This is a genomic window from Magnetococcales bacterium (assembly GCA_015231925.1).
Classification (GTDB): Bacteria; Pseudomonadota; Magnetococcia; order Magnetococcales; family JADGAQ01; genus JADGAQ01.
Window position 1 is genome coordinate 1 of the sequence record JADGAQ010000005.1, and the last position, 56,890, is coordinate 56,890.

General features: G+C 60.5%; 47 protein-coding genes, 4 tRNA genes and 1 other RNA gene. 18 read left to right on the top strand and 34 right to left on the bottom strand.

Annotation, left to right across the window (positions count from 1 at the left end; genetic code table 11):
• Positions 1–212: 212 nt before the first annotated feature.
• From HQL56_01235 to HQL56_01335, 21 genes are all read right to left on the bottom strand, one after another.
• A complete protein-coding gene (locus HQL56_01235) occupies positions 213–2,252 on the bottom strand; it encodes a sodium-translocating pyrophosphatase (GenBank protein MBF0308139.1) in 2,040 nt (679 codons plus the stop codon).
• A gap of 66 nt (positions 2,253–2,318) precedes the next feature.
• The gene (locus tag HQL56_01240; protein MBF0308140.1) at positions 2,319–2,960 is read right to left on the bottom strand and encodes an adenylate kinase; all 642 of its coding nucleotides are present in this window, start codon (positions 2,958–2,960) and stop codon (positions 2,319–2,321) included.
• 3 nt (positions 2,961–2,963) lie between these two features.
• Positions 2,964–3,281: a succinate dehydrogenase assembly factor 2 gene (locus HQL56_01245; protein ID MBF0308141.1), complete on the bottom strand. Its 318-nt coding sequence runs from the start codon at positions 3,279–3,281 to the stop codon at positions 2,964–2,966.
• A 3-nt stretch (positions 3,282–3,284) separates the two neighbouring features.
• Positions 3,285–3,920, bottom strand: coding sequence for a pentapeptide repeat-containing protein (locus tag HQL56_01250; protein ID MBF0308142.1), 636 nt, complete (start codon positions 3,918–3,920; stop codon positions 3,285–3,287).
• A 430-nt stretch (positions 3,921–4,350) separates the two neighbouring features.
• Positions 4,351–5,226, bottom strand: a complete 876-nt coding sequence (locus HQL56_01255) for a 2-oxoacid:ferredoxin oxidoreductase subunit beta (GenBank protein ID MBF0308143.1) — start codon at positions 5,224–5,226, stop codon at positions 4,351–4,353.
• Positions 5,223–6,941 carry a 2-oxoacid:acceptor oxidoreductase subunit alpha gene (locus tag HQL56_01260; GenBank protein ID MBF0308144.1) on the bottom strand — a complete coding sequence of 573 codons (1,719 nt, stop codon included), beginning with the start codon at positions 6,939–6,941 and terminating at the stop codon, positions 5,223–5,225. Before HQL56_01260 ends, HQL56_01255 begins: the two co-directional genes overlap by 4 nt.
• Positions 6,942–7,005: 64 nt before the next feature.
• Positions 7,006–7,881: a succinate--CoA ligase subunit alpha gene (sucD, locus tag HQL56_01265; protein ID MBF0308145.1), complete on the bottom strand. Its 876-nt coding sequence runs from the start codon at positions 7,879–7,881 to the stop codon at positions 7,006–7,008.
• Between the two features lie 3 nt (positions 7,882–7,884).
• Positions 7,885–9,051, bottom strand: a complete 1,167-nt coding sequence (gene sucC / locus HQL56_01270) for an ADP-forming succinate--CoA ligase subunit beta (GenBank protein MBF0308146.1) — start codon at positions 9,049–9,051, stop codon at positions 7,885–7,887.
• A 120-nt stretch (positions 9,052–9,171) separates the two neighbouring features.
• A complete protein-coding gene (locus HQL56_01275; GenBank protein MBF0308147.1) occupies positions 9,172–10,860 on the bottom strand; it encodes an FAD-binding protein in 1,689 nt (562 codons plus the stop codon).
• Positions 10,861–10,890: 30 nt separating this feature from the next.
• Positions 10,891–11,631, bottom strand: coding sequence for a 2Fe-2S iron-sulfur cluster binding domain-containing protein (locus tag HQL56_01280; protein MBF0308148.1), 741 nt, complete (start codon positions 11,629–11,631; stop codon positions 10,891–10,893).
• 290 nt (positions 11,632–11,921) lie between these two features.
• Positions 11,922–12,716 (bottom strand): hypothetical protein, encoded by a 795-nt coding sequence (locus tag HQL56_01285; protein MBF0308149.1) that lies wholly within the window; start codon positions 12,714–12,716, stop codon positions 11,922–11,924.
• 98 nt (positions 12,717–12,814) lie between these two features.
• Complete coding sequence (locus tag HQL56_01290; protein ID MBF0308150.1) at positions 12,815–14,443, bottom strand: thiamine pyrophosphate-binding protein; 1,629 nt, start codon at positions 14,441–14,443, stop codon at positions 12,815–12,817.
• A 70-nt stretch (positions 14,444–14,513) separates the two neighbouring features.
• On the bottom strand, positions 14,514–16,526 hold the full coding sequence (locus HQL56_01295; GenBank protein MBF0308151.1) for a 2-oxoacid:acceptor oxidoreductase family protein: 2,013 nt from the start codon (positions 16,524–16,526) through the stop codon (positions 14,514–14,516).
• A gap of 141 nt (positions 16,527–16,667) precedes the next feature.
• Positions 16,668–17,273: a recombination protein RecR gene (gene recR / locus HQL56_01300; GenBank protein ID MBF0308152.1), complete on the bottom strand. Its 606-nt coding sequence runs from the start codon at positions 17,271–17,273 to the stop codon at positions 16,668–16,670.
• Between the two features lie 18 nt (positions 17,274–17,291).
• Positions 17,292–17,612, bottom strand: coding sequence for a YbaB/EbfC family nucleoid-associated protein (locus HQL56_01305; protein MBF0308153.1), 321 nt, complete (start codon positions 17,610–17,612; stop codon positions 17,292–17,294).
• Positions 17,609–19,306 (bottom strand): DNA polymerase III subunit gamma/tau, encoded by a 1,698-nt coding sequence (gene dnaX, locus HQL56_01310; protein MBF0308154.1) that lies wholly within the window; start codon positions 19,304–19,306, stop codon positions 17,609–17,611. The genes HQL56_01305 and dnaX overlap by 4 nt, the downstream gene beginning before the upstream one ends.
• Before the next feature lie 138 nt (positions 19,307–19,444).
• Positions 19,445–19,542, bottom strand: an RNA gene (gene ffs, locus HQL56_01315) — signal recognition particle sRNA small type.
• Positions 19,543–20,100: 558 nt separating this feature from the next.
• A tRNA-Ser gene (locus tag HQL56_01320) sits at positions 20,101–20,191 on the bottom strand.
• 42 nt (positions 20,192–20,233) lie between these two features.
• Entirely contained in the window at positions 20,234–20,644 is a 411-nt protein-coding gene (locus tag HQL56_01325; GenBank protein MBF0308155.1) for a nucleoside deaminase, read from the bottom strand.
• The gene (locus HQL56_01330) at positions 20,641–21,420 is read right to left on the bottom strand and encodes a hypothetical protein (GenBank protein ID MBF0308156.1); all 780 of its coding nucleotides are present in this window, start codon (positions 21,418–21,420) and stop codon (positions 20,641–20,643) included. Before HQL56_01330 ends, HQL56_01325 begins: the two co-directional genes overlap by 4 nt.
• A gap of 173 nt (positions 21,421–21,593) precedes the next feature.
• Positions 21,594–21,683, bottom strand: a tRNA-Ser gene (locus tag HQL56_01335).
• Between the two features lie 158 nt (positions 21,684–21,841).
• On the opposite strand from HQL56_01335, the gene HQL56_01340 reads away from it, so the two are divergent.
• The 7 genes from HQL56_01340 to cobA all read left to right on the top strand — a co-directional run bounded on the left by HQL56_01340 (position 21,842) and on the right by cobA (position 27,043).
• A tRNA-Ile gene (locus tag HQL56_01340) sits at positions 21,842–21,918 on the top strand.
• A gap of 29 nt (positions 21,919–21,947) precedes the next feature.
• A tRNA-Ala gene (locus HQL56_01345) sits at positions 21,948–22,023 on the top strand.
• A gap of 296 nt (positions 22,024–22,319) precedes the next feature.
• Positions 22,320–23,636, top strand: a complete 1,317-nt coding sequence (locus HQL56_01350) for a hypothetical protein (protein ID MBF0308157.1) — start codon at positions 22,320–22,322, stop codon at positions 23,634–23,636.
• 2 nt (positions 23,637–23,638) lie between these two features.
• Positions 23,639–24,085 (top strand): hypothetical protein, encoded by a 447-nt coding sequence (locus HQL56_01355; protein ID MBF0308158.1) that lies wholly within the window; start codon positions 23,639–23,641, stop codon positions 24,083–24,085.
• A 393-nt stretch (positions 24,086–24,478) separates the two neighbouring features.
• Positions 24,479–25,243 (top strand): class I SAM-dependent methyltransferase, encoded by a 765-nt coding sequence (locus HQL56_01360; protein ID MBF0308159.1) that lies wholly within the window; start codon positions 24,479–24,481, stop codon positions 25,241–25,243.
• A 7-nt stretch (positions 25,244–25,250) separates the two neighbouring features.
• Entirely contained in the window at positions 25,251–26,210 is a 960-nt protein-coding gene (locus tag HQL56_01365) for an acetoin utilization protein AcuC (GenBank protein ID MBF0308160.1), read from the top strand.
• 14 nt (positions 26,211–26,224) lie between these two features.
• Positions 26,225–27,043, top strand: coding sequence for a uroporphyrinogen-III C-methyltransferase (cobA, locus tag HQL56_01370; protein MBF0308161.1), 819 nt, complete (start codon positions 26,225–26,227; stop codon positions 27,041–27,043).
• 189 nt (positions 27,044–27,232) lie between these two features.
• Here the strand turns inward: cobA and HQL56_01375 are convergent, their stop codons facing one another.
• A complete protein-coding gene (locus HQL56_01375) occupies positions 27,233–28,435 on the bottom strand; it encodes an N-acetylmuramoyl-L-alanine amidase (GenBank protein MBF0308162.1) in 1,203 nt (400 codons plus the stop codon).
• A 188-nt stretch (positions 28,436–28,623) separates the two neighbouring features.
• Here HQL56_01375 and ubiG point away from each other — a divergent pair, with 188 nt between their 5' ends.
• On the top strand, positions 28,624–29,340 hold the full coding sequence (gene ubiG / locus HQL56_01380; GenBank protein ID MBF0308163.1) for a bifunctional 2-polyprenyl-6-hydroxyphenol methylase/3-demethylubiquinol 3-O-methyltransferase UbiG: 717 nt from the start codon (positions 28,624–28,626) through the stop codon (positions 29,338–29,340).
• Here ubiG and HQL56_01385 read toward each other — a convergent pair.
• On the bottom strand, positions 29,319–29,627 hold the full coding sequence (locus tag HQL56_01385; GenBank protein MBF0308164.1) for a hypothetical protein: 309 nt from the start codon (positions 29,625–29,627) through the stop codon (positions 29,319–29,321). The genes ubiG and HQL56_01385 overlap by 22 nt on opposite strands.
• A gap of 24 nt (positions 29,628–29,651) precedes the next feature.
• On the opposite strand from HQL56_01385, the gene HQL56_01390 reads away from it, so the two are divergent.
• Positions 29,652–30,644: an RluA family pseudouridine synthase gene (locus tag HQL56_01390; GenBank protein MBF0308165.1), complete on the top strand. Its 993-nt coding sequence runs from the start codon at positions 29,652–29,654 to the stop codon at positions 30,642–30,644.
• Here the strand turns inward: HQL56_01390 and HQL56_01395 are convergent.
• Positions 30,633–31,808 carry an aminotransferase class V-fold PLP-dependent enzyme gene (locus HQL56_01395; GenBank protein ID MBF0308166.1) on the bottom strand — a complete coding sequence of 392 codons (1,176 nt, stop codon included), beginning with the start codon at positions 31,806–31,808 and terminating at the stop codon, positions 30,633–30,635. The genes HQL56_01390 and HQL56_01395 overlap by 12 nt on opposite strands.
• A gap of 94 nt (positions 31,809–31,902) precedes the next feature.
• Here HQL56_01395 and HQL56_01400 point away from each other — a divergent pair, with 94 nt between their 5' ends.
• From HQL56_01400 to HQL56_01415, 4 genes are all read left to right on the top strand, one after another.
• Positions 31,903–32,361: a hypothetical protein gene (locus tag HQL56_01400; GenBank protein MBF0308167.1), complete on the top strand. Its 459-nt coding sequence runs from the start codon at positions 31,903–31,905 to the stop codon at positions 32,359–32,361.
• 70 nt (positions 32,362–32,431) lie between these two features.
• Complete coding sequence (locus tag HQL56_01405; protein MBF0308168.1) at positions 32,432–35,302, top strand: hypothetical protein; 2,871 nt, start codon at positions 32,432–32,434, stop codon at positions 35,300–35,302.
• Positions 35,303–35,381: 79 nt separating this feature from the next.
• Positions 35,382–36,359 carry an Rpn family recombination-promoting nuclease/putative transposase gene (locus HQL56_01410; GenBank protein MBF0308169.1) on the top strand — a complete coding sequence of 326 codons (978 nt, stop codon included), beginning with the start codon at positions 35,382–35,384 and terminating at the stop codon, positions 36,357–36,359.
• A 120-nt stretch (positions 36,360–36,479) separates the two neighbouring features.
• Complete coding sequence (locus HQL56_01415; GenBank protein ID MBF0308170.1) at positions 36,480–37,472, top strand: Rpn family recombination-promoting nuclease/putative transposase; 993 nt, start codon at positions 36,480–36,482, stop codon at positions 37,470–37,472.
• 115 nt (positions 37,473–37,587) lie between these two features.
• On the opposite strand, the gene HQL56_01420 is transcribed toward HQL56_01415, so the two are convergent.
• Together HQL56_01420 and mfd are read right to left on the bottom strand one after the other, a co-directional pair.
• Complete coding sequence (locus tag HQL56_01420) at positions 37,588–38,349, bottom strand: capsular biosynthesis protein (GenBank protein ID MBF0308171.1); 762 nt, start codon at positions 38,347–38,349, stop codon at positions 37,588–37,590.
• A 1-nt stretch (position 38,350) separates the two neighbouring features.
• Positions 38,351–41,893 carry a transcription-repair coupling factor gene (gene mfd / locus HQL56_01425; GenBank protein ID MBF0308172.1) on the bottom strand — a complete coding sequence of 1,181 codons (3,543 nt, stop codon included), beginning with the start codon at positions 41,891–41,893 and terminating at the stop codon, positions 38,351–38,353.
• A 167-nt stretch (positions 41,894–42,060) separates the two neighbouring features.
• On the opposite strand from mfd, the gene HQL56_01430 reads away from it, so the two are divergent.
• Complete coding sequence (locus HQL56_01430; protein MBF0308173.1) at positions 42,061–43,335, top strand: spore maturation protein; 1,275 nt, start codon at positions 42,061–42,063, stop codon at positions 43,333–43,335.
• A gap of 12 nt (positions 43,336–43,347) precedes the next feature.
• Here HQL56_01430 and HQL56_01435 read toward each other — a convergent pair whose 3' ends face one another.
• From HQL56_01435 to HQL56_01445, 3 genes are all read right to left on the bottom strand, one after another.
• On the bottom strand, positions 43,348–43,626 hold the full coding sequence (locus HQL56_01435) for an integration host factor subunit alpha (GenBank protein ID MBF0308174.1): 279 nt from the start codon (positions 43,624–43,626) through the stop codon (positions 43,348–43,350).
• A gap of 21 nt (positions 43,627–43,647) precedes the next feature.
• Positions 43,648–44,070, bottom strand: coding sequence for a c-type cytochrome (locus HQL56_01440; protein ID MBF0308175.1), 423 nt, complete (start codon positions 44,068–44,070; stop codon positions 43,648–43,650).
• Between the two features lie 195 nt (positions 44,071–44,265).
• On the bottom strand, positions 44,266–44,733 hold the full coding sequence (locus HQL56_01445) for a hemerythrin domain-containing protein (GenBank protein ID MBF0308176.1): 468 nt from the start codon (positions 44,731–44,733) through the stop codon (positions 44,266–44,268).
• A gap of 344 nt (positions 44,734–45,077) precedes the next feature.
• On the opposite strand from HQL56_01445, the gene HQL56_01450 reads away from it, so the two are divergent.
• The gene (locus tag HQL56_01450) at positions 45,078–46,403 is read left to right on the top strand and encodes a hypothetical protein (protein MBF0308177.1); all 1,326 of its coding nucleotides are present in this window, start codon (positions 45,078–45,080) and stop codon (positions 46,401–46,403) included.
• On the opposite strand, the gene HQL56_01455 is transcribed toward HQL56_01450, so the two are convergent.
• The 4 genes from HQL56_01455 to HQL56_01470 form a co-directional block, all read right to left on the bottom strand.
• Positions 46,375–48,459 carry a tetratricopeptide repeat protein gene (locus tag HQL56_01455; protein ID MBF0308178.1) on the bottom strand — a complete coding sequence of 695 codons (2,085 nt, stop codon included), beginning with the start codon at positions 48,457–48,459 and terminating at the stop codon, positions 46,375–46,377. The two genes, HQL56_01450 and HQL56_01455, sit on opposite strands and share 29 nt — an antisense overlap.
• A 9-nt stretch (positions 48,460–48,468) precedes the next feature.
• Positions 48,469–50,490 (bottom strand): zinc-ribbon domain-containing protein, encoded by a 2,022-nt coding sequence (locus HQL56_01460; GenBank protein ID MBF0308179.1) that lies wholly within the window; start codon positions 50,488–50,490, stop codon positions 48,469–48,471.
• Positions 50,487–50,828 (bottom strand): hypothetical protein, encoded by a 342-nt coding sequence (locus HQL56_01465; GenBank protein ID MBF0308180.1) that lies wholly within the window; start codon positions 50,826–50,828, stop codon positions 50,487–50,489. Before HQL56_01465 ends, HQL56_01460 begins: the two co-directional genes overlap by 4 nt.
• A 152-nt stretch (positions 50,829–50,980) precedes the next feature.
• On the bottom strand, positions 50,981–51,700 hold the full coding sequence (locus HQL56_01470; protein MBF0308181.1) for a metal-dependent hydrolase: 720 nt from the start codon (positions 51,698–51,700) through the stop codon (positions 50,981–50,983).
• A 184-nt stretch (positions 51,701–51,884) separates the two neighbouring features.
• Here HQL56_01470 and HQL56_01475 point away from each other — a divergent pair, with 184 nt between their 5' ends.
• Positions 51,885–53,648, top strand: coding sequence for an ABC transporter substrate-binding protein (locus HQL56_01475; GenBank protein MBF0308182.1), 1,764 nt, complete (start codon positions 51,885–51,887; stop codon positions 53,646–53,648).
• A 6-nt stretch (positions 53,649–53,654) separates the two neighbouring features.
• The gene (gene yejB, locus HQL56_01480; GenBank protein ID MBF0308183.1) at positions 53,655–54,707 is read left to right on the top strand and encodes a microcin C ABC transporter permease YejB; all 1,053 of its coding nucleotides are present in this window, start codon (positions 53,655–53,657) and stop codon (positions 54,705–54,707) included.
• Between the two features lie 144 nt (positions 54,708–54,851).
• On the opposite strand, the gene HQL56_01485 is transcribed toward yejB, so the two are convergent.
• Positions 54,852–56,111 (bottom strand): hypothetical protein, encoded by a 1,260-nt coding sequence (locus tag HQL56_01485; protein ID MBF0308184.1) that lies wholly within the window; start codon positions 56,109–56,111, stop codon positions 54,852–54,854.
• A 373-nt stretch (positions 56,112–56,484) separates the two neighbouring features.
• Here HQL56_01485 and HQL56_01490 point away from each other — a divergent pair.
• Positions 56,485–56,890 (top strand): sulfite reductase, dissimilatory-type subunit alpha (locus tag HQL56_01490; GenBank protein MBF0308185.1); only part of this gene is annotated, 406 nt, incomplete at its 3' end.

Consider the following 56,890-nt stretch of genomic DNA (forward strand, 5'->3'; position numbering starts at 1 on the left):
ATGATGGTCCCCAGACCCCTGCAATAATGCAAAAATGAAACAGAAACGGAATGATCTCTTCCGCTAACCGAGGTTACCCGCTTCCACCCCCTCGAGAAATACCACAAAAAAACGGACTCCGCAGGGAGTCCGTTTTTTTGTGCGACATTCTTGGGCTGCCCCCGTCGGACCTTCGCCCATACAAGGTCCGACGGGAGAGTTCAGACCGATTGTCAGATGATCAGAGCCACGATCAACAAGGCCACGATGTTGGTGATCTTGATCATGGGGTTCACGGCAGGACCGGCGGTGTCCTTGTAGGGGTCGCCCACCGTGTCGCCGGTGACCGCCGCCTTGTGAGCCTCGGAACCCTTGCCACCGTGATGGCCGTCCTCAATGTACTTCTTGGCATTATCCCATGCACCACCACCCGTGGTCATGGAGATGGCCACGAAGATACCGGTGATGATGGTGCCCATCAGCACGCCACCCAGGGCCTTGGGGCCCAAGGTGAAACCAACCAGAATCGGGGCCAGAACCGGCAGCAGGGAGGGTACGACCATCTCCTTGATGGCTGCCTTGGTCAACATGTCCACGGCTTTGGAGTAGTCGGGACGCGCTTTGTGCTCCATGATGCCGGGAATCTCGCGGAACTGACGGCGCACTTCCACAACCACGGCACCTGCAGCCCGACCCACCGCTTCCATACCCATGGCCGCGAAGAGATAGGGCAGCATGCCACCGATGAAGAGACCGACAATCACCTCATGATGGGACAGATCAAACGTGAAGCCCGCAGGCAGACCGTGGGTATAGTCCGCGAAGAGGACCAGAGCGGCCAGACCGGCGGACCCGATGGCATAGCCTTTGGTCACGGCCTTGGTGGTGTTGCCCACCGCGTCGAGAGGATCGGTGATGTTGCGGATCTCCGGGGGCAACTCGGCCATTTCCGCGATGCCACCGGCATTGTCGGTGATGGGGCCGTAGGCATCCAGTGCCACGATGATGCCCGTCATGGAAAGCATGGAGGTGGCCGCCACGGCAATGCCGTAAAGCCCGGCCAACTCATGAGCGCCCAGAATGGCCAGACAAACAGCCAGCACGGGGGCGGCAGTGGCCTTCATGGAAACGCCGAGGCCGGCAATGACATTGGTGCCATGGCCGGTTTCGGAAGCCTTGGCGATATCGCGCACCGGCTTGTATTCGGTGGCGGTGTAATACTCGGTGATCACCACCATGGCGGCGGTGAGAACCAAACCGATCAAGGCACAACCATAGATGGCATTGACGGTGTAGGGAACGCCTTCACCCTTCATCAGCCAGTTGGTGACGGGGTAGAACAGAATGGCCGAGATGGCGCCGGAAACGATCAAGCCCCGATAGAGGGCGTTCATGATCTTGCCACCCTCCTCACCCTTGACGAAGTAGACGCCAACGATGGAGGAGATGATGGAGATGCCACCCAGGGCCAGAGGATAGATCAGGGCATTGCCGAAGAAGGGCATTATCAAAGCGCCCAGGATAATGGCAGCCACAACGGTAACGGCGTAGGTTTCGAAGAGGTCGGCAGCCATACCGGCGCAGTCGCCCACGTTGTCGCCCACGTTGTCGGCGATCACGGCCGGGTTGCGCGGATCATCTTCCGGAATACCGGCTTCCACTTTACCCACCAGATCAGCGCCCACATCGGCACCCTTGGTGAAAATTCCACCACCAAGACGGGCGAAGATGGAGATCAACGAACCACCGAAGGCCAAACCCACCAGAGGTTTGAGGATTTCGGAAGTGGAGAGATCCACCTTGGAACCGCTGCCCGGCAGCAACATGGCCATGAACAGGGCCACACCCAACAGGCCCAGTCCGACCACCAGCATGCCGGTGATGGCGCCACCCCGGAAGGCCACCTGCAAAGCGGCATTCAGTCCACCCCTGGCGGCTTCGGCGGTGCGCACGTTCGCCTTGACGGAGATGCTCATGCCAAAGAAACCCGCCGCTGCGGAAAGAAGCGCACCGACTGCAAAGCCAAAAGCGGTGGTGATGCCGTTGGCCATAGCCAAAAGGACGAACAGAATGGTGCCGACGTAACCAATGGTGGTGTATTGCCGCTTCATGTAGGCCTGGGCACCCTCTTCAATGGCCCCGGCAATCTCTTGCATTCTTTCTGTGCCCGGACTCAGACCCAAGATCCACTTTCGGCTCCAGAAGGCGTATCCCACCGCCGCCAAACCCGCCAAAATGGCGAAGTTCAGCCCTCCGCTTGAATAAGTTACCATCCTTTCGTCTCCCCTGTCCGTCTGAACTGCGTGATCACGATTCCTGAGATCTTTCCTGACGCAATACTAGCCCAAAATGGCACACAGCTCCTCATAGACCTTTTCCATGTCCTGCATGCCATCAACGCTACGGAAATTGCCACCCTTCCGATAGTAATCCAAAAGAGGCGCGGTCTGGTTGTGGTACACATGCAACCGGTTGCGCACCGTGGCTTCGGTATCGTCGGCCCGCTGGGTCAACGTTCCGCCGCACTTGTCGCATACCCCGGCCTTGGCCGGAGCCTTGAACTGGGTGTGATAGCCCTCGCCACACTGAGAACAGGTCCAACGCCCGGTGATCCGATTCACCAAGGCTTCGTCGTCGGCCCGAATGTCGATGACGCAATCAATCTTCTGCTGCCGCTCCGAAAGCATGCTGTCCAGGGCTTCGGCCTGGGGCACGGTACGGGGGAAACCGTCCAACAGAAAGCCCTTCTGGCAATCCGCTTCCTTGGTGCGATCGGCGATGATGCCAACCACCACGGAGTCCGGCACCAAACCGCCACTCTCCATGGCCGCCTTGGCCTTCAAGCCGACTTCCGAGCCCGCCTTCACGGCCGCACGCAGCATATCGCCGGTCGAAAGCTGCACGATTCCGTAACGCTCGGCAATACGTCGTGCCTGGGTTCCCTTGCCTGCTCCGGGAGGCCCCATGAATATCAATTTCATCTGTCAACCCTCCAACGCAATTTCCGATTTTCCTTGAACCGACCTCATCCGCTCTTCGCGGTAACCCTCCAGCCAGAAAAGGGCCTCCACATCCAGATCCCCCGGAACCTGGCGGATCCCCGTCAACCAGTCCAGCAAGTCCGCATCGGGATGTTCCAGCACCCGCAACAGGCGGCTACACTGTTTTGCATCCAGTTTTTCCCGCTCCACCGCCATGAACCGGGACAGCACCTGTTCCATTTCCGCCATGGAGCGGCGACTGGCCTGGAAGGCCAGCCGGCGTCTCAACCCGTCGCCATCCACCTCAGCAGGGTCTGGCATCGCCTACTCGCCGTCAAAGGTAACCAGTTTTTTGCTCCAGTCGATGTCGGAAAGCACCACCCCATCCCACGGAGAACGGCCATAGTACATGACCCCCTCCGTCTTGACATCTTCAAAATGGGCCGATATCAAGCCGGTCTTGCGAAAATCTCCCCCGGACAGGTCGCAGCCGACAAAGCGGGTGTCCGTCAGGTTGGAATCGCGCCAGACCGCAGTGGTCAGTGCGGTCTCCCGGAATACCGCTCCGGAGAAGTCGCTTTCCAGCATCTGGGTAGCTCGCCACTCCCCGCGCTCGAAGTGAGCCTCCCGCAGATCACTCAACAACAGACTGGCCCCGGAGCCGATAACGTCGACAAACCGGCAGCCAGCCATCTTCACTCTCTGGAAAAAGGCCCCTTCCAGGTGAGCGCGGGAGAAATCGCATGCCGACAACTCGGAATCCTGAACATACAGAGAGGACATTCTGGATTCCAGGAAAAGACCACGACGCACCACACTGCCGGACAGATTGGCGCCGGTCAGATCCATTCCCGAAAAATCGACACCCGAAAGGTCCATGAAGGTCAAATCGGCATTGCGTAATGTCGCGGGCTTGCCAAGGGCCTCCAAAAGGGACTCCCGGCTGGAGATTCGTTTCACATATACCTCGCGAGGGAACAAAGGCCGTAAACCGCAACGTCCGCCGTCGGCAATCGTCTCCGAACCGTAACCCGTCCGTGGATGAAAAGTAAATGAGCCGACTTGCCAGCGCAATGATTTTCCCACCACGGCGCAGCGGAAATATCCCACACCACCTTACATACGACCAAACCCTCCACTTCGACCTATCATTTCAGTCAATCACTAAAAACTTCAAAAATAATATTTTGAAATTTAAATGAATTGCGACCCGAACGTCAAAAGACAGAACATTTTCTTTTTTTACCTTTTAAAAGAATAAACTGTTAATGCTCAAAATGTTCAGCGAATTCCGCCACTTGGTTGAGGGCGTCACCCAACGCCACGGCTCGACAAATAAAAAGCTCCTGGAAGCCGACAACCCGGCCTCCAGGAGCGCAAAGCTTGCGAATCAGGGACGGGAAAGATTGATGATCTTATTGAGATCGTAATCGGGGCTACCGCCGACCCGAGTCACGAACTCCGCCACCCGCTCATCCAGCGTCGGGCGCTCGACCTGATAAAGCAGACCGATGGGAGCCTTGCCATTGGGACGGCGTGCCAGTTCCATCGCCTTGCCCAAATCCTTGGTATCGTGACCCGCCGGAATCTCCTCCACCAGGTCGCGATAGTACTGAATGGTGCAGATCGGGTTGAAGGAGGGGCACTGGGAGAAGATGTTGACGTAGGAGAAGCCCTTGTGTTCCATGGCTCCCTTGATCAACTCGGCACACAGTTGCGGCTTGCCGGCAAAGGCCTGGGCCACATAAGTCGCCCCGTAGGTCAACATGTACAGAATGGGATCCATGGGATCGTCCGGACCGCCATATGGCGTGGTATACGCTTTCAATTCCGGAGGAGATGTTGGGGAGTACTGCCCCTTGGTCAATCCATATATGCTGTTGTCATACAGCACATAGGTCATATTGACGTTTTTGCGCGCCATGTGAGGCATATGGCCCCCACCGATGGCAAATCCGTCCCCGTCGCCACCGGTCACCAGAACCTCCAGGTCCGGACGTGCCAGTTGGGCTCCGGTGGCCACGGCGCCAGCCCTACCATGCAGCGTGTGCATTTTATAGGACTGCATGAAGTAGGGGGTGCGGGAGGAGCAGCCGATACCGGAGATGGCCATCAACTTGGACGGATCGACGCCCACTTCCGACAAGGCCCGGTAAATCCCGTTGAGAATGCCGTGGTGACCACAACCGGGACACCAGACCACCGACACCTCGGACTTGTAATCCTTCGGCTTCAACTCGACTTGATGGAGGGCAGCGGAGCTCATTTCAACACCTCTTTGGCTTTCTCGACCATCTGGGCGGGGGTGAAGGGCAGTCCCTCGCAAATGGTGAACGGAATCGGTTTTATGGAGGTTTCGGAGCGGATGAAGTGGGACAATTGCCCCTGGAAATTGACTTCCGGAACCAGGATCTTTTTGCAGGTGGCTGCAAAGGCTTCATATTGAGCCACCGGCATGGGCCACAGCAGTTTGGGGTAGAAGCCCTTCACCTTGTAGCCTTCCGCCCGCAGACGGGAGATGGCTTCCCGAGCGACACCGATGGTGCTGCCCCAGGTGATGATGCCCAGATCCGCCTCGCCCTCACCATCGACTTCCGTAGGCTTGCAATCGTTGACCACGTTGTTGATCTTGTTGAAGCGCTTCTTCATCTGAGCCGACCGATTGGCCGGAGAGGTGTTCGGCGCTCCCGTTTCACCGTGTTCCAGGCTGGCTGCGACATACATGCCGTTGGGCGTACCCGGATCGGTGATCGCGGAAATACCGTCGTCGGTGATGGAATAGCGCTTGAACGTGCCCTCTCCATCCCAACGTTTGCGGTTGATGATGGTGTAGCTCTCCGGCTTGGGTGCCGGAACCGTCTGGGTGGAGAAGGCCAGGGAGCCGTCGGAAAGCAGGAGGACGGCCGTTTGATACTTCTCCGCCAGATTCAGGGCATCCACCGTCATGTCGATGCAGTCCTTCACGTCCTCGACCGAGAGGACGATGCGGGGAGCATCGCCGTGAGCGCCATGAATAGCCAGGAACAGGTCCGACTGCTCATGCTTGGTGGGCATGCCCGTGGAGGGACCACCGCGCTGAACATCCACCACCAACACGGGAATCTCGCTCATGTAGGCCATGCCAAGCATCTCGCTCATCAGGGCCAGACCCGGACCGGAGGTGGAGGTCATGGACTTCTTGCCGGCATAGGAAGCACCCACCACCTGGGAAATGGAGGCAATCTCGTCTTCCGCCTGAACCAGCGTACCGGCCGTTTTGGGAATATGGGTCGCCACATACTTGGCCACTTCCGTGGCCGGGGTGATGGGGTAGGCCGCAAAAAACTGCAGCCCGCCCAGAATGGCCCCCAACCCGACCGCATCGTTGCCGGAGATGACGATCACGTCCTTGGCGGGACGCGGATCCTCCACCCGCCAGGGGTCGGTCTTCTTGGCCGCCAATCCCAGGGCCTTGCCCCGCTCGAAGGCCTCAAGATTCAGATTGAGAATCTCTTCACCCTTCTTCTTGAACTTTTTGGTCAAGACCTCCTTGATGGTGGCCTCGCTGATGTTGAACAGCACCGAAAGCGCCCCGATGGCCACCATGTTCTTGGAGCGGTAGGACTTCATCTCCTTGGCGGTCTGGGACATGGGGATGGGGTAGGCATGAACCCCTTCGGGAATGGCATCCGGTTCGAAATCGCCGCCCGGATAGTCGTAGACGAAAGCCGTTCCGGGGGTGAGGAGATGCTTGTTCATCTCGTAGGCTTCGCCATTGAAGGCGCAGAAGACATCAAAGGTGTCCCCTTGATTGTAAACCCGCTCCGGACTGGTACGCACCTGATACATGGCGTATCCGCCCTTGATCTCCGCCGGAAAGGTCTTGAAAGTGTAGACTTCCATGCCCGCCCTGGCGCAGGCGGCGGCGATGAAATCGCCGGTGGAAATGATCCCCTCCCCGCCCTCACCCGCTACCCGGATGATAAGGTCATTCTTGGTCATGCCATTACCCCTTTTTGTTCTGTCATTCTTTGTAGTCAGTCGCGAGAAGCAAACCGGGTGAGCATCAGCCCCCCAAAGCCTTCTTCACCGTGATGCCGATATCCGCCGGAGAACGGGCGATGTGGACACCCGCCGCTTCCAGCGCGGCGAATTTTTCCTCAGCCGTGCCCTTGCCCCCCGAAATGATGGCGCCCGCGTGACCCATGCGCTTGCCCTTGGGAGCCGTGGCTCCGGCGATGAAACCGACCACCGGTTTGGTTACATGGGCCTTGATGTAGGCCGCCGCCTCCTCCTCGGCGGTTCCGCCGATTTCACCGATCATGATCACCGCTTCCGTCTGCGGATCCTTCTCGAACATGGCGAGGCAGTCGATGAAGTTGGTGCCGTTGATGGGATCGCCACCCAGCCCGACGCAGGTGCTTTGTCCCAGCCTGACGGCGGTGGTCTGGGCAACCGCTTCGTAGGTGAGGGTGCCTGAGCGGGAAACGACGCCCACACGACCCGGAAGATGGATGTGACCAGGCATGATTCCGATCTTGCAGGCTCCCGGAGTGATCACTCCGGGGCAGTTCGGCCCCACCAGACGGGTCTTGGATTTATCGGAGAGGAAGCGCTTCACCCGCACCATATCCAGAACCGGAATGCCCTCGGTGATGCAGACCACCAGCCGAATGCCGGCGTCTGCGGCTTCCATGATGGCATCGGCGGCGAAGGCCGCCGGAACGTAAATGACCGATGCCTCGGCCCCGGTCTCCTTCACGGCGTCATGCACCGTGTGGAACACCGGCAGACCCAGATGGGTGGTGCCTCCCTTGCCGGGAGTCACCCCTCCCACCATACGGGTTCCGTAAGCGATGGCCTGTTCGGAATGAAACGTGCCGTTGGCCCCGGTGAAACCCTGACAGATAACCCGCGTCTCCTTATCGACCAGGATAGCCATGGATCAATTCCCCTTGATGGCGGCGACCACTTTCTCAGCGGCCTCGTTCAAATCGTCGGCAGAGATGATCGGCAGCCCGGAGGCGGCCAGAATCTCCTTGCCCTGCTTGACATTGGTCCCTTCCAGGCGAACCACCAGGGGCACCTTCAGGGCAACATCCCTGGCGGCGGCCACGACACCCTCGGCAATGACATCACAACGCATGATGCCGCCGAAGATGTTGACCAGAACCGCCTTGACGTTGGGATCGGAGAGAATGATCTTGAAGGCCGCCGTAACCCGGTCGGTCGTCGCACCACCGCCCACATCCAGGAAGTTGGCCGGGCTGCCCCCCTTGAGCTTGATGATGTCCATGGTGGCCATGGCAAGCCCAGCCCCATTGACCATACAGCCGATGGAGCCATCCAGGGCGATGTAGTTGAGATCGTACTTGGAGGCCTCCACTTCCTTGGGATTCTCTTCGTCGAAATCCCGCAGCTCCTCGATATCCTTGTGGCGGAAGAGGGCGTTGCTGTCGAAGTTCATCTTGGCATCCAACGCCATGACTTCGCCTTCTTTGGTCACCACAAGTGGATTGATCTCGGCCAGAGAGCCGTCACAGCTTTCGAAGGCATTGTAGAGGCCGGTCATGAACTTGACCGCCTTGCCGACCTGTTTGCCTTCCAGCCCCAAACCGAAGGCCAGTTGCCGCGCCTGGAAACCCTGGAAACCCACCGCCGGGTCGATGGCCACTTTCAGGATCTTTTCCGGAGTGCGGGCGGCGACCTCCTCGATTTCCATGCCACCTTCGGTCGAAGCCATCATGGTGATGCGCCCGGTTCCCCGATCCACCACCATGCCGAGATAAAGCTCACGGGCAATGTTGCAGCCCTCTTCCACATAGATACGGCGCACCACCTTGCCCTGCGGGCCGGTCTGTTTGGTCACCAGGGTCATGCCCAGGATCTCCTTGGCCCGCTCCCGCACTTCCGCCACGGACTTGGCCACCTTGACACCACCCCCCTTGCCCCGACCACCGGCATGAATCTGAGCCTTGACGACGAAGACATCGCCACCCAGCTCCCGGGCGATAGCTTCCGCCTCGGCCGGCGAGTAGGCGACCCGTCCCCGAGGCACCGCTACGCCGTAACGGGCCAGGATCTCCTTGGCTTGATATTCGTGAATATTCATGACTCCTCCAACCCCGAGTGGCTTGACCACATCTCAAAAGGAAACACCGCGTGTCGCAACTATACCTGAACCGTTTCCACGAATCTTCCCTTCATCTTCACCTCGAAAGGAGCGACCGGCTCAATTCCCTCCCGAACCACGTCGCCGTGGGGTGGGTCCGAAAGGATCCTTCCTTTTTTCTTTCGTCTCCGCAAGGGGGTACTTCGGCAGCAACACCGGCCCCGTGACGCTACGGGAAACCCCTTCACTCTCCAGCACCTCCAGAAACGGCTCCAGATGCCCAAGCCCGGGAGCGCCACCCCAGCCGTTGTTCCGGGCCATCTCCGCCGCCGCCCCGCCCGCCTTTTTGCCGAAGACGAGGATTTCCAGCAGGGCGTTTCCCATCAACCGGTTGCGCCCATGCACCCCTCCCGTCACCTCACCGGCGGCAAACAGACCCGGCATGTCGGTGCGCCCATCCACATCGATCACCACCCCCCCGTTCTGATAGTGCAGTGTGGGATAGGCCAGGAGGGGAACTTCACGAATATCGATGCCCTTGCGGGAAAATTCCTGGAATCGACCGGGAAATTCTTTTTCGATGGTGCCGCGTCCATGCAACAGATCGATCAGGGGAATGTCCAGCCAAACCCCGACGCCCCCCCCCGGCGTTTTGACGCCATTCTGGAATTCGACACACTCCCGGATGATGGCCGCCGTTGTTACATCGCGCGGCTCCAGGGAGTAGACGAATTCATCCCCGTGACGATTCAGGAACGGAGCCCCCAAACCCCGGAATTTCTCGGTCAGCAGCAGCCCGGCCTTCTCTTCCGGAAAGGCGATTCCCGTGGGATGGTATTGACAATACTGCAAATCCCGCAGAGGCAAACCGGCGCGGTAGGCCATCACCAAACCGTCCGCCGTGGCCCCGTAATGGTTGGAGGTGGGAAAGCCCTGCAGATGCAGCCGCCCGAATCCCCCGGTTGCCATGACCACGGCCTTGGCTTTTACCACCAGGGAGCGGGAGGCCTTGAGCAACTGTTCCCCCAGGACACCGACCGTGCGACCGTTTTCGTCCGTCAGCAACTCGACCGCCGCCGTGAACTCCAGTACCCGGATGCCAGGATAGCTTTCCGCTTTGTCCCGAATGACCCGCATCATCTCCAAACCGGTCACATCGCCCGCCGCATGCAAGCGTTTGCGGGAAGTTCCCCCGCCGTGACGCACGATCATACGGCCCGTGGGATACTTGTCGAAGAGCATGCCCAGCTCTTCCAGCCAGCGCAGCACCCGGGGGCCCTCCCGAACCAGCACCTCCACCAGCGCCGGATTGTTGGAAAAGTGCCCACCCCCCAAGATGTCCAGATAGTGTTGTACCGGCGAGTCGCACTCCTGGTCCGCAACCTGAATGCCCCCCTCCGCCATGACCGTATTGGAGTCGCCGTGGCGCAATTTGGTCAGCATCAGCACGCTGGCCCCCGCCTCGGCGGCAGCGATGGCCGCCGCCGTACCGGCGCCGCCTCCGCCGAGTATCACCACATCGGCGGCGTAATCCGCCTCCAACGGGGCTCCCACCCGGTCGAGAACCGATTTGCGAGGCCACGATTCCAGGCAGTTGGCCAACTCGACCGGAACCTCCTGTCCCTTCGAAGCCCCGGCACGGAGTTTTCGTTTGCCGTCCGGCGAAAAATCGGGATGAAACTCCTCCAGCCAGGCTTTACGATCCGCCAGGGTCAGCGATGGAAAGGTTTCTCCCCGACGCAACCGAGCCAAACGGGCATCCCGGGTCTTTTCAACCTGCCGAATGGACTCTCGCAAGGCGTCCGGCATTTTTGCAAAGCTGGCCCGCATTCCCATCCCCTAGATCAACAGACTGCGGTCTTCCGGCAACCAGGTACCGGGTGGCGCATCGTCAGGCTCGCGTTCCCGACGCTGATACAACATCTGCAGGTCCGCCGGATCCATATGTTGCAAACGGCGAAAGACCCGATTGAGTTCCGGCCGCTCCAGACGCTCGATAGCCCGACTCAAATGGTCGGCCCTCGGCACTTCCCAACGACCGTGCAGACGTCTTGCCGCCAGGGCCACATTGGGCTGGGAGATACGGGACGGGCAACGCAAGGCACAAACCTGACACTGCACGCAGACAAACGACTCGCGCCCCGCTCCGTGCAAGTCGCCGCGTTTGATCATGCCGACATAGCCCATGACATCGATGCCCATGGGGCACAGGCGGGTACACTCCCCGCACATGATGCAATGATTGACTTCAGGATAGAGGTTCACCACCAGGTAGGCGGGAGACTCATTCTCACCGGGAACGACTTCATGGCCCATTTTCTTCTGCGGAAAATAGGGCAACGGCATGATTTCCATGCCATCCTTGACCATTTCCTGGCACATCAGCGCCGAGTGGAGTTCCGGCTCGCCTCTCAGGCGATAGAGGATGCCGCACGCCCCGCAAACCCCTCCACGACAACCCACACCCCGGATGAAGGAGAGCCCGGCCTCTTCCAAAGCCACCAGCACGGTACGTCCTTCGGAAACCCGGAAGGTTTCTCCGTCGTAGATCAGCGTGATCCGACTCCCTTGGTTGCTCATGGCCTGTATGTCCCCGCCTGCGAAGGCAGAACCTTTCCGGCAGTCTTCCCGGGTCTATTTCTGAAAATGATGGCCGCGCTCTACTCAGGCGAGTGCATTAAAAATAATAAGGGCGCATAAGGCAAGAGCGCTTCTGCATCCGCAGACGAAAAACCTCGCAGCCGGGGACTTCGACTGCGAGGTTTCGAAAGGAGACCTAAGAGATGAAATCAAGCCATCAGCCTATGTATTTCCTGATCAACTCACCAGAAACAAACAGATAGAAGGCATGGAAGGCCACAACCTAAACTTCAGACGCAGTCTTCCAAATCTTTAAGCAGTGACTGCGCATTGGAGACCCGATAATTACGCATCGCTTCTCCACACGATTTTGCCCGAATATTGGCTGCCTGGTAGTCCTCCAACTCCTGATTAAACACCGGATGTTCGGGTTCTTCATGATAGGATTCAACCAGATGATGCAATTGCCCGACAAGATTCTTCAGATGCTCAGGCCGGTAGGTGCGCATGAAGTCGGAAAGAAAATCCAACTTCTCATGGCTGAAAGAGTGCTTCTCCCCCATGATGCGCAGGCACCCTTCCAGAATCGCCTTGGATTTGACATCCCTCCAGGCACGTCTTCTCGCCGTGCAACGCGCCCGCTGATGCCCCCCCGGCGGCACGACCGCCAGAATCAACTCATTGATTTCCGGTGTAACCGGCGCTTCCAGATTCAGCAGCCGAAGGTAACGCGCCAGAACGACTTCCGGGATCACCAGCCGCGCCGTCTCGCGCCCCAGATAAACGGGGCAAAAGATCCGTTCCCGAACCATCTGGTGCAACAAATCCAGACGGAATTCAACCAGAATGCCCTCCAGCGGCATGAAGCGCTCACAGGCCTCCCGATCCGAAATCGCCGGGGTGAACATGCCCGCGAACATGAATTCGATCTCGTAATCTTCCAGGCGGGCCAGACATTGGGTGGTGAAGCCATCCAGGGGATTGTCCAGATTCAAATAACCCGCCATTTTACTGATGGCGGAGGTTTTCATGCTGCGTGGTCGGGTGAGCTGATTCCGTATTTCCTGACGCAGGTCTTCAATCATTGAAACACGCCTCCTAATTCCTCCAAAGGCTTATTGACGCCCAACACGGTTAGCGCCTTGAGGCTGCGGTCCGAAAACCGCAGCCTCTTCCAGGCACCTCATCCGCGACCAGCTTCCTGCATGGCTTTGACATCCAGGTTTTCCACCCCGGCCAACTCCTGCAGCAATCGCCAGTTATCCAGCCGATCTTCCTGGGAACGCAACAACACGGCACTGGGCTGCCCATCTTTGCTGAAATGTTTTTGAAACCGCCCTTCGGAACGCGCGAAGGCCAGGAAGTCAACCTTGTCCTCCCCTTCCTTGGTCTTACGGAAATGCCAGTCCCGCTTGACGGAAGGATTCCCCTGCAGCGAAAGGCGGGAGGCCAGGGTTCTGCCGGCATCGGGATTGTAGATAAACACCGGAAAAGCCCGGGATTCCACGGCCAACATGGCTTGCCGGCAGGAGACGTCGTCCGCCACCTGATGCTCCGGCTGGCAGGTGGTATAAACATTGATCAGAGCCGGTCCCTGAAACTCAAGGGCCTGCTCCACCGCCTTGTAGAAATGGCTGATCATGGGGCCGACCGTTTGGGCCACGAACACCCGCGGATGCATCAGGGCAATGTTGGCAATCTCCTTGCGTCGCTCCAGTTTTCCGGCCATGGCGGTGCCGTGGATGGACATCTTGGCATCCTGACCAATGAAGGTGGCCGTCGATGCTTGACCCCCCGTATTGGAGTAGACCTGGGTGTCCATAACCAGTACCTTGATATTCATCCCGGAGGTCAACATGCGTGACAAAGCCTGGAATCCAATGTCAAGCATGGCCCCGTCCCCACCGAAGGCCCACAACTGGTAGTTTTCGCGGTCCGTTTGATCCCAGTGGGCGCGAATACCCATGGCCACGGTCGGCGCGTTTTCGAAAAGGGAGTTGACCCACGGCACCCGATAGGGATTGTAGGGGTAGGTCGAGCCATAAACCGTATTGCATCCCGTCGCCGCCACGATGCCATAGTTGGAACCGCACTTCTCATGGGTCATGGCCAACAACTGCCGGATCACCGAGGCCTCGCCACAGCCCATGCAGGACCCGGCCCCTCCGACATACTGGTTGGCATCGCCCCGCAGCATGATATCCACCTTGAGGCGGGGATTGATGTACTCCTCGGGCGTATTGGGAGTCCGTTTGTAGAAATCCCAGCAGGCGAAGTAGTTCGGCAGGTTGTCGCGGGTCTTCTTGATCATCTTGAGGGCGTTGTTGTCCCCACAAGCCACCACGCACTCCCCGCAACCCTTGCATTTGGTGGGGTCGATGAAGATGCCGAACAGAGCACCTCCCGGTCCCTCCCCTTTTTCCTTCTTCTTCTCGTAGGTCCCCCAAAACTTGGTGGTGCGCACCATCTGGGTTTTCAGGAGATCCTGATCCCTTTCCGGCATGCCCGCCAGATGCTCTTCGGCAACCGGTTGGGGAAGCACCTTGCCCCAGATGGCCGAATCCGGGCAGTTCTGCACACACTCCATGCAGGCCACGCAATTCTCGGAGATGTATTCGGGAAGATCCGGGGCGATGTAGGAAAAGTCCCGAAAAGAGCCCGTTCCGGCCGGAACCGTGGAACAAGCCACGAAGGCATCGGCCGGCTGCCCCGACCCTCTCCCCGAATTATAGGCATCAACCACCGCCCGGGCTCTCTCGGCATCGTACCACCGGGGTGTCGCTTCTGCATAAACCTTGACGTGTTCTTTCATGTTCGGACTCTCCAACCGGATTCGTTTCGCGAAATTCGCGTCCCTGTTCAGGAAACCGCGTCCGGTTCAGTTAGATAAAGAAGGCATTCACATCCTTGCCCTTGGCATCCCACTCGGCCTTGCCCTGGGCAAGAACCTCGGGAGCGGTGGCAACCATGATCTCTCGGGTCACTTCCATGACGCGGTCGTAACCATGGCGGACTGCCTCCAGATTGTCCTTTACGACCCGCTCTCCCCGCTTGCCGAAATACTTTTGCAGGGGCTTGCGCACCGCTTCAAAAAGAGTCGCCTCGTCCATGCCGGCATTCTCCCGGAAGGGGGTCACTCTCAGGAACACCCCCAGAAGCACCACACCCTGGAAGCGCTGAATCAACGAGGTGTCACTCAGGCACGCTTCCCGCGCGATGGCGATGGTATCAACCCCGAAGAAGCGCACCCGGTTTTCCACCATGAAGTACTTGGCGTAAGCCGGAAGCGATTCCCAGAGTCCTTGAGGCGTGGTTTCATCCGTATGCTGGAAGATGATGCCACCCTCCCCCAGTCCGACCAGGGGATTGCCCATGAACCAGGTCGTGGGATCCATGAGGGGCACGAAATCGACGTGCTGCAACTCGCAGTGGGTCAGAATCTTGCCCTTGGGGGTGACCGTCAGATAGGTGTTGGTGGGCAGTCCCTTCTTTTCGGAACCGTACTTCGGAGCCGCCTGCACCTTGAAGGAGAAGATGTCTCCCAGCATGGTGGCGATAACCTTGTTGGTGGTCACCGAACCGAAACCACCCACCGAATGTCCCCGCACCGAGAAGGAGCCCTTGGGGCGCACATCCGGTTCCTCTTCGAGAGGCAGACTGGTTTCGTGGTCGATACCCAGGGAGAAGTAGCGCTTGCCCTTCCCCACCCCGGCCATCATGTTGCGAACCACCGCCAGGACATGTCCGGGGGTGACATCGCGGGACCCCAAACCTCCGCTTCCGGAAAAGACCACCGGCATGCGGCTCATTCCGGGATATCCCGGAAGCCCCATCATCGCCTTGGCCAAGGAGGCTTCCACATCCCGGGTCAAGGGATTGTCCACCAGGGTGGGAATATCGCAACGCTCGATCACCGCCACGGCCTGGCAATTTTTCAGGGCCTCGACGATCTGCTTCTGGGGGAAAGGCCGGAAGCAGGTTACCACGACCACTCCCAATTCGACCCCGAGCCGCTCGCGCACCTGATCGATGGCGGAACATGCGGTCTCCGCCAGCGTACCCATGGCCACGATGGCGAACTGGGCCTTTTCCATGTTGATCGTATCGACCATGCGGTAGTGTCTGCCCGTCAGGCGATAATACTCCTCCATCGACTCTTCGATGATGCCGGGGAGCCGGTCGTAGAAGTGGCGCTGCCCGACCTTGCCCTGCATATAGGCGTCCTGGTTTTGCACCACACCCATTTGCAACGGGGTCTTGGGATCGAACATGGCCCGCATCTTCTCACGCGGGTCACCCAGGAACTGCCGGATCAGTTCGTCCTCCGGGAAGTTGAGATTTTCGATGGTATGCGTGCCCAGAAAGCCATCCTGAACATTCATGAAGGGGGTCATGCCCGCCTCGGAGGCCCGTCTGCCGATCAGGCAAAGATCCGCCGATGCCTGGACGCTGTGGGCGAACAGGATGCCCCAACCGCAATCTTCCACACCCATGACATCATCGTGACCGGCGTGGACGTTGAGCGCCTGGGAGGTCAGAGCCCGGGCACCCACATTCAATACCTGGGGAAGACGTTTTCCGGCAATGGTATAGAGAACCTCCTTCATCAGGATCAGTCCCTGACCGGAGGTGAAGTTGGTCACCCGACCGCCGGCGAGGGCAAATCCTTCACAGGCGGAGGCGGAGGAGTGTTCCGATTCCAGCTCCATCCAGGCCAGTGACTTCCCCCACACATTGTGGAAGCCGTTGGCTACCGCAACCTGATAGAGTTGCCCCATGATCGTGGAGGAGGTGATGGGATAGGCAGCCGCCCCATCGGTTGCCCGGGTCTCTACGTAAGAGACTGCGTCGGACCCGTCGCCGGTACCGGGAATGCCAGGAAAGGGAAACGTCATGTTTGCGTCATTTTTCTGCTTTGTCATCCAAGCAACTCCTTGGTTTCAGTCGGAAACTCCGATCAAGGATTCCGTTCCTGCGCCGCCTTCAGGTGCCGGGTCCCACCAAACAGAACGTACTTCTCTGCATACTTTCCCTTTTCAGTATTCCCGGCGCCAGGCCAAGGCCTGATACACCGTCGATTCATCAAGGTATTCCAATTCCCCCCCCATTGGTAATCCATAGGCCAGACGGGTCAGGCGCACGCCACGACTCTGCGCCAGGTGGGCGATGTAATGCGCGGTTGCCTCTCCGGCAACGGTCGGGTTGGTGGCCAGAATCAGTTCGTCAATCTCTCCCCGATCCAGGCGCACTTCCAAAGCCTGCACATGCAACTCCTCCGGCCCAAGACCCTCCAAAGGGCTGAGATGACCTCCCAGAACGTGATAGACCCCCTGGAATATCCCTGCCCTTTCGATGGCCATCAGGTCGCCCGATTCCTCGACCACACAGACGACCTTGCCATCACGTGTTGGATTGTTACAAACCCAACAAAGTTCCTCTTCCGCCAGGTTGAAGCAGATCCGACAGCTCCGGACCCGCTCCCCCATCGTCGCCAGCGCCGACACCAGGGTATCGATCTCCCCCCGCCCCTGGCGCAGCAGGTGATGCACCATGCGCTGGGCGCTTTTGCGACCGACCCCCGGAAAGCGCGACAGCAGCAACGCCACCCGATCCAGGGATGGCAATCCCGGTATCCCCTCCATGCCCCGGGACATCGGTCGCTACATGCCCAGATCGAGTCCGGGAAGCTTCATGCCACCGGTAACACTGCTCAGTCGTTTCTGGGTCTCTTCCTGAATCTGCCGCATGGCGTCGTGGAAGGCCGCCGCAATCAGATCTTCCAGCATCTCCACCTCCTCGGGATTGACCACGGAGGGTTCGATGCGCACCCGTTCCACCTGATTGCGACCGTTGATTTTGACTTCCACCATGCCGCCGCCCGCCTGGCCGGTGACCACCATGGCGCCAAGCTCCGCCTGGACCTTGGCCATCTGACCCTGCATCTTTTGGGCTTCTTTCAACAGATTTCCAAAGTTTTTCACAGCTTACCCCCGGATCGAGTGGTGTTATCGGACAAGGGCTCCACTGCCTGCAGAGATCCCCCCAACATCTTTTCCACCATGGCGCTGGCCGGGCTTTCGGCCACCTTCTGCCGTATTACGTCCCGTCTCTCGCGTTCCTGACGCATTTCCGCTTCGCCAAGGGTTTCGGGTCTGGCTGCGGTTGGGGGGTCGTTCACCTCGACCCGCCAGTCCTTCACCCGCAGGTCCACCAACAATTGCCGCACCAATTCTTCCAACCGGCGTGGCGTGCCGAAGATGGCATCTTTCAAACTCAGACGCAGGCAGGCAGCCTTTTTATCGGATTCCAGGGGAAAATCCACACAAAAGACATGTTCCTTCAGTTTGAGCCCCAGGGTGGGATTGACCCGGAAGGCTGCGGCCACCAGCTCTTCCCAGGAACGCCAGGTTTCGGCAGGCGACTCTTCCCCAACCTCGGGGGCCACGTCGACCGGCCCGGATAACGAAGGCTTCGCGGGTCGATCCGCTTCTTTCGCCCCCACCGGCGGAGGCGGACGTTGGGTATCCAGCCGGATGATTCCGGGAGGCTCCGCCTCTCCGCGGCTAACCACTCTCTCGCCGGGAACCGCCGGATGTCCGCGCAGAAAACTGTCCAAATCGGGAATGGGCCGCAAATAAGCTGCGCGCAAGAGTACCATTTCCAGGGCCTGATGGGGTACCGGCGTCATGCGCAAATCGCTCACGCCCCGCAACAGCACCTGGTAAACCATCTGCAGATGTTCCAGGCTCACCCCTGCCGCGCTCCGCCTCTCCCGTTGCAGCAGCAAACTCCTGGAAGCCTGATGAAAGGTTTGCAGCAACTCGCCCAACAACAACTCGGGATCCTGACCGGCTTCGTACATCTCCTGCAAGGTCCGGAGCAACACCTCCCCGCGCCCGGACAGGATATCCCGGGCCATGCCTTCAATGCATTGGGGATCGGTCAGGCCGAGCAGTTCCCGCACCCCGTCGAAAGAAACCCCGCCTTCCCCGTGAGCCGCCACCCGGTCCAACAGGGTCAGTCCGTCCCGAACGGAACCGTCCGCCGCGCGAGCCAGGGCGGCAAGAGCCGGTTCCTCCCAGGCGATGCCTTCCTGATCCAGAATATGGACGAAATGACGTTGCAGCACTTCCCGCGAAACGCGGCGCAGGTCGTAGCGCTGACAGCGACTCACGATGGTTGCCGGAATCTTGCGCAATTCGGTGGTGGCAAAAATGAATTTGACGTGAGCCGGCGGCTCCTCCAGGGTCTTCAACAGCGCGTTGAAGGCCGCCAGGCTCAACATATGCACTTCATCGAGAATATAGATCTTGAAGCGGGAGAGAACCGCACCGTATCGAACCGTTTCCAGAAGCTCCCGCATCTGCTCCACCCGTGTCCGGGATGCCGCGTCGATCTCCAGAATATCCGGATTGGAACCGGAGAGGGTTTCGCTGCAGGAGGGACAAACCCCGCAGGGGGCATCGGTAATGCCGGTTTCGCAGTTCAGGCACATAGCGAGCAGGCGCGCCAGGGTGGTTTTGCCCACACCCCGGATGCCGGTGAACAGAAAAGCGTGGGATAGCCGACCGCTGGAGAGGGCGTGTCGCAACGATCTCACGACGGGTTCCTGACCTACCAGGGTATCGAAGGTGCGCGGGCGCCACTTCCGGGCCAGGACCACGTAGGCGCTCATCTCAACCCCTTCCCTCTGTCGAAACAGCCCTCGTTCGGGGAATCGACGCCCCAACAGAAGCCAGTTTGACGGAGAGTAGCGTGGTGGAGTGCATGAGACTGAACGTGAGCCCCAAGGGAGAATGAGGGAAGGGGCGGCTCCGGCCAGGAGACTTGCGGCACCCGAAGGATCCCGCTACCGTTGCTGCCTTCCGGCCCTGGCGGGGTTTGCGGGTCTTCGTCGCGCAAGGCCTGGCCATCAACGCCGCCCGCAACGATTATGCGGTTTTCCTGATCGCGCCAGGGCACCGCCTGATGAACCTGCCATGATGATCCACTGCCGGGAAGTGACTGAAATCCGCCCGGACTTCTTTTGCAAAGCAGAATATCCGAACTCGCCAACACAAGCAAGGGATCCTTTCCTACGGTCCGGCATCTTTCCTTCGACTGCCATCCGCGAGGGCCAGATCCGGCCAACACGCCTCCGCAAGCACCGACCTCGAATAATCCCGTCTCATTCATAAATTTCTGCTGCAACCTGACCCGGATCGCGCGCCAGGACAGCGTTGCGCTCGCTCGACGATCCTCACCGTGGATAACGGCCATGGTTCCGCTCGTCGAGGCGTCGCGCGCTGACGCGCCCTGACCGGTTTCGCGACGAAATTTATGAACAAGACGGGATAGTGAACGAGCCCGAACACCGAGCCGAGACAAGGGGGAAACAGGTGAGAGAATCTGGAATGGAGAAGGAGCGGTACCGGAAAAGCCGGACTGGACCCCGCCGTCAAGACGGTTTCGGCGGAATGGCAACGGGGATGGCGGAGAGAGAGGGATTCGAACCCTCGGTACCCGGTTAGGATACACACGCTTTCCAGGCGTGCACCTTCAACCGCTCGGTCATCTCTCCGTACCCGTTACATGCCATCATCGACGGCATCCAGCTATTAGATCAGGATTGGCGGCGATTCTCAAAGAAAAATCGCATGCAGGCCCCACACCAGTGGGCCAATTCGACTCCGCAGGCCTCCACGGGTTCCGAATCTCCGGGGAAACGGACCGTTTCGACCCGGCTCAAGGTCAACGCTGCAGCACAGAGCGGGCACGGTTGGGTGGTGACCGTCACCTGCGCCCCACCCAGTCGGTAATTGCCGACCCGTGTCGCCGTGCGTCGTAACAGTGCCACTTCGGCATGCCCCAGGGGGTCGTGTTCGCCACGGCTGACATTGGCCCCGGAGGCCAGGCAGCGGCCCCAGGGATCACGCAAAATCGCCCCGACCGGAACTTCTTCCCGCTGGTTTCCTTCCAAAGCGCAGCTCAAGGCCAGGAGCAGATCCCCGGATCCGGGAGCCAGCCAGTTCAACGCTTGGCCTTGCCAGGTGGGGGCGATTTTTCGTCCAGGGTCTCCACCGTGACCCCGACGCGGGGAAGCACCACGTTCCCCTCGCGAACCTCGGTAGCGGATTCCGCCCGCTCCTCCCGACTGCTGCCGGGGAGCAGTTCGTCGCCATCTTCGCTGGGGGGCGGGCCTTCCGGTTTGCCCGGTGCAGTGCGCGTGGGAACCTCTCCGGTGCGCAGGGCCTCGCCGATGAAGGAGATGTCAAAGCGTGGGTGATCCCAGGCGGTCTGACTCACGTCCCGGGAAAAGAGCCAACCTTCATGAAGCATCTCTCCGGTCTGATCCCGCATGATGACCCAGACCGCGGGATTGACATGGCCCTCCCTTCCCCGCAACGCCATGCCGTCACCGATCAACAGGCTGGGCTCGAAAGCCGTTGCCTCCAGGGTACCTCCCCAGGGGGCCGCGACTTCTTGAGAAATGCCGATTTCGATGGTATTGACCTGAAGGGTGCGCTTGTCCAGCACCAGGAACCGCAATTTGGCCCCTTTGTTGCGGGCGGCCATGTCCGGCGTCGGCACGGCCTGGAAGCGCTCCGCATGGGGAGCCAGCGGCAGACGGGGGATGCCCTCCGTCGGTTCGTTGCCGCTCTCCTGGCCGACGGCGACTTCCACACGGCGTTTTGTGGGTTCTTCGAAGCAACCCTGCAGGCCCAACAGGGCGAGAGCGGTCACCAACAGACGCGGCCCGCGCCATGGCAACCCCTTGTTCGCAGGGAAGTCTCCCTCAAGGCCTACCATGCACTCAGGCTCCTCGCGGCAACGATGTCCATATCCGGTATGGTGGAGTGTGGAAACGGAGCAGGAGTCCGCTATGAAACGACTTCCGGATCGATACGTCCGGATCCCCCCCCACCGGTCTGCCGGCGGGATTCGAAGCGGCAATCCGGAACCCGGGGACCGTGAGGAAGGGGTGGCGGAGAGAGAGGGATTCGAACCCTCGATACCCTTACGGATATAACACCTTAGCAGGGTGCCGCCTTCGGCCACTCGGCCATCTCTCCAAACCTGCATCGCCTAGATTGAACGAGGGGGGTGGGATGTGTCAAGGAGCAGAATCCCCTTTCATCCCCCACTGCAAATTTCTCTTGCCTTTAGCGACAGGATCCTTGACAAGCTTCCGGCCATGCAGTAAGAAATGACGCCTTCGCAGCGGCTGTACGGGCCTATAGCTCAGATGGTTAGAGCACACGCCTGATAAGCGTGAGGTCAGTGGTTCGAGTCCACTTAGGCCCACCACCGTTCAGCTTTCCGGGGTCCCGATTCAGGGGGGTGTAGCTCAGCTGGGAGAGCACCTGCTTTGCAAGCAGGGGGTCATCGGTTCGAGTCCGTTCACCTCCACCAAATCCTCCTTCCAAGCGTCCCCAAAAGCCTTCAAATCGGTCAAAACAGCCTGATTTGCAAGGCTTTTTCTTTGCAACCACCTTTCAGAAGCTTTCATAAGGTTCCGTGGAATGCCAACAAATTTGTTGGTATATTCGTTGGCATGTCGATCCGGAGAGGATGGGATCCCGACAATGGGGTAGGCCATCCGTACCGGCACGGCCAGGGGCCCGCCCTTCACCCCGGTCAGGATTTCACCCGGCATGAAGCCGATTTCTGCCGGAAAGCGGACTTTCAGGCGCATCGTACACGAGAATATGGCTATTTCGATCCCTCACACCCCCAATCTGGCAGCTCTTGTCGTCCTCCTACCGCTGTTTTCCGGTGCTTCGGCTTACGCCGAAGATAGCGGCCGCTGGCGGATCAACGGGTACGGCACCTTGGGTTTCAACGTGGACAACAGCCCCACGACCGCCTTTGTCCGCGATTTGAACCAACGCCCCAAGGATTCACTACCGGACGACGGCGCCTGGTTCAGCAACGATGCCTGGCTGCGGGACTCCCGACTGGGTTTGCAAATAGGTTATCAGTTCACTCCGACGCTGTCCGCCATGACCCAACTGGTCTGGCGCGACCAGATCACCACGACATTCTCCCACTATGTGGACTGGGCCTATCTGGCCTACAAACCCAAGCCGGAAGCCGATATTCGCCTGGGACGCCTCGGCTACGACGTCTTTCTGATGTCGGAGCAGCGTCATCTCGGTTACGGCTATCCCTGGGCGCGTCCTCCGGTGGAGTTCTACGGCTGGATACCCCTTTACGCCGTGGACGGAGTCGATCTGGCCTATACCCTGGCCGGAAACCCGGAACGCTGGCGCTTCAAGACCCAGATCGGGCGCAGCATCGGCATCGGCATACCCATGGACGAGGAGGTCTACTCCCTCGAAAGTGATCGGCTGCTGACCGCCACCCTGACCCGCGAGTCAGGCCCCTGGCTGATCAAAGCCGGTTATTCGCATCTGAACATCCGCACCGAAGCCAAACCACTGGCCCCGCTTCATCCCGCTCTCGACGCGGTGGGCGAACTCGGTCTGCCGGGAGTGAGCGCGGAGGCGGCGAACTATCGCCGCAACATGCGTTTCAAGGACGCCGAAATGGCCTTCCGAACTCTCGGTATCAGTTACGACGACAAGGAGTGGCTCGTTCAGGCCGAAGCCGGAACCGTGACCTCTTCCATCGAGATGAATGTCAACAACGATATGGCCTATGCGGGTCTGTCCAGACGCCTGGGCGACTGGACACCCTACCTGATGGTCGGAGCCATTCGTCCCCACGTCGACGTTTACACCGCTGCCGCCAACTGGGGAGAGGGCCTGCCTCCGGAGGTGGCGGAAGGATTGAACGGGCTGCAGAGTGCCGCCATCACCGCCCTCAACTCCAGCCGCATACATCAGGAGACCCTGACGCTGGGACTGCGCTGGGATTTCGACAGCCGCGCCGCCGTGAAATGGCAGTGGGACACCACCCATATCCACCCCAACAGTTACCTGCTGCGTCCCGGCTTCTTTATTGATCGCTCCCAGGATATGACTGTCCAGAGCTTCACCGTCAATCTGGATTTCATGTTCTGAATATGAACAATCTCCGACATCTCATCCCCTACCGGTTATTGATTCCGCTCATAGTCAGCTTTCCGCTCGGAATCCTGGAGGCCGGGGAGGTCGCGGTCGTCGTCAATGCCGAAAACAGCCTTTCCAGCCTGACCCCTTCCCAAGTCTCCGACCTGTTTCTGGGCCGTTCCACCACCTTTCCCGATGGCTCCTACGTCACCGTGATCGATCAATCCAGGGCCAGTCCGATCCGGCAGCATTTCTTCAAGGGGCTTAACGGTATGTCCCTGAATCAGGTCAACAGTTACTGGGCCCGCCTGACCTTCAGCGGTCGGGTGTTACCCCCGGAAACAGCCGAAGGGAGCCAGCAGGTTCTGAGGCGAATTCGCGAAAACCGCATGGCCATCGGCTACCTGGACGCTGCCGACGCGGACGCCTCCGTCCGCATCGTCCTGCGCCTTAATTTGTAGGTTTCCGCCACCCCCTCAGAGCGTTGCGCTCCTTTCACACCCCCACCTCCCCTCCTCACCACAAACCTGGCGGAGAGGAGGGTCTGCTCAATTATTGGTCGCTATGGGTGGAGATATTGACTTCGCCTGTGAAATCCGATAGCGTTGCTCCCCTTGTTTCGCTCATTCTGGCCGTTTATGGATCCGGAAGATCGAAGCCACCGGCAGAGGTCGGACACACCTTCGAGACCTCTAACAGGTTGTTTGTTAAAGCGAAGCTGGTTGCAGGCAAGACCCCCGGTTCTGGTCGTTGCGGATCCCGGACCACCCGTCCCAGCCCGTTTTGCTCTAACCGATTACGCAGTGTCTCGTGTGTTCAGTCACATACGCGACCCGCCAACGACGAGGTTGGTCATGAGTCAGATTTCTACGGTGGATGCCTCCGGTTCCCTGGCAACCCTTCCCGCTACTTCCAAAGATTACCTGCCCTCTGTCAACATCCACCAGGATCTCCTGGTACCGCGATACCTCGAACAAACCTATTGGTGGGCCTATCTCCACCCGGTCGGGGTGCGCTTTTTCGAACGGCAGTGGATCGTCAACACCATTCTCTGGGGCAACTTCTCCCGGCTGCGCGACGCGGCCCTCGACGAACTGGGAGAATCCATCTCCGGGCGTACCCTGCAGGTCGCCTGTGTTTACGGGGATTTCACCCCCATGGTGGGTGCCCGCCTGGGCTCCGATGCCCATCTCGACGTGGTCGATGTCGCCCCGGTGCAGTTGGAAAACCTGACCCGCAAGATCGGCAGTCCCGACAATATCCGCCTGCACCACATGGACTCCACCAACCTGCAGTTCCAGGAAGGCTCCTTCGACAATGTGGTGGTCTTCTTTCTGCTTCACGAACAACCCGCCGGTGCCCGAGCCCGCACCATTCAGGAAGCCTTGCGTGTGGTCAAACCGGGCGGCAAAGTGGTTTTCGTGGATTATCACGCCCCCTGGATCTTCAATCCTTTCCGTTATGCCATGATTCCCATCCTGAGCCTGTTGGAACCCTTCGCCCTGGATCTGTGGAAACGGGAAATCCTGGATTGGGTTCCCAAAGCACTGGCGCCCTCCGAGCTGCGCAAGGAAACCTACTTCGGAGGCCTCTATCAAAAAGTGGTCATGATACGGTAACCAACCCATGAAAACAGTGGTCGGCGTCACCATCGGCGAGGCAATTGGACGATACGGATTCGGCGACCACCACCCCTTCGGCCCCCATCGCATGGGCGCCTTCTGGGATGAGGCGCAGCATCAGGGGCTGCACGCCCTGGTCACCGTACTGGATCCCCACATGGCCAGTCACGCCGATCTGGCCCTTTTCCACAGCGAGTCCCATATCGAGCGGGTACGGCAGAGTTCCCTCAAGGGCAGCGGCTATCTCGACGCGGGAGACACCCCCTCCTTCAAGGGCGTTTACGAAGCCGCCTCCTCGGTGGTCGGGTCGGTGCTGGATGTGATCGACCGCATGATGAAGGGCACCTTGCGGCGTGGTTTCGTGCCCATCGCCGGGTTGCACCACGCCCGTCCCGATCGTGCCGCCGGTTTCTGCGTATTCAACGACTGCGGAGTGGCCATCGCCGCCCTGAAAGCCCTGCACGGACTCAAAACCATCGCCTACGTCGATATCGACGCCCATCACGGCGACGGGGTCTTCTATCCGTTCGAAGCGGATCCGGATCTCATCTTCGCCGATCTGCACGAAGATGGTCGTTTTCTCTACCCCGGTACCGGTCATGCCCACGAAAGTGGCAAAGGGGCCGCTGCAGGGCGCAAACTGAATATCCCTCTGCCCCCCGGCTGTCGGGACGCCCAGTTTCGGGAGGCCTGGCCCCGGGTGGAAGAGCTGCTTCGCCAGCATCGCCCCGAATTCATCCTGTTGCAGTGCGGCGCCGATTCCATTTCGGGGGATCCCATCACCCACATGGAACTCAGCCCCGCCTCCCATGGCCATGCCGCCAAACGCCTTTGCGAACTGGCCGAGGAGTTCGGACATGGCCGGGTGCTTGCCGTTGGAGGCGGAGGGTACAACCCCGCCAACCTGGCCAAAGCCTGGTGCGCCGTTCTGGATGCTCTCTGCACCGTTCCTTCCCCCGACTGAAGAAATCGACCGCCATGGATGACAACGACAACGAGTTCCTTCCCCCGGGCTGCGTCGCCCTGGTCGGCGCGGGACCCGGAAACCCCGATCTGTTCACCCTGGGCGGGCTCAAATATCTGCAGGCCGCAGACGTGGTGGTCTACGACGCCCTGGTTTCCGAAGAGATTCTGGCACTGATCCCCGAACCCTGCGAGAAGATCTTTGCCGGCAAACGGGGCGGACGCCCCTCCCCCAGCCAGTCCGACATCTCGGAAACCCTGGTCAAACTGGCTGCCGGGAATAAACGGGTGGTGCGCCTGAAGGGCGGAGACCCCTTCATCTTCGGTCGCGGTGGCGAAGAGGCTTTGTACCTGGCCCGAAAAGGGGTGCCCTTTCGCATCATGCCCGGACTCTCTTCGGGCATCGCGGGATTGGCCTATGCCGGGATCCCCGTCACCCATCGGGATTGCAACGCCAACCTCATGCTGATCACCGGTCACGAAGCCCCGGAAAATCTGGTCGGCATGGATCCCAACGACGCCACACGCCTCGACTGGGTGGGGATCGCCCGCTCCAGCCCGGTGATGGTGCTGTACATGGCCATGCAGTATCTCGATCGGGTAACCCGTCGTCTGATGGAAGCGGGGCGCGACCCCAAAACCCCGGTAGCCATCGTGCGCTGGGCCACGACACCACGGCAGGAAACCCTGGTGACAACTTTGGAAAGGGCTGCGGAGGATGTGGAAAAAACGGGAATGGCCCCTCCGGCCATTATCGCCATCGGAGAGGTGGTGCGGCTGAGAGAGTCTCTGGCCTGGTTCCCGGACCGAACCCTGTTGCCCGATCCGGAATAATGCCGTCTTATTCATAAATTTCGTCGCGAAACCGGCCAGGGAGCGTCAGGACAAGGCGCGCGACGCCCCGACGACCGGAACCGTGGCCGTTCCACGGTGAGGATCGTCGAGCGAGCGCAACGCCGTCATGGCGCGACCCTGGCCTGGTCCGGTTGCAGAGGAAATTTATGAATAAGACGGGATAATAACTCAGGCCCGCTGGGTCTGTTGGAAATAGAGGCGGGTTCCCTCGAAGAGGGCATCGGCGATGCGTCGCTGATGGGTGGGGCGACGCAGCATCTCCTCTTCGTGCGGATTGCTCAGAAATGCGGTTTCGACCAATACCGACGGCAGATCCGGCGCCTTCAACACGGCGAATCCCGCCTGTTTCACCGACTTGAACTTCAATTTGGTCACGTTGCCCAGGTTGCGCAGCAGCGTCTCGCCCAAAACCATCGACTTGTTGATGGCATCCCGTTGCGACAGATCCAGCAGAATCTCCTGCACCGCCGTATCCGACACCTTGCTCAAGTCGACGCCGGAGATCAGTTGCGCTTCATTCTCCTGTCGTTCCAGATCGCGGATCAGATTATCCGGAGCCGGTTTGCCGCCTTCGGAGAGGCAGTAGACGGAAGCGCCCCGCACGCTGGCAATACGAAAGGCGTCGGCGTGGACGCTCATGAACATCTCCGCCTGGTACTTGCGCGCCGCCATCACCCGCTTGCGCAGGGGAACGTAGTAATCCCCCTCCCGGGTCAACATGGCCTGCAGTCCGGGCACCCGGTTGATGCGATCCCGCAGCATCTTGCCGATAGAGAGGGTCACATCCTTCTCTTTGGTGCCGGCGGGTCCGATAGCGCCCGGATCGTAGCCGCCGTGCCCGGGATCGATCATGATGACCCGTTTGCCACCATGGGCCGATTTCGCTGCGGTGGTGGTGTTCTTCGCAGACGATGCGGTCTCTTCCATGTTCTCCTTGCGGTAGAAATCGACCACCAGACGGGCAGGCTGCCCATCCCCGGCAGGCAACAGGAACGACCGGGGCCGTACTTCCTGGGTCAACTCGAAGACCGCCCGCACCGTTCCGGAATGGGGCACGCCGGTACGAAAGGCGCGAATCACCTCGTCCTTCAACTCCGTCACCGGCTGGTTGCTCTCCCATTTGGAATTCTGAAAGTCCAGCACCACCCGTTCCGGATTGCTCAAACGGAAGAGGGTATGTTCAATGGGATTGTCCAGCTCGAAAATCACCCGTGTGTGGTCCGGCGCGGTCCAAACCCGTGCATTACGCACCCCGATGGGATTCTCTGCGGCATGGAGCCAGTTGACGGGCAACATCAGCCCCCCCAGGGTGAGAGCCATACCTCGAAGAAGCTGACGACGGTCCATTCCGGCAGGAACGCGATGATTCACAGTGGATGTATTCCTTTGCAGACTTTTCATGGTATCTTGCCACCCGTTGTCTCTTGGGCACAAAGGAGAGGCTGGTTCCCGTTTGCCTTCGCCAATTTCTTGACAGGAATTCTCATTTTGTTTAGCAAGTTTGCAACATGTATGCCGGTTAAAATTGTAACCGCCTTATTATCGTCAGGGAGCTGAAAATGTCCATGGAGGATCCTGCGGAAATCCGCAAATTCGAAGAAATGGCCCAGGAGTGGTGGGATCCGGAGGGGAAGTTCAAACCCCTGCATCAAATCAATCCCCTGCGCTGCTCCTATATTCTGCGGACGGTCACCGGTTCCGAACACGGCACACTGGCCCAACAGAGGATTCTGGACATCGGTTGCGGGGGCGGACTGCTCTCCGAAGCCATGGACGCCGCCGGAGCCTCGGTGGTCGGCATCGACCGTTCTCCTCAGATCATCGGCGTGGCCAAAGCCCATCAGCAGCAGAGCGGCTCCCGGGTCGACTACCGGGTCCAATCGGTGGAAGCCCTCTCGGAGGAGGAGCCCGCCTCGTTTGACACGGTACTGGTCATGGAAGTTCTGGAACATGTTCCACAACCCGCCGCCTTCCTCTCCTATTGTGCCAAACTGCTGCGGCCGGGAGGACATCTTTTTTTCGCCACCCTCAATCGCACCTGGCAGGCCTGGCTGCTGGCCATCGTTGGCGCGGAGTATGTGCTGCGCTGGCTGCCCAAAGGCACCCACGAATACCAGAAACTGGTCAAACCGGCGGAACTGGCGGGTTGGCTGCGTTCGGCGGGCATCCAGGTCATGGATGTCACCGGCATGGAGTTCAACCCGCTGCGGGCTCAATGGAGCCTGTCGCGAAATCCGGCGGTCAACTACCTCGGTTACGGCAAAGCCCCTTCCTGAGCCGCCGGAGCGGAAAGAGCCACGCGGCGCAGCAGCCGCCCCCGTCCGTCGAGGATCAGCAAGCCCTGGCCCCCGCTTCGCTCCTCCAGAAGCAGGGCCAGGCCCCCTTCCACCGACGCCATCGCGGAGACCTTTTCCCCGGATTTCAGCACAGGTTGGGCGATGGTGGTGACCTCTACCGGGGAGGAGGCCTGTTGCCATTTGCGATTGGCCATGAAGAGCAGCCCCACCAATCCCGCCACGAGGAGGATGCCCATGGCGATGACCAGAATCTTGACCGCCTTCACCGCGCCACCTCGTTATTGCCCATGATGGATGATACCCCTTTCGAAGAAGATCCGATTCTGATCCGCATTCCCCCCGAACATCAGGGAGAGCGGTTGGATAAGGTGTTGACCGCGCTGCTGCCCGACATGAGTCGAAGCCAGGTGCAAAAGTTGCTGGCCGAAGGGTGTATAGACCTTCTGGACCATCCCTCACCGCCCCTGGCCAAGGCCAAGGCCGTTGCCGGGCAGGTGCTGCTGTTGCGCCGCCCCCCTCCCCCGGTGAGCGAAGCCCTGCCCCGGGAACTGCCCCTGAATATCGTTTACGAGGACGATCATATCCTGGTGATCGACAAAGCGGCGGGGATGACGGTCCACCCCGCTCCGGGCCACACGGAAGACACCCTGGTCAACGCCCTGCTGTTCCACTGTGGCCGCGACACCCTCTCCGGAACCGGCGGAATGCAACGGCCCGGCATCGTCCACCGCCTCGACAAGGATACCTCCGGGCTGCTGGTGGTGGCCAAACACGACCTCGCCCACCGTCATCTGGCAGCCCAGTTCGCCAGCCACTCCGCTTTCCGACACTATCTGGCCCTGGTGGTTGGCGCACCGAAACCGCTCACGGGTACCATCTCCCTGCCCCTCGGCAGACATCCCGTGCAGCGCCAGAAACAGGCGGTGCGGCTGCAAGGCGGGCGGGAGGCCATCACCCACTACCGCGTGGAAGAGTCCCTGCCCCCCTGCTCCCTGCTGGCCTGTCGTCTGGAAACCGGGCGCACCCATCAGATCCGGGTGCATCTCTCCCACCTCGGCTACCCGCTGCTGGGCGATCCCCTCTACGGCAAACCCTTTCAGCCGCCGTCTCGCTGGCCGGTGGCGATGCAGCACCTCTTCCGCGACTTTTCCCGGCAGGCTCTGCACGCCGCCGCCCTGCATTTCGACCATCCCGCCAGCGGCGAACGCCTGCACTTCAACGCCCCCCTGCCGGAGGATTTCACCACCCTGCTTCAAGCCCTTCGGGCCCGATCAGGACTCTGAGAGCAGATCCGCCACCACCTGCAACACCCCGTCGATATCCCGGTCGTCCAGATAGAAGTGGGGTGAAAAACGCACCCCCTTGCCGCGACGGGCGCAATAGATCCCTTTGGCCATCAGTGCGCGATGCAGCGCATCCGCATCCCGGTTCGGATGGGACCAGACCAGAATGCCCGCCCCCGGAAGGCCCTGATCATCCAGAGGGGTATGAAACCGGCAACCCAGCCCCCGCAGCCCCTCCGTCAAGCGGGCCATCAGGCCGCTCACCCGGCTGGCCACTTCCCCGATCCCCACCTCCAGCAGCAGCCCCATGCTCTCCGCCAGGGCCGCAATGCCGAGCAGATTGGGCGAACCCGCCTCGAAACGGCGCAGATCCGGTTGCCACTCCCCGGCGATCTCCTCGTCGTAGCGACCCGCATTGCGGGGGGAGTGCCAACCCAGAACACGCGGCGCAACCACGGACTGGGCTTTTGCCGAAAGGTGGAACAGAGCGCACCCTTCCGGCCCCAACAACCACTTGTGGCCGTCGGCGGCCACTGCATCGAGGCCCAGCGCCTCGGCTTGCAGCGGCAACAACCCCAGACTCTGAATGGCATCCACCACCAGCAATACCGGCGTGTCGCGCAATGCCGCGCCGAGGTGCGCCAGATCAACCACGGCGCCGGTGGCGTACTGCACCGAGCTGATGGCCACCACCCGGGTACGCGACCCCACCCGATCCAGAAGTGCGGCGGTGGAGACGGCTCCATCGGCTTCGGAAGTGGCCTGCACCACCCGGATGCCGAAACGACGGGCCAGGTCCCGCCAGATCAGCGCATTGGAAGGAAACTCCTGATCGGTGGTGACCACTTCGTCCCCCGGACGCCAATCCAGCCCCAGACCCACGAACGAGAGCCCCTCGGAGGTGCTGGAGAGAAAAGCGATCCGATCCCGTCCGGTTCCCAACAGAGCGGCAGCCCGGTCTCGCGCCCGGTCTCGCCAGGCATCGAGTTTCGGATAACGCAATGCCCCGAAACGGGACATCTCCTCCAACATCTCCCGCACGACCGTTACGGCGCGCAAGGGAATGGGAGCCACCCCGGCGTGGTTGAGATAGCTCAGGCCGGCTTCAAGAGGAAATTGCCCGCGAAACGGCGAAGGCGCCACACGACACGGAGAAAAAATCATGACAAGGCGCACCGGAAAGACTGGCAGGAACCCGTCGAACGGGCAACAATAGGAAAATAGGATCAATAGATAACATAATCCGGAAGAAAGAGCCATGAATCGCGAGGAACGCTACCACCACTGGTTGCAACTGGCCGTCCTGCCGCCGGAGGTACTGGCCAACCACTCCGACAGCGCCGGAGAGGAGTGGATCGTGGTCACCGCCGAAGGGGATCCACCGGACCGGCAGCACCACATGGCCCGGCTGGCCTCCTCGGAAGATCTGCCCTATTTCGCTTTTGCCCTGGCAAAAAGTTATCTGGAGGACGTGGGGGAATGGCCCCTTTTTGGCATGAAGGCGGAAGATGCCCTCGCCTCTTGGGAAGAGAGTTCCGCAGAGCCGCGAGAGGCGGTGCGCACCATTCTGGCTTCGGTACACCCGGTCTGGCCCGATGTGGAACTCCTGTTCGCCGGTCCGGCCAGGGAGTGGCCGGGGGATACCGCCCACGCCGAAAATTGGCATGCGTCATTAAAAAAGGCAATTTCTTCGACACCGCCATCTGGGATACAATAGCCGGATGCCGACCCGTTCCGATGAATCTGCCCGACGTGTCACCTCCACACTCAGCCCATGGGGCCAAACGATGAAGGTCAAAAAAATCTGGTTTCGTGCCGACCGCCTGGTGACCCAGATCCAGCCCGTCATGGACCAGGACGCCAAGCGGAAGCTGCAGCTCCTGCGCAAAGAACTCCTGACCCTGCTGACCAAACATCGTTTCATCGGCTTTCAGAAACATCCCCATCTCTACTTCGACAACAAGCTCAACGGGCTGTGGCTGCTCTATCAGTTCAAGGCCCAGGCCGAGGAGATGTTCCGCCATGTGGCCAATCTGAAGACCTACGTCTTCCGCAGTTGGACCATCCCCTCCCTGGAGCAGTTGCGCACCGTGGCCGAAGAACCCCTCTTCCGGGACGGCAAGAAGCTCAAGGGACAGGTACTCTATTCCAGCACCCAGGCCCGTGGCGGCAAAGGGTACCACACCGTCACCATGGGCTCCGGCCAGGAGGGCACCTCCCAGGAGACCTGCGGCGTCATTCCCTTCCATCCGGTTTCGCAACGCGACATCTTCTCCTTCCTGGTGGCCAACTCCCTGGTGCCCTCGGGTATCGACGGGGTCGAGGAAAAACTGAAGGAACTCTACACCCTGACCATGGCCCTGAGTAAAAAGGGCGCCAAACTGGCCCCCCCCTCCATGCGGCTGATCAAGCAGCAGCTTCTGGAAGGGGATTATCTTCGCGCCCGCCTGCCGGTACTGGAGCCCTCCTACCTCTACGACATGAGCAAAGGCCTGTGGGAGCTGCACCAACCGGTCAAGCCACCGGGAACCGGCTGGGTGGAAGTCGAGCTGGAGGAGCCCTGGGAAGCGCGCAACCCCGAAATGGATGTGCGCGACGGCGTGGTGGCCATCGACTTCGGTACCAGCTCGACGGTTGTCGCCTGCCGCGAACACGGACAGACCACCCTGTTGCGTGTCGGGTTGAGCGACCTCTTTCAGAAACCGCGCCCCGAAGACTACCAGAACCCCACCATCCTGGCCTTCATCAATCTGCCGGAGCTGCTGGTACCCTGGCACGCCGAAGCCTATCGCCCCCTGACCCGCTGGGATCACTTCAAGTTCTCCCACGAGGCGCTGGAGATGTTTCGCGCCAACGAGGCGGATCAACGCATCGTGGCCTCGATCCTCACCGCCATCAAACAATGGCCCCTCAACGCCAGCGAGGAGCGTCCCCTGCGCCTCACCGACCAGGAGACCGGCACCGAACTGGAAGTGCCCCTGGCCACCCTGCCCTCGCCGGTGCCTGGGCAACCCCTGGCCATCTCCGAGGAGGATCCCTTCGATCCCATCGAACTGTATGCCTACTATCTGGGGCTGTTCATCAACCATCGCTCCAACGGGCTCTTCCTCGAATATTTCATGACCTTCCCCATCACCTACCCTCGGGAGGTGAAGCGCAAGATTCTCTCCGCTTTCGCACGGGGACTGCAGCGCAGCCTGCCCGCCGCCTTGCTGGCCAGTTCGCGCATGAGCCGCTTCTCCGTGCGGGAAGAAGCCTCCGAACCGGCGGCCTACGCCGCCTGCGCCCTGACGGAACTGCAGATCAAAGCCGCCAAGGAGGGCACCGCCTACGCCGTCTTCGATTTCGGTGGCGGCTCCACCGACTTCGATTTCGGCATCTTCCGCCTGCCCAAGCCAGACGAGGAGAAACGCGGCTTCGAGAAGGTCATTCACCACTTCGGCGCCTCGGGCGACATGTATCTGGGTGGCGAAAACCTGGTGGCTCACATCGCCTTTCTGGCCTTCCTGCAGAATCTGGAACTGTGCCGCCAGCACCACATCTCCTTCACCCGTCCCCCGGAGACGGAACGTTTTCCCGGTGACGAACTCTTCATCGACCACTCCAACGTGGCCCAGACCAACTCCACCCTGCTGGCCGCCCGGGTGCGCTTCATCTGGGAAGCCTTCAACTGGGATGTGGACCCCAAACAGGAGACCCTCTCCGCTTCGGGCAACAAAAAGCCGCGTCGGCGTTCCGATGTCATCGGCGATGTTCTCAACGAGGTCATCTTCGGCAATGAATTCATCATTCCCCCGGAAGTGCAAACGCTCGCCCCCGAAAAACGCCTCCACAAGATCGACCTGGAACTGCTGACCCGGGATCGCAAAAAGGTCGCCGTCACCTTCGAAATCGATCAGAACCGCCTCAACCACTTCCTGGTGCAACGGGTCGGCAAGGGCATTCAGCGCTTCTTCATCGCCATGAAACAGGCTTTCGAAAGCCGGGAGATGCTGCCGGACACCCTCCATATCCTGCAGGCGGGCAACGCCAGCCGTTCGCTGCTGGTGCAGTCGCTGTTCGCCGCGATTCTTCAGGAGAAGATGGTGGGCTGGGATCCCCCGGTTCAGGGGGTGGAACGCAAACCCGGCCTGGAAAAGGTGCGCAAGTCCATTCCCTTCCCCCGCTTCATCGTGCATCGTCCTCCGGTGGGCGACAAGGACAACCCTTATCGCCCCACCGCCAAGACCGGTGTGGCCATCGGTCTGTTGAAGCTGATTCCGGGGGAAAAACTCATGGCCATCGGCCCCAACGCCGAAGGCACCCTTGGCGAGGCGCCGTTCCGCCTCTATGTGGGTCGCATCCAGAAGGAACTCTTCTTCCCGGTGCTGCATCAGAACGGCCCCTACAACGAGTGGGAAGAGCTGGGCGTGCCCACCCGGGATGTCTTCATCATGGTCTATTCCACCTCCCCCCAGGCCGGGTTGGGCAACCTGCCGCGTGGTTCCGTGGAACTCAAGGAGCGCCAACTGGAGTTTCTGCCGGGTCTCTCCGACAAGAAGCTCTTCATCCAGGCCGTCGGTCCCTACACGGTGGATATCTGCCTGGCCGACTCCGCCGAACAGATCAGCCGCCGTCCGGAAGAGGTGGTGCATCGGGAGATCATCAAGCTGACGTGACCCTGAACAGCTCAGGCGAGGTGGCATCCATCGCCGTGACCATGCAAAGGAACCCTACGCGGGGAGAGGCATTGACTTCATGACTCCAGGAAGCGACATCGCCCACCCCCATGACCGGCTGCTGAAAACCCTCCTCTCCGATCCGGAAAGGGCGGGAACCTTGTTGCGGGAACACCTGCCCAAGGAGATCGCCGGATCCCTTGCCCCGGACCCGCCGGAATTGGTGGAGGGAACCTTCGTCGATGAGGCCTTGCGCTCCCATCTGACGGATCGCCTTTTCAAGGTGAGGACTCTCCAAGGTCGGGTGGTTTTGCTCTATGTTCTGATCGAACACAAGAGCCTGCCGGAGCCGCACATCGCCTGGCAATTGGCGAAGTATTTGGTGGAAGCGCTGAAGCAGTGGGAACGGGAACACCCGCACTGGGAATTTCTTCCCGCAATCATTCCCTTTGTGATGTATCATGGGGCCGCAGAGTGGCGGATTCCGGACGAGTTCCTGTCACTGGTTGATGCCGAGGAGGCGTGGAAGCCCTATCTGCTGAACTTCCATTACGCACTGATGGATCTTGGCCGCATCGAAGATGGCGAGCTTTTTCATCAGCCCCGGTTGCGGGCCTGGTTGCTTGCGGCAAAGTATGCCATGCGAGACGGTCTGCAACTGGGCGCCAAAGAGGTGCTGATTCAGTCGATGATTGCCATACCGGAGGAGGATTTCCGGATTCTGATGCGCTATCTGGTGGAAACGTTTCGCAACTACGATGAAACAACGGTGCGGGAGATCATCCACAGGGTGCGTCCCGAGGAGGAAGAAGAAATGATGTCCCAATTCGCCCAGGAGATGATGAAGCGCGGTCGGCAACAAGGTTGGCAGGAAGGACGCCAGGAAGGACGCCAGGAGGAGGCGGCAGCCATGTTGCTCAAGCAATTGCGCCGCAAGTTTGGCCAGACTCCCGATTGGGTGTCTGAAAAGATCGGAACGTCCAGTCTGGATCTTATTGAGGCTTGGGGAGAGAATATCCTGTTTGCCGATTCTCTGGAGGATGTTTTTTCTTCTTGATGAATCCGCTGCGGATCAGAGGAACGGGGAAGGACCGGAGAATCAATTTACAATCGCATCGTTCCGCTCTTCAGTAAGACATGGCTTGCATTTTGTGCATGGCCATGATCCCATAGTGTCATGAATGACATCGCCCACCCCCACGACCGGTTGCTGAAAACCCTCCTCTCCGATCCGGAAAGGGCGGGAACCTTGTTGCGGGAACACCTGCCCAAGGAGATCGCCGGATCCCTTGCCCCGGACCCGCCGGAATTGGTGGAGGGAACCTTCGTCGATGAGGCCTTGCGCTCCCATCTGACGGATCGCCTTTTCAAGGTGAGGACTCTCCAAGGTCGGGTGGTTTTGCTCTATGTTCTGATCGAACACAAGAGCCTGCCGGAGCCGCACATCGCCTGGCAATTGGCGAAGTATTTGGTGGAAGCGCTGAAGCAGTGGGAACGGGAACACCCGCACTGGGAATTTCTTCCCGCAATCATTCCCTTTGTGATGTATCATGGGGCCGCAGAGTGGCGGATTCCGGACGAGTTCCTGTCACTGGTTGATGCCGAGGAGGCGTGGAAGCCCTATCTGCTGAACTTCCATTACGCACTGATGGATCTTGGCCGCATCGAAGATGGCGAGCTTTTTCATCAGCCCCGGTTGCGGGCCTGGTTGCTTGCGGCAAAGTATGCCATGCGAGACGGTCTGCAACTGGGCGCCAAAGAGGTGCTGATTCAGTCGATGATTGCCATACCGGAGGAGGATTTCCGGATTCTGATGCGCTATCTGGTGGAAACGTTTCGCAACTACGATGAAACAACGGTGCGGGAGATCATCCACAGGGTGCGTCCCGAGGAGGAAGAAGAAATGATGTCCCAATTCGCCCAGGAGATGATGAAGCGCGGTCGGCAGGAGGGAAGACAGGAGGGAAGACAGGAGGGAAGACAGGAGGGAAGACAGGAGGGAAGACAGGAAGAAGCCGCAGCAATGCTACTTAAACAGGCCCGGCGCAAATTCGGGCAGATTCCGGATTGGGCCACAAGCAGAATCCAATCCGCCAGCCTGGAACTTATCGAAACCTGGGGAGAAAATATCCTTTTCGCCGACTCCCTGGAGGATATGTTCATCTCCTAAGCCTGCAACAAAACCCCTACACAAGATAAAGATTACAATAAATAGTTTTTATTGCTGCATATTTTTTCGCGTATTTAACGCTCCCTGAAGCAAACAGTCGAACTTGGCTATCATCTCACCGAAACTGACAGACACCTTCTCCTGCCAGAATGGCCTGCGGATTCGTGGTCACCAAACGTAACGCCGCCGAGCGCCCGATCAATTTCGCCGCCTCGCGGAAGCCGTCCGACAGGACCGGCTGGCGGCGGTAGATGTGGTGGCCGTCGCTGGCCAGGACAGTGACCCAACCTCGTTCCAGAATCGTTTCCGCCGTCTGACGCACCCCCTCGCCGAATTGTCCGCTCAGCGACCCCGCCGTGATCTGGGTCAGGCATCCCATCTTCAGAAAAGGACCCAACCTGTCGGGATCCTTACGGAAATCGCGGATGCGCTCGGGATGAGCCAGGATCGGGGTGATGCCCTGTTTGACCAGCAACTCGGTCATGTAAGACTGGCCCGGCTCCACTCCTCCGAAAGGAAATTCCAGCAGCAGATAACGCCGCTCCCCCACCCGGTTCAGCCAGGGTACCCGACCCTTGCGCAACCAGCCGAAGATCTCCGCTCCCAGATGGACCTCCGCGGCCAGCCCCAACTGCAGGGCAATGCCCTCCTCCGCCAGAGCCGCTACCAGTTGCTGAAATATCGGTGGACTCTTCTCGGGGGTCTCCTCATAGCCGTCCGCCTTGAAATGGGGCGTGGCCAGCAACGTGCCCGTGCCCTCGGCAACCGCCATGCGGGCCATGGCCAACGCCGTGGCCATCTCACCGGGACCATCGTCCACTCCCGGCAGAATGTGGCAGTGCAGGTCGATGAAACCTCCCGGCGGGGTCTCTTCCATGTCAAGCCCCTTTCGGAGCCGGCAACAGGTTGCGCAAAAGGGTCTCCAACTCCCGCAAACGGCGTTGCCCATCCTCCCAGGAACGATTGCGCAGGGAAAGCACCCGGGTATCCTGCTGGAACATCACCGAACCCTTGCCCTCCCGCAGCATCTGCACGATTTTGAGACCGTCTGCGACGGCATTCTCGCCGAAGTGAACCACTGCCCCCTTGGGCCCGGCTTCCAGTTTGCGAACACCCAGCCGTTTGCACAGACTCTTGAATTGCAACACCTTAAGCAGATTCAATACCGATTCGGGAATGGTGCCGAAGCGATCCAGCAACTCTCCCCTGGTCTCGTGAATGGCTTCCGGCTCCTGCAAACCGGCCAGACGCTTGTACAGGTTGAGCCGCTCCTTGACATCGGGAACATAAGTATCGGGGATGAAGGTGGAGACCTGCAGATTGATCTGAATGGCCTCGTTGCCGGTCACGGGCGCGGCTTCTCCGGTCTCCGCGGCCCGCAAAGCCTGGATGGCCTCGCCCAGCATCTGGTGATACATCTCGAAGCCCACCTCTTCAATCTGCCCGGATTGCTCCTTGCCCAGAATATTGCCGGCGCCGCGAATCTCCATATCCTGGGTGGCCAGCATGAAACCCGCCCCCAGATCCCCCAGGCTTTCGATGGCCTGCAGCCGCTTGCGGGCGTCCGCCGAGATACCCTGTTCGTGGGGAATGAGCAGGTAGGCGTAGGCCCGATGGCGGGAACGGCCCACCCGACCCCGCAACTGGTGCAACTGGGCCAGGCCGAAGCGATCGGCGCGGTGGATGATGATGGTGTTGGCGCTGGGAATGTCCACCCCGTTCTCGATGATGGTCGAGCAAACCAGCAGGTTGAACTCCTGCCGGTAGAAGGAGAGCATCACCTTTTCCAACCGGCCTTCCGGCATCTGGCCATGGGCTACCCCCACCTTGGCCTCCGGCACCAGTCGGGCCAGGCTGTCCGCTGTCTGGTCGATGTCCTCCACCTGATTGTAAACGTAGAAGACCTGCCCGCCCCGGAACAACTCACGCAGAATGGCCTCCCGAATCTGCACCCGGTCAACGGGGGTGACAATGGTGTGAATCTGCAGTCGTCCCGGCGGTGGCGAAGCGATGATGGAGATGTCGCGCACCCCCGCCATGGCCAGATGCAAAGTACGCGGAATGGGAGTGGCCGTCAGGGTGAGGATATCGACTTCGGCACGCATTTTCTTGATGCGCTCCTTGTGCGTCACCCCGAAGCGCTGCTCCTCGTCCACCACCAACAGGCCCAGATCCTTGAAAACGATGTCTTTTTGCAACAAACGGTGGGTGCCGATGACGATATCCACCCCGCCAAAGGCCAGCTTTCCGATGACCTCGTTCATTTCCCGGGCATCCCGATAGCGGGAGAGCAGGTCGACCACGATGGGATAACCCTCCATGCGCCGGGAGAAGGTGTCGTAATGCTGCTGCGCCAGAATGGTCGTGGGAACCAGAATGGCCACCTGGCGACCATCCATGACGGCGCGGAAGGCGGCACGCACCGCCACTTCCGTCTTGCCGAAGCCTACATCGCCGCAGATGAGGCGATCCATGGGCCGGTCCTGGGCCATGTCCGCCAGCACCGCCCGAATGGCCTCCTCCTGATCGGGGGTCTCCTCGAAGGGAAAGCTGGCGGCAAACTCCTGATAGACCGGATCCTCACCCGAAAAGGCGATGGCCTTGGCGGTTTGCCGCAGGGCCTGCAACTGCACAAGTTCCGCCGCCATCTCCAGAATGCGGCTTTTGGCCTTGGCCTTGACCTTCTCCCAACGGGTGGCGCCCAGTTTGTCGAGGGGGGGTTCCTCGCCGCCGGTGTATTTGTTGACCCGGTCCAGGTTTTCCACCGGAACGTAGAGTTTGTCGCCATCCTGATAGCGCAGCAGCAGGAAGTCGTTGCGAATGCCGCCGACCTCCAGGGGCATGAGCCCTCCGTAACGGCCGTGGCCATAATCGAGATGCACCACCGGGTCGCCATCCTTGAGATCGGCGAAACTGGCCAGCAACTGGTCCAGGAAACGCGGATCGGTCTTGGCGCGCCGACTGGTGCGACCAAAGATCAGATCCTCCCCGATGAACCACCAGCGTACCTCATCCTGACGACAGCCCAGGGAGAGATCGCCCAGAGTCAGATGGATCGTGTTTCTGTTCCGTTGCCCACTTTGAACCCAGCTCTCTTCCGCCACCCAGGGGAGGTGATGGGCCGTGAGCATCTCCTCCAGGCGCAGCCGCTGCCCCAGGGTGCGGGAGGCCAGGGTGATTTCGTAACCGTCGGCCAGCGCCTTCGACAGAGCGGGCCACCAGCGGGCGACACCGCCCGCAGCACCCTCCTCCCCCGGAAGGGTGGGCGGGGAAAAACCCATGTCACAGATCGTTCCCTCCCCTCCGCTTCCCTGTTCCAACAACGCAAAGGTCTTCAGAGCCTCCTCGACCTGGGCCACGCTCAGGTAGAACTTTTCCGGAGGCAGCATCCTCAGGGGAGACTCTCCCGACCAGCCGCCCGCCTTTCGCACCTGGTAGCGTTCGGCGATCTCCGCGCCACGACGCCGGATCTCCGCATCGAACTCCTCGTCAAGCAGAAACAGGGTATCGGCGGGCAGATAATCGAAAAAGGTCAGCGTCGTGTCGTAAAACAGGGGCAGAAAATGTTCCATCGCCGGGAATCGTTCCGATTGGGAAACGGCCCGGTAGAGAGGATCGTTGGCGGAAGCGCCGCCGAATTCGCTGCGGTAGGCGGTGCGGAAACGGGCGATACTGGCGTCATTGAAGATGATTTCCGAAACCGGCAGCAGATCGAGGCCGGGAATGCGGTCGCTGGAGCGTTGCGTCACCGGATCGAACAGGCGCAACGACTCCACGCTGTCACCAAAGAACTCCAGGCGAACCGGGGCATCGGCCCCGGCGGGAAAGAGATCGAGAATGCCACCCCGCATGGCGAACTCCCCCGCCTCCTTCACCTGACTGCTGGCCCAATACCCCGCCTTGACCAGATAAAGGCGCAAGGCCTCCAGGTCGACGGCGTCCCCCTGGCGAATCTGAAAGCCGTAAGCGGCCAGGACATCCGCAGGCATCAGGCGCTGCATGAGCCCGCCGGGGGTGGTCACCACCACCATGCCGCCCGATTCGGAGGGCATGGCAAAGGGCACCTTGCCGGTAAGGCGCAGCAGGCGAAACAGGGTGGAGAGACGGTCCGCCACCAGTGGACCGAAGGGGGACAGGGGCTCGTAGGGCAGAACCTCCCAGGCGGGAAAGTTCCACAACGCCTCCTGACGCATGGCGGGAGGCAGGTGGAACATCATCTCCCGCAAGACGATCTCCGCCTGCAGCGCCCGGGAAGTCACCAGCACCGTCAGGCCGCGACGGGTCCGGGCCCGTTCCGCTGCCAACCAGGCCATGGCCCCCAGGGGGCAACGCTGCAGGATGCCTCGTTCTCCGGGACGACTGGGCAGGCAGTCCAGGGAAACCGAGGGGTTCAGCGAAGAGATGGGGCGGTTTGGCTTCATGGATAAACGATCACACAGGGTCTGAGTTCAGGGCGTTAAAGGGGCGCATCTCCCGAAAAGGCCGCGAACCGGGCCGAAAAAGGAGAAGCGGACATTGCCAAGCCGGGGGCTTTTCTTCAACATGGCGGGAGGATGTCGAAAAACGGGGACAGGGAGGTTGGGCGGACATGAATGCGGTCTTTGTCATCCTGATACTCGGTGCGATCCTGGTGGGCGCCGCCCAGGAGGTCGGCTGGCTGGTCGCGACCGCCACCCAACCCCTGAACGCCCTGACCGAGGAGATGATCCGTTCCGCCAAAAGCGCGGTCGATCTTTCCCTGGGACTGATCGGCATCATGGCCTTCTTCCTGGGACTGATGAAAATCGTCGAGCAGGGCGGCGCGCTGGCCATTCTGGCGCGACTGATCCGCCCCCTCCTGGTACGGCTTTTTCCGCAGGTTCCCGCCGGACATCCGGCCATGGGGGCCATGATCATGAACATCTCCGCCAACATGCTGGGGCTGGGCAACGCCGCCACTCCCTTCGGCATTCGTGCCATGCAGGAGTTGGATCGTCTGAATCCCCACAAAGGCACCGCCTCCGACGCCATGACGCTTTTTCTGGCCATCAACACCTCGGGGGTGACCCTCTTTCCCACCAGCGTCATGGCGTTGCGCGCTTCCCTCGGCTCCCAGGATCCCGCCGCCATCGTGCCCACCACCCTGATCGCCACCCTCTTCGGCACCGTCGTCTCCGTGGCCGTGGCCCTTTGGGCCCGGCGATTCTACCCCTTGCCTCCCGTCCCGGAGGGCTTCCGGGAATCCGCCCCGGATCAGCCTGAGCCCGAAGGGCCCCGGAGCGACTATCCCCCCTGGATCACCTGGAGCGCTCTGGTTCTTTTCCTCTCCATCATTCCGCTGACCCTGCTTTTCGGACGGACGCTCTCCCCCTGGGTTCTGCCGGGAATGACCGCGTCGTTTCTCCTGTTTGGCCTGTGGAAAAGGGTGCGCATTTACGAGGCGTTCGTGGAGGGGGCAAAGGAGGGCTTTCAAATCGCGGTGCAGATCATCCCCTATCTGGTGGCCATCCTGGTCGCGGTGGGCATGTTCCGCGCCAGTGGGGCGTTGGGCTGGCTGGTATCCCTCCTCGGCGCCCTGACCACACCCCTCGGTCTGCCCCCGGAGGCGCTGCCCATGGCGCTGCTGCGCCCCTTCTCCGGTTCCGGCGCTTACGGCGTCATGACGGCCATCATGCAGGATCCCCGACACGGCCCGGACAGCTATGTCGGGTTGCTGGTCAGCACCCTGCAGGGCGCCAGCGAAACAACCTTCTACGTCTTGGCGGTCTACTTCGGCGCGGTCCGGATTCAACGCATCCGCCAGGCTCTTCTAGCCGGTCTGGCCGGTGACGTAGCCAGCACGGTTGCGGCGGTGGTCACCTGCTCCTGGCTGGTACGCCCCTGAACACCCGTCAAATCACTCCACCTTCTCCCTCAAAATCTGGCTCGGTTTGAAGGTCACCACCCGGCGGGCGGAAATTTCGAACTCCTCCCCCGTCTTGGGGTTGCGTCCCACCCGGGAGACCTTCTGGCGCACGGTGAAATTGCCGAATCCGGACAACTTCACCGCATCCCCCTGCTCCAACTGCTCACGAATCAGTTCGAAGCAATCGGCTACCACGGATGCGGATTCCTGCTTGGAAAGTTTGAGATTCCGGTGGACGGCTTCCACCAAATCGGCCATGGTTGTGGTCATCCAACCCTCACTTGACTTTAGTTACTTTAGTGTTTTCAGGAAGGCAATCAAGTCCCGACGATTCGCTTCGCTGTCGATACCGTCAAAGGAGATAATGTGTGTTTTCTTTTTTTCCGTCATCTTTGAATTGGGTATAAACGAATCTGGATGAGTCATGAATTTGTCAATATTCTCCGGCGTCCAAACCAAGGATTTCTCTCGCGCCATGGACAGAAAGGCGTCACTGTAGGCAAACCCCTCGGCGGAGCCCGCAGGTCTGCCCACCAAACCCCACAGGTAGGGGCCCTTGATGTTTTTGCGGGTCAGGGTCAGATCGTGACAAACGCCGCAATTGTTTTCCACGATACGGCGCCCCATCTCCGCATCCCCCCGCCACAGGAGATAGGCAAAGACGAGAATCGTCGCCAGCCCCAGCAAAAGCAGCAACGCCTTGAGAAGTTTCACCCGCGCAACCTCGAAGCAGTGATCCGGGAGAGGAACTGGGATGCAGCACACCCCGACACCGTCCAACAAACAGGCATCGGTAAAATATATTAATTTTTCTCGGTACAGAGTGCAATGCGTCCCGGAGGGAGAACGGAAAGAAGCGGAGAAATTACGGGAAAAGGGGCCGGAGGGAACCGGCCCCGGAAGATCGACTCACAAAGCCATGCTGTTCTTCACCACCTCGTCGGCCTCACCCCTCAGATGGGCGTCGCCCATGGGATAGAGCATCTGCTCCTCCTTGAGGTTGTGCTGCTGCATGATCATCAACAGGGTGGAAAAGGCGCGTTTCACCCCATCCAGTTGGCCGGACTCCAGGGATTGAGCCATTTGGGCCATCAAGCCCCGCATCTGCTCATGCTCCATCCGCATGACCATGGTCGGTCCCTGGCGCATGCCCGTGCGGCTCTCGAAAGCCGGGAAGAAGACCTCCTCCTCCATGCGGAAGTGGTGCAGCATGCCCACCTGGAACCGGGCCATCCACTGTCGGGTCCGTTCCAAATCACCCTGTTGAGCCGCCTCCTCCATGGTGGCGAAAAGATCGTCACAACGGCGGTGATCCCGGATGAAATACTCCTGAATGGCGCGAGGCCCTCCGGCGACATCCCGGCGGCAAAGCTGCATGCGCCACTGCCCCGGACCCTGTTGCAGGTGGAACCAGTCCAGCTCCACGCCGCATGCTTTGGCCACCTCCCCGCATAAACCCGTCAGCGCCCTCTCCCCCCGAATCTCCAGGCACGCCCCCTGGGCCAATCCCTTCACCGCAGCCGTCAAGGTGGACAGGGCTGCCGGGTTCTCTTGTCCCGTGATATCGATTTCCTTGTTCACACGACACCTCCTCAATAATGGCCTTTCCGCACGCTTCAATTATTCCATTGCCACAAACCCGCCGCTTTGACCAAAATCAACCCCCGCCGGTTTCTTGGGCCGGCAACTATTTATCCCTTCCTCCCGAAAGGCAACAGATAATGATACCCGCCGCCGGTCTGCATATCGATCAGGCACCTCCGTTGCACATTCCCTTCCGCTTCTTTTTCACCGCCCCCCTGTTTCTGATGTTGGCGGCGGGAGCCCTGATCGTGTGGAATGGGGAACTCTTCCAGGAACGTTGGTCCCCCCAGACCATCGCCGTCACCCACCTGGTCGTTCTGGGCTGGATCACCATGATCATGTGCGGCGCCCTTTACCAAATGTTGCCGGTGCTGGCGGGTCTGCCGGTGCGACACCCCGCACTGGCGCCCTGGGTTCACGCCTCCCTGAGCCTCGGCATCCTCACCCTGGTTCTGGAGATCGGCATCGGCCTGCATCGCTGGCTTCTGCTGGCAGCCTCCTTCTTCCTGGCGGCGGCCCTCACCCTCTTCATCGGACAAATCGCCCGCACCCTGGCCGCCGCGCCGGCCCGACATCCCACCATCAACGCCATGGCCCTGGCTCTGACGGCGCTGGCGGTGGTGCTGATCCTGGGACTCACCTTTCTGGGGGAGTACGCCCACGGCTTTCTGGGCTTCGACCGCCCGGCCATGCTGGGCCTTCATGTCGCCTGGGCGCTTTTCGGCTGGGTGGGACTGCTGATCATCGGCGTATCCTTCCAGGTCCTGCCCATGTTCTACATGATGCCCCTCTTCCCGGTGGTCCCCGCCCGCTGGATTCTGGGAGGGCTCTTCCTCTCCCTGGTCGGCGTCACCCCCCTGCTCCTCCTCAGGCCCGAATCCCACGGCCTGCTGCTGCTGGCCATGATCCCCGGCTACGCCGCCGTGGCCGGATATGCCCTGGTGCTGAAGCAGTCCGCCGCCAAACGCAAACGCCGTATCGTCGACGCCAGTTGGGTGCTGTGGATCTTCGGCTTGAGCTGCGCCGGTCTGGCGACGTTGCTGCCGCCCCTATGGTTCGTACTGGAGTCGGAGACCCTGCGGTTGCTCTTCGGAGTGCTCTATCTGCTGGGCGGCGTGGTATCCATCACCCTGGCCATGCTGTTCAAGATCGTGCCCTTTCTGGTCTGGTTCCACCGCTTCAGCCGACTTGCGGGATTGGTGCAGATCCCCATGATGGAAGATCTCTATCCCGAACCGCTGGCCAAATGGGGAGTGGGACTGCATCTGGCGGGAACGGTCTCTCTGCTGGGTGGGCTTGCGGGCTACGCCATTCTGGTGCAACTGGGCGGTATTCTGATGGGTGGTGTCGCCATCCTTCTGGTTTTCGGCATCCTCTCCGCCTTGCGCCACCCGGTACCGGAAGCGCCGCCAACGGCCGATTTCGCCTCCTTTTTCAAGGATCTGCCCCCTCCGCCGCCCTGATTTCCAGGCGCCGGACCACCGTGTCGATGAGCAAGGGCCAGTTGCCCCGTTGCGGTTGCCGGATCAGGCGCATGGAGCGATACCAGGGGGTCTCTTCGCTGCCGAGTCCCCAGCGCCAGTCGGGAACCCAGGTGAGCAGGGTCCAGACCGGAACAGCCATGGCCCCGGCCAGATGGGCCACGGAGGTATCGACGCTGATCAGCAGATCCAGTTCACCCAGAACGGATCGTGTTTGGCGGAAGTGTTCCAGAGAGGGGCGCTGCAATCCTGCCGCCCAGGAGTGACGATCCGCTTCGGCAGCGGCGGGACCAGCCTGCAGGCTGACCCATTCGCAGTCGGCAAGCTGGAAAAGCGGTTGCAACACGACAAAGGGGATACTGCGACGGCGGTCGTTGCGATGTCCGGGATTGCCCTGCCAGCATAATCCGATGCGCCGGGGCCGGGGCCAAGTCGCTCCCTCCGGGCGCTTTCCCAGATACCCTTCGGCTGCCGGAATGGTCTCCGGTGTCACCCCCAACACGGCGGGCAGAGACATCAACGGCAACTGAAAGGCACACTCCGGCGGCGATTCCCGGGCAACGAACACCGACGCGCAACCCGGAATCCCCTGCAGAATCTCCCGCAGGGGAGGTTGACATTCCAGCACCACCTCACCACCGAAGCAGGCCAGTTGAGGCAGAAAACGCACCATTTGCAAGGTATCGCCCAACCCTTGTTCGGCATGAAGCAGCAGTCGCCTGCCGCTTAGAGCCTGACCCTGCCAGAGGGGGATCTCCTGGTATTTGCGGAAGGGACGGAACTGCTCGTCGCCCCAGCGATACTCCCAATCCCGCCACCCCTCCGGGTAACGTCCCTGAAGCAGCAGGGTGAAAGCGCGGTTCAGCCGGGCCTTGGCGTTGTCGGGTTCCAGGGCGATAGCCCGGTCATAAGCCGACAGAGCCTCCTCGAAGCAGCCTGCGTCGTGCAACCCTTTGCCCAGATTGACCCATCCCTGGACAAAATCGGGCTGGCGGGTCACCGCCTCCCGATAACAGGCCAGGGACTCCTCCCAACGATCGCGTTCTCCCAGGCAGTTGCCCAGATTGGTGGCCGCGCCGGCATGGCGGACATCGAGACGCATGGCCGTTTCGAAAGCCTCACAGGCTGCGACCAGGTCTCCCTGTTCCTGGCGGGCCAGGCCCAGGCCGTTCTGCACTTCCACCCGGTGCGGGTTGCGCAAAAGGGCTTTTTCCAGCCAGAACACCGCCTCGGCGGGACGTTGCCGGTCCAGCAGCAGCTGAGCCAGATTGGACAACGCCTCTTCGAAGGAGGGATCCTGCGCCAAAGCGGTGCGAAAGGCAGCTTCCGCCTCTTGCAGATGTTGCGCTTTCCAGAGGGTGAAGCCGCGATTGTTGTGAACCCGGGGGGACTCCGGCAGCCGCTCCAGGGCCCGGTCATGGCATTGCAGGGCCGCATCGAATTGCCCCAGCTCGGTCAGGGCGACCCCCCGATGGCTGTGGTAAAGCCCCTCCTCCGGCTGGAAGGCAACGGCCTGTCCATAGCAGGTCAGAGCCTCCGCGACACGCTGCCCCCGCCGCAACACCTCTCCCAGATTGTTCCAGGCCGGGGCAAAGCGCCCGTTCAGGGCGATGGCCCGGCGAAAAGCCTCTTCCGCCTCGGGCATGCGCCCCAGGGACAAGAGGGTATCACCATAATCGTTCCAGAGACTCGCCTGGGAGGAATCGAGGGAGAGGGCCTTGCCGTAAGCGGCGAGGGCTTCCGCCGCCTGACCGGCCTCGTGGAGGACCAGACCGGTGACGCGCCAGAGACGGGCGTCACCCCCACAGAAGGAGTGACCTCGTTTCAAAAGGGAAATGGCTTCAGGAAATCGACGGTGCTGCCGCAAAAGCAGAGCCAGATTGATGTAGCCGGCCACCTCGCGTGGCCAGCGTCGCATCAGGGAGCGGTAGTGGTTTTCCGCCTCCTGCCAGCGTCCGGACTGCTGGGCCGCAAGGGCCAGGGCAAGAGTGTCCGCCGCCCCGCTCCCCGCTCCCCCTGCCTCCCGCCGTGGCGGCATGGACGGACCTCAGCAGGTCGGGAGCGTCTGGAAAAAGACCAGGGCGCAGGCGGAACAGCGCAGTTTGCGCCCCTTGGCCGGCAGCAGGGAGGCCTGCAAACGGAACTTCTTGCCACAGCCGGGACAGGCAACCTGGATGGACTCTTCCGCAACGGAAGCCGCCACCGGCGGCGGAGCCGGAGGTGGCACGACGACGGGCGAGACGGGCTTTTCGGCCACAACAGGCTTCCGGTGGGCTCCCGGATCGCCGCCGACGATCTCCCGAGCCCCCCAGGCTTTGTCTCCGCTGCCGAAGAAGAAGGAGACCATCACCCGGCCCGGTTGGGCCGGGGATTGCATCCAGCTCAGATCCAGGGGGGAAATCACCGCCCGGGCCGCCTCTTCCGCCCTCTCCTCCTCCCGTGAGTAGGCGGGAGGCATGCCGGAAACATCGATCAGCAGGTCATCCTCCACCAACTGCTCACGGGCATCCTGGAAAGGATCCCTCGACTCACGGGGGGCAGATCCGGTGGCCGGGGAAAGGAGATTCTCGTCCGCCGGGGGATTCAGCCCGGCGCAGGAGAGAAGGTCCAACCCCTCCGGATTCTCGACCACTTCCCCCCACGACTCCTCGGCGGGAGGCAAGGGGGGCAGCGCGCCATCGGTCTCCCCCACAAAACCGCCACCCTCTTCGGCAAAGGAGACCTCCTCGGAATCGGCGCTCATGTTGGCCGGCAGATCGGGCAGGGATTCCAGGGAATCTTCCGGAAAACCGGACTCCGGGCTGGCGGTTTTGACCGGAGCCGCCGGAAAGACCGGAAAAGCCAACGGCTCGTTTCCGGGGATCTCCTCTCCCCAGGAACGACCGGAAAAGCCGAAGACGAAGGTACGGCGTTTGCTCTCTCCGGAAGCGGCGGGCTCTTCCTTCTCCTCGACGGGAATCGCTGCGGAAGACGACTCGAAGGCCTCTTCTTCCGCCGAAACCATCGGGATATCCTGCTGGGGAATGGAGGCGTCTTCTTCCTGATTGGCCGCCTCGAAAGCCTCTTCGTGAGCGTCGTTGGCGGACAAATCGGGGGTTTCCACCGAAGCCGGGGCGATATCCTCGTTGGCAGCCTCCCCGTCTTCCAACTCCTCCTCCAGGACATCCGCCAGACAGGTCAAAGCGGCTTCCAGATCCTCGGCACGTTGATACATCCCTGTTTCCCCTTCGGTAGGCTGCTCCCCGACATTCTCCCCATCCGGTTCGGGGTCTGTCGCCGGGAAATCCGATTGCTGCCCATCCATGGCAGACGATTCCGCTTCATCGGAGGATACCTCCGAACCTTCCTGAGATTCAACCGGCAGGTTTTCCTGCCCGGACTCCTGCGCAATAACCGCTTCATCCGGCGAAAATGGCGCCGCTTCGACCGGAGGCTCCGGTTCCGGGGAGGCTGCCGTCGGGGCAGCCGTCACACCGCTCGGAACCTCGGGTGTCGGCAGGGGCACGGACGCGGCTTTGGCAGCGGGTGGAGCCGGGGCGACGGAAGGGACCGGAGGGGCCGCTTTCGGGGGTGCGGGTGGAATTTTGCTCGGAGAAGCCACGGGCGGGCGGCGTTCCTCCACCTCCTCCTCCCCCGGCGGTTGATAGGAAAAAACCCGGTCCGCATTCAGCAGCATCAGCAACCGGCCGTTTTCCATGTGGCCGATGGCGCGCAAGTCCTCCGGGGAGAGCCGGATGCCGATACGCGGCGCGGGACGCAACTCCTTCTCCGGAATATCCACCACCTCATCGACTGCGTCAACCATGCCGCCGATCAGCCCTTTGCCCTTATCCTCCGTCGGCTCCATGATGATGATACAGGTTCGCGGAGTCCGCACCGTGCGGGAAAGGCCCAGCCTCACCCGCACATCGATGACGGGAACCACCTCGCCCCGGAGGTGGATCACCCCGCGCACATGAGGCGCGGCACAGGCAATCTGGGTGATCTCCGACCAGGCCAACACTTCGCGAACCTGGTCCAGGTCCACGGCGAAGGTCTCCGCATCGAGATTGAAGGTCAGGATTCTCATGAGGTTCTTACAAAAAGGGTTATAACAAGCAGAACCGCGAAGACCACGGTGATTACCACCATGGAAGAGTTGGCCTCCCGCTTGACGGCTTCGATCTTCTTCTCCAGGAAAGAGGCATTTTTGCCGCTACGCCCCATGGAATCGGCAAACTCCAGGAGGCTGTTTTGTATTTTCTGGATTTCCGCCGTGTTCTTGGACTCAAGACTTTGGCTCGCGTCGCCCCTTTCAACGGCCTGGACCCGCTCCTGCAGATTGGCCAGGTCATTTTCGATGGTTTCCAGACGTTTGTCGAATTCCACGACAAACTTCAACAGCATTTGGTTCTTGTCCTCGGCCATGATCGCTCAACCCTGGAGGTAACGTAACAGAAGAAATCCGTGCGATACGTTTCAGGGAGGCAACCCCGCGGCATGGCGGAGCGGTTCTTCCCTTCACTGCCAGGGTTGCAAAAAGGAAGCCAGGGTCGAGGCCACCCGTTTTTTCCCCGTCATCAACCGCCAAAAAGGCCGAACCAGGCGCCATGGGGCCAGAAGGCCCCCCCGAGTCGGGACCAGAAGGAGGCGCTGCCCAGGAGTTTCCACAGGGAAGCGAATTCCGGAGTCAGGAAAAAAGTGCCCCCTGCCAGCAGGTAAATCCCTCCGGTGGCGAGGAGATCACCCCCCACGTAGAGTTTGAGCGCCGAACCCAGGGAGCCCTTGGCCGGGCCGAAAAAAGGCAGGGCCCACACCTCGTCGAGAAGAAGATGCACCAAAAACCCGAGAAAGACAAAGAACCCCACCAACCAGGCCACCTCATCCGGTTGTTTGGCCACCCGATAGAGCAGGCCCGTGGTGAGAAAACCGCTGAAGAGCGCCGCCGGAACCGAATGCCAGATGCCTCGATGGGTGGTCAATTTTTCCACCAGTCGGAACAACAGCAGACGGGTGAGCTGGTTGACCACCAGCCAGAGCAGCATCGCCTCCAGGACCGAGAACCGGCTTCCCACGGCAAAGACCACCGTGAAGGCCACGGTAATCGCAATCAGGGTGAAGACTTCCCGCAAGACCACGGAATTGTCCGCATCCAGATCCGGCATGACGCCGCCGGCCAGACAGGCGAGCAGGGCCCAGAGCGTTTCGGCGGGAGGGAGGAACCCGCTCAGATGCAGGGCCAGGGAAGCGGCCCCGCCCACCAGGGCGGCCACCGTGACATGGGTCTTGGCATCGGCCATGAACAGCTCCTTCTGTATAATTGCCGCATTTTGGGGTATCTTGCCGCGTGAAGCCGTCAAACCGGAAGGAATTTTCCGCCGACACCCCGGAGAATCCCCCGGAGCCGTTGTCAACCTTTACCAGTCGCTTCGGGAAGTCACCATGTCGCCTCGTCTCGTGAAGACTCTCATCACCTTCGGATTGATGGTGTTTCTGTCGGCGCAGAGCCCGGCCCGCGCCGCCCACGGCATCAGCCTCGACGGCAAACTCAAGTACGCGGCGGACTTCGACCACTTCGCCTACAGCGATCCGGCGCGCGCCAGGGTTGGAGGCACCCTGACCCTGCACGGCATCGGCGGTTTCGACACCATGAACCCTTATACCCTCAAGGGCACGCCGCCGGATATGCTCAGCGCTTTCCTCTTCGAAACCCTGACCGTTCAGTCCCACGACGAGCCCTTCGCCCAATACGGTCTGCTGGCCCGGGACATCGAACTGGCCCCGGACGGGCAGAGCATCACCTACACCCTGAACGACGCCGCCCGCTTTGCCGACGGCGCCCCCGTCACCAGCGCCGATGTCGCCTTCTCCTTCGAAACCCTGACCTCGGAGCAGGCCCATCCCTTCTACCAATCCTACTGGAAGGATATCAGCCGCGCCGAAATTCTCGACCCCCGGCGCATTCGTTTCCATTTCGCCCGCAAAAACCGTGAACTGCCCCTCATTACCGGGGAACTGCCGGTCTTCAGCAAGGCCTTCTTCAGCAAACATTCCTTCAAGGATCTGGCCCTGACCCCGCCCCTGGGCTCCGGCCCCTACGCCATCGCCGAATTCGATGCGGGCAAGACCATCACCTATCAGCGTCGCTCCGACTATTGGGGCTGGAACCTGCCGACGCGCAAGGGCTTCTTCAATGTGGACAAAGTGGTCGTCAAATTCTACAAGGATCCGGTGGTGGCCCTGGAGGCCTTCAAGGCGGGCGAGTTCGACGTTCAGTTGGAGAACAACTCCAAACAGTGGGCCAGGGACTATACCGGCCCCCGTTTCGAATCCGGGGAGATCCGCACCGAAACCCTGGCTCACCGCAACGGCGCCGGCATGCAGGGTTTCGCCTTCAACCTGCGCAAAAGCATGTTTCAGGATATCCGTGTGCGCAAGGCCATCGGTCTGGCCTTCGATTTCGAGTGGAGCAACACCAACCTCTTCTATGGCCAGTACACCCGCACCACCAGCTATTTCGCCAACTCCGACATGGCCGCCTCCGGAAAACCGTCCGCCAAGGAGATGCTACTCCTGGAACCCTTCAAGGACCGGCTCGACCCCCAGGTCTTCGAAGTCCCGCCCTCCCCACCGACCACCACGCCCCCCGGCTCGGTGCGCAACAACCTCAAGGAGGCCCGTGAGCTTCTCACTGCCGCCGGCTGGAAGATGGGCCCGGACAACCTTCTGGTGGATGGACAGGGCAACCCCTTCGTCATCGAGATGATGCTCTCCTCCCAGGCTTTCGAACGGGTGGTGGCCCCCTTCGCGGAAAATCTCAAACGTCTGGGCATCCGCCTGGAGTACCGCACCGTCGATCCGAGTCTCTATCAGCGCAACATGGACCGCTTCGCCTTCGACATGACCGTGGCGGTCTTTCCCCAATCCCAATCCCCCGGCAACGAACAACGCTCCATGTGGCATTCGGAAAGCGCCGCCGTGGAAGGCAGCCGCAATCTGATCGGCATCCAACACCCGGCGGTGGATGCCCTGGTGGAGCGCATCATCTATGCCGAATCACGCGAGGAGCTGGTGCAGGCCTGTCGCGCCCTCGACCGGGTGCTGCTCTCCGGCCACTATCTGGTGCCCAACTGGCATATCCCCTACCACCGCATCGCCTACTGGAACCGCTTCGACAGACCGGCCACCCCGCCGCTCTATTTCAGCCCGATGGACTGGATCACCACCTGGTGGATCCGGAAGGAGTGAGCCCTCATGGCCAGTTACCTGTTGCGCCGCCTGCTGCTGATGATTCCCACCCTGTTCGGTATCATGGCCATCACCTTCCTGGTCATCCAGTTCGTGCCGGGCGGACCGGTGGAACGCACCCTCTCGATCATGCAGCAACAGATGCAGGCGGGCGGTGAGGTATCCGGCGGGGGGGGACTGGGCTATCGGGGTGCCAAGGGACTCGATCCGGCGCAGATCGACCAGTTGAAGCGGCTCTACGGCTTCGATCGACCGGCCCATGAGCGTTTTGTCACCATGATGTGGAATTTCCTGCGCTTCGACTTCGGGGAGTCCTACTATCAGCACCGCAGCGTCACCGATCTGGTCATCTCCAAGCTGCCGGTCTCCATCTCCCTGGGGGTGTGGACCTTTCTGCTCACCTATCTGGTCAGCATCCCCCTGGGCATTCGCAAAGCGGTGCATCACGGCACCCCCTTCGACACCTTCACCTCGGTTCTGATCCTGGTCGGTTACTCCATTCCCGGATTCGTGCTGGGCATTCTGCTGGTGGTTCTCTTCGGCGGGGGCAGCTTCTGGAACCTCTTCCCCCTGCGGGGGCTGGTCTCGGACCACTGGGCCACCCTGCCCTGGACCGGGCGTATCCTCGACTACTTCTGGCACCTGGTCCTGCCCCTGACCGCGTCGACCGTCGGCTCCTTCGCCGTGACCACCATGTTGACCAAAAACTGCTTCCTGGAGGAGATCTCCAAGCAGTACGTGCTGACGGCTCGGGCCAAGGGGCTGGACGATCGGGCCGTGCTGTTCCGCCACGTCTTCCGCAACGCCATGATGCCCCTGGTCACCGGCTTCCCCGGCTCCTTCGTGGCCGCCTTCTTCAGCGGTTCCCTGCTCATCGAAACCATCTTCAGCCTCGACGGCCTGGGGCTGCTCGGTTACGAGTCGGTCATGCACCGCGACTACCCGGTGGTCATGGCCACCCTCTATTTCTTCTCCCTGCTGGGGCTGATCACCCGTCTGCTCACCGATCTGACCTATGTGCTGGTGGATCCGCGCATCACCTTCGATTCCCGGAGCTAGGGCGTGTTGACATTCGCCGGATTTTGGTTCCTGGCAAGGCACAAGACGGTGAGGAAGCGGAATGTAGTTCGCCTACATGAGCATTCCGAACCGGATTGCAACGCCGCCGGGGACCAAAAGATGGTGAATGTCAACACGCCCTGATCAGACCACCCACAGATTGCTGAGACAGTCCGGCAACCAGTAGACCGCGTGTTCGTCCTTGCGGGAGAGGCCCACCACGTTGCCGTCCTGGGAGATGACGAAAGCCGTGGTGAAGGGGCACTGCCCCACGAAATTCACTGCGGAATTGTGGCGCATGCCGTAAGAGGAGCGATCCACGTTCTTCAACCCCTCCCCTTCCGATTCCGCCCCCACCAGGGTCTGCCGACGCCAGTAGGGGGCATCCAGCATGGCGCCGAAGCAGATGGGACGCAGCCGGTCCGAGAGAATCAGGGCGCCATCCACCTGGGTCAACTGCGCCAACAGCTCCACATGTTCCACGATGGCCCGTTTGCCTCCCAGAATCTTCTTGGGCACCATCTCGCCGCAGGCCTCGCTCTGATCCGGATCCCCTTCGTTCAGCAAACCCGCCCGCTCCTCCAGTTCGCACAGTCTGGACAACAGGGTGATCCCCTCCACGCCTTTCGAGGTGGCATAACGCGGCACGATCCAGGGCCGGGCATCCTCCACATGCACCTCCGGAACCCAGATGATGGTGCCGCCATGGCCCAGTTTGTTGGCTTCCACCAACAACCGGTCGATGGCCGCGCGATAGACCTGCCAGTAGTTCATGCCGAAGCGCTGAAACTCCACATGGGTGCGTATGACCCGCAACATGCTCCAGCTCATCAGGCTGCCGATGAACGGCGTCTCGTGGGGACGACTGAAACGCCCGGCATTGAAACGGGTTACCAGGTGATTGCCGCGAAAAACCGTCAAATGGCCGACTTTGCGGGAGGAGATGGTCATCACATCCGGCGAGGGATAGGCCTGAACCAGGGGATCGAAGCGATGCCGCCCCCGGCGGCTGGTGAAGGCCATGCCCCAGATTTCCAACCGGGAGGGGGACTCCACGCTGGCCCAAACCGCCAGCGCCTGGGTGAAGGGATCCACCGCCGGAGAAAGCTTGACCACCGTTTCGATGGTAAACGGCAGAGGCTTGTCGAAAGCCAGAACCACCTGTCCGCCCTGCCACTCCTGGGTGGGCAGGGAATGGGGCGGCACCAGGGCCACGCAGGCGCGTACCGGACGTCCCTCTTCCCATTTCAACCCCGCCAGGAATACGGTTTCCATAATGGTCTGCACCTGGTCGATCGATAAAGGCACCGCCTGTCCGTCCGGATTGGCCATGCGCCACAATTCGATGACTTGTTGAATAATCGACGAATCGAATAATACCTTTTTATCGTGCAGCTTTGGCATGTCTTGGCAGTCCTTTTCCTTCGGAAGCCCATCGCGGTCTCTTCATGCGTTACAAGTTTCATTCCAGACCTCGATGGAAACAGCGATGCCACGAAACACTAAAAATATTTGTTGAATTTATGCCGCTCAAATATTTCTATCTCCTGGCGAAAATGCCCCGATGCAGGAAACTTCCTCCGAGGGTTTTTGTCTCTACAAGGGATTGAACCAATAACGTCTTCGCAGGTGCAAAAGAATTCCCTGGTAAGTGACAAACAGGGTTTTGTGGAATGGTTTTTGTAATAATTGATATTTCAAAATATCAATTATTCGAAACCTGTTCAGAACAACGTTAACCCGGCAGTTCCGACAGCCTCGACCACGGAGAAACGGCATGGCAATAACGCATGCAACGCAGGACAAGACCCAAAACATTCTCAATCCAACGCCCTTGTTGGATGAACTGGAGAAGGGCCCCTGGCCCAGCTTCATATCCGGATTCAAAAATCTCTTTCGCCGCACCGGCAACACCATGGTGCGTGGTTGCCTCGACCAGCTCCAGTATTCCTATGAAACCAAGATGGGGTACTGGAAGGGTGGCGTGGTTGGCGTTCACGGCTACGGCGCGGGCATCATCAGTCGCTACTCGATGATTCCCGACAAGTATCCCGAAGCCAAAGAGTTCCACACCATGCGCGTTCAACCCGCGCCGGGACTGCACTACACCAGCGCTTCCCTCCGCCAGATTTGCGATATCTGGGAGAAATACGGCTCCGGCCTGCTCTCCATGCACGGCCAGA

What these genes read in the sequence shown, in the direction of transcription:
- HQL56_01235 (MBF0308139.1), bottom strand. Translation starts at nt 2,252, where the DNA reads ATGGTAACTTATTCAAGCGGAGGGCTGAACTTCGCCATTTTGGCGGGT.
- HQL56_01240 (MBF0308140.1), bottom strand. Translation starts at nt 2,960, where the DNA reads ATGAAATTGATATTCATGGGGCCTCCCGGAGCAGGCAAGGGAACCCAG.
- HQL56_01245 (MBF0308141.1), bottom strand. Translation starts at nt 3,281, where the DNA reads ATGCCAGACCCTGCTGAGGTGGATGGCGACGGGTTGAGACGCCGGCTG.
- HQL56_01255 (MBF0308143.1), bottom strand. Translation starts at nt 5,226, where the DNA reads ATGAGCTCCGCTGCCCTCCATCAAGTCGAGTTGAAGCCGAAGGATTAC.
- HQL56_01260 (MBF0308144.1), bottom strand. Translation starts at nt 6,941, where the DNA reads ATGACCAAGAATGACCTTATCATCCGGGTAGCGGGTGAGGGCGGGGAG.
- sucD (MBF0308145.1), bottom strand. Translation starts at nt 7,881, where the DNA reads ATGGCTATCCTGGTCGATAAGGAGACGCGGGTTATCTGTCAGGGTTTC.
- sucC (MBF0308146.1), bottom strand. Translation starts at nt 9,051, where the DNA reads ATGAATATTCACGAATATCAAGCCAAGGAGATCCTGGCCCGTTACGGC.
- HQL56_01275 (MBF0308147.1), bottom strand. Translation starts at nt 10,860, where the DNA reads ATGCCGGACGCCTTGCGAGAGTCCATTCGGCAGGTTGAAAAGACCCGG.
- HQL56_01280 (MBF0308148.1), bottom strand. Translation starts at nt 11,631, where the DNA reads ATGAGCAACCAAGGGAGTCGGATCACGCTGATCTACGACGGAGAAACC.
- HQL56_01285 (MBF0308149.1), bottom strand. Translation starts at nt 12,716, where the DNA reads ATGATTGAAGACCTGCGTCAGGAAATACGGAATCAGCTCACCCGACCA.
- HQL56_01290 (MBF0308150.1), bottom strand. Translation starts at nt 14,443, where the DNA reads ATGAAAGAACACGTCAAGGTTTATGCAGAAGCGACACCCCGGTGGTAC.
- HQL56_01295 (MBF0308151.1), bottom strand. Translation starts at nt 16,526, where the DNA reads ATGACGTTTCCCTTTCCTGGCATTCCCGGTACCGGCGACGGGTCCGAC.
- recR (MBF0308152.1), bottom strand. Translation starts at nt 17,273, where the DNA reads ATGGAGGGGATACCGGGATTGCCATCCCTGGATCGGGTGGCGTTGCTG.
- dnaX (MBF0308154.1), bottom strand. Translation starts at nt 19,306, where the DNA reads ATGAGCGCCTACGTGGTCCTGGCCCGGAAGTGGCGCCCGCGCACCTTC.
- HQL56_01330 (MBF0308156.1), bottom strand. Translation starts at nt 21,420, where the DNA reads ATGGTAGGCCTTGAGGGAGACTTCCCTGCGAACAAGGGGTTGCCATGG.
- HQL56_01350 (MBF0308157.1), top strand. Translation starts at nt 22,320, where the DNA reads ATGGCTATTTCGATCCCTCACACCCCCAATCTGGCAGCTCTTGTCGTC.
- HQL56_01355 (MBF0308158.1), top strand. Translation starts at nt 23,639, where the DNA reads ATGAACAATCTCCGACATCTCATCCCCTACCGGTTATTGATTCCGCTC.
- HQL56_01360 (MBF0308159.1), top strand. Translation starts at nt 24,479, where the DNA reads ATGAGTCAGATTTCTACGGTGGATGCCTCCGGTTCCCTGGCAACCCTT.
- HQL56_01365 (MBF0308160.1), top strand. Translation starts at nt 25,251, where the DNA reads ATGAAAACAGTGGTCGGCGTCACCATCGGCGAGGCAATTGGACGATAC.
- cobA (MBF0308161.1), top strand. Translation starts at nt 26,225, where the DNA reads ATGGATGACAACGACAACGAGTTCCTTCCCCCGGGCTGCGTCGCCCTG.
- ubiG (MBF0308163.1), top strand. Translation starts at nt 28,624, where the DNA reads ATGTCCATGGAGGATCCTGCGGAAATCCGCAAATTCGAAGAAATGGCC.
- HQL56_01390 (MBF0308165.1), top strand. Translation starts at nt 29,652, where the DNA reads ATGGATGATACCCCTTTCGAAGAAGATCCGATTCTGATCCGCATTCCC.
- HQL56_01395 (MBF0308166.1), bottom strand. Translation starts at nt 31,808, where the DNA reads ATGATTTTTTCTCCGTGTCGTGTGGCGCCTTCGCCGTTTCGCGGGCAA.
- HQL56_01400 (MBF0308167.1), top strand. Translation starts at nt 31,903, where the DNA reads ATGAATCGCGAGGAACGCTACCACCACTGGTTGCAACTGGCCGTCCTG.
- HQL56_01405 (MBF0308168.1), top strand. Translation starts at nt 32,432, where the DNA reads ATGAAGGTCAAAAAAATCTGGTTTCGTGCCGACCGCCTGGTGACCCAG.
- HQL56_01410 (MBF0308169.1), top strand. Translation starts at nt 35,382, where the DNA reads ATGACTCCAGGAAGCGACATCGCCCACCCCCATGACCGGCTGCTGAAA.
- HQL56_01415 (MBF0308170.1), top strand. Translation starts at nt 36,480, where the DNA reads ATGAATGACATCGCCCACCCCCACGACCGGTTGCTGAAAACCCTCCTC.
- HQL56_01420 (MBF0308171.1), bottom strand. Translation starts at nt 38,349, where the DNA reads ATGGAAGAGACCCCGCCGGGAGGTTTCATCGACCTGCACTGCCACATT.
- mfd (MBF0308172.1), bottom strand. Translation starts at nt 41,893, where the DNA reads ATGAAGCCAAACCGCCCCATCTCTTCGCTGAACCCCTCGGTTTCCCTG.
- HQL56_01430 (MBF0308173.1), top strand. Translation starts at nt 42,061, where the DNA reads ATGAATGCGGTCTTTGTCATCCTGATACTCGGTGCGATCCTGGTGGGC.
- HQL56_01435 (MBF0308174.1), bottom strand. Translation starts at nt 43,626, where the DNA reads ATGACCACAACCATGGCCGATTTGGTGGAAGCCGTCCACCGGAATCTC.
- HQL56_01445 (MBF0308176.1), bottom strand. Translation starts at nt 44,733, where the DNA reads ATGCAGCTTTGCCGCCGGGATGTCGCCGGAGGGCCTCGCGCCATTCAG.
- HQL56_01450 (MBF0308177.1), top strand. Translation starts at nt 45,078, where the DNA reads ATGATACCCGCCGCCGGTCTGCATATCGATCAGGCACCTCCGTTGCAC.
- HQL56_01455 (MBF0308178.1), bottom strand. Translation starts at nt 48,459, where the DNA reads ATGCCGCCACGGCGGGAGGCAGGGGGAGCGGGGAGCGGGGCGGCGGAC.
- HQL56_01460 (MBF0308179.1), bottom strand. Translation starts at nt 50,490, where the DNA reads ATGAGAATCCTGACCTTCAATCTCGATGCGGAGACCTTCGCCGTGGAC.
- HQL56_01465 (MBF0308180.1), bottom strand. Translation starts at nt 50,828, where the DNA reads ATGGCCGAGGACAAGAACCAAATGCTGTTGAAGTTTGTCGTGGAATTC.
- HQL56_01470 (MBF0308181.1), bottom strand. Translation starts at nt 51,700, where the DNA reads ATGGCCGATGCCAAGACCCATGTCACGGTGGCCGCCCTGGTGGGCGGG.
- HQL56_01475 (MBF0308182.1), top strand. Translation starts at nt 51,885, where the DNA reads ATGGTGTTTCTGTCGGCGCAGAGCCCGGCCCGCGCCGCCCACGGCATC.
- yejB (MBF0308183.1), top strand. Translation starts at nt 53,655, where the DNA reads ATGGCCAGTTACCTGTTGCGCCGCCTGCTGCTGATGATTCCCACCCTG.
- HQL56_01485 (MBF0308184.1), bottom strand. Translation starts at nt 56,111, where the DNA reads ATGCCAAAGCTGCACGATAAAAAGGTATTATTCGATTCGTCGATTATT.